Genomic DNA, 57671 nt, shown 5'->3' on the forward strand with positions numbered 1-57671 from the left:
TGTGGAACTTAATCCGGAGAGCAAAAAAGAAGCAGCTTAACGGCTTAGGCGACAACTACCTTGAAAAACGCCGGTGTCGAAGGCAACCCTGTGACTTCCATACTTTCATCAAGAATAGTGCCTGTCTCATCTAAAACAAAAAGACCTTTTTCATAGGTACTTACCAGAAATTTATTATTGTAGTATTCAACAAAATAAGTGTAACCGGCACCTTCTAAAAAAAGATGTACTTCATTAGAAGTAACGTCAAAGGTGAACAAACTATTATCATCTGCTATAAAAAACTGCTCTCCAACTTTTTCTAAGAATGAAATCGTCGAAGTTCGAATATCGTCACCAGTAAAATATGAAACAAAACTATGCTCATAAGGCAACATATAAATCCCAAATTCTCCGGCCCCTACTAGTATGTATCGCTTATTATCCGCAAAACTAATGGTATTTACGTCCCCAAACCTGCTATCGAGCAATAACGGAAACAAATGCTCAGGCCTTTTTAATTGATCGTGCGAAACATCATATTGATGCAGCCCATGCGCAGAAAATGAAATAAGGTAATCGGATGTACTAAGGGGAAATACTGTATTTACATCTTCGTCCCAAATTAAACCGTTCACTTTTTTACTCAGTTTTTTGAGTTTTTTTGATGACATTTCTATAACATATGCACCGTTTGTGCCGGCGACTAATGCCTCACCATTATAACCAATAGTAATGGCATTAACCTGTTCAGGCTTAGTGGAAACAGCATCAAGCTTAAATTTGCTAATGTCGAGCCGATAAACCCCCTCTCCCCAGGTTCCAATTAAAAAAGAATTTGATTTCTCAAATGCTAATGTGTTTACGCTTATTTTCTTTAATCCCCTTTCATGCAAATTTATCAGCTCTTTGTCCTGAATATTGAATAAAAAAAGTGTATCGTTGCAGGCAATTAGTAGTTGGTCGGTAATATCATTCTTCGCAATATCAGAGCAATTAAGGTGTGGTAAATGCGTGATGTCCTGTAACATACCGTGTTGCATGGTAACCGGATTTACATAGAATACGCCTCCACCAATTATCGATGTCCAAACAGTACCCCTGGAGTCTATAGCTATCCCTGAAACCTGGTTAGCAACGGTGTAACCATTATAAGAATTAAATATTCGCCTTTCGCCGGGTTTTAACATTACCAATCCGTTAGTTGTCCCAACCCAAAAAGTAGAATCATGTTCAATAACATTCATTGGAGTCATACCAATTTCATCAACAGAATCAATTGGTTGAAAATGCATTTCTATGGAGGCAAGAGCACTAAACTGAACGGGAGTCAAAATCAAGAGCAACACTCGGGCAAAAGTCAATGTCTCTATATTGCTATTAATGTTCTTAAATTTTAAAGAATCAAAGCCAATGTTGTTGCTTAATAGAGATTCAACAAACAAATAGGAGAAATTTAGAAATGAAACTGACAGTTGAAGTACAAGCACTAACACAACCTAAACACTTATCCCAAGTAATTTTTACGGCGTTATTATGTACCATAGCCATGTGTACAATTTTAGGCAAGGCTAACTTAGGAAAAATATACCTTACAGATGTAAAGCAGGAATCTCCCAGCAAATGTAGGGACAAGAGAGAAAAGTGTGATATTAGTGCAGACGACATCTTAGGAAGTCTAATTTGGCTAAGTTGATTCTCCGGGTTTATATATTTGTGTTTAGCTTTCTTTTTGCGACAAAGTATAAAAGCAGCCATGACACTAACAATTGGCCCCCAAGTATCCAGTCAAACTGCCAGTACTGCAGTTGAGCGATGTGAATATGCAATAGCACATCCATAATCAGGCCCAATATGATCAGTGGCTTGATGGCTTTCAGGGGCCAGAATCGTTGCTTTTCCCGCAGGGAAAAACGCGCGGTTAACAGCACAAAACTCACTAACGCCGGAAGGCCAATGACAAGGTGGATATAAAGTAAGGAAAGCTGCGGATAGAAGATCCCAAGCAGTGTTTCGGTGTTACTGCCGTAGCTGGAAGACAGTGCGATGATAATGTAGCCGCGCAGCAAATAAACAATTGAAAAATATAATATTTTCGGTGGTTTTAAATACCCATCTTTATCGTAATAATGCTCAGGATAAATAGTGATATTTCGATTTTCTTTAGACAAAATATTAATGTCCTAACACATTTGCAGGATTAACTTTTGCAGCTTTAAAAGCGGGATATAATGTCGCTAAAACACTTAAAATTAATGCCGTAAAGATGGTCACTAATACATCTTTTAGATTCAACATTGATGGCAAGAAATCTATAAAATAGACATCATCCGACAATATTTGAAAACCAAACAAAGTTTCAAAGAAACTTGCGATCCCGGTTAAATTATTCGCAGCCAAAACGCCAACAATGCTGCCCAGGGTCACCCCGATCAAGCCATTAATGATACCCTGCCACATAAACGTAGCGATAATAAGCTGGTTACTACCCCCCATGGTTTTCAGCATCGCGATCTCGGCCTGTCGCTCGTTAACCGCCATTACCAATGATGATACAATGTTAAAACAGGCAACAGCGATCACCAGGGTCAGTGCGATATACACAACAAAGCGCACCAGTTGAATGTCCTGATATAAATGTCCCTGCGTTCGGGTCCAGTCGCTCATGTAAGCATGCTGATTAAGTCGATGCCCTAACTCTCTGGTCTTTGCGGGAGCAATAAAGGGATCGTGGTAAGTTAACTGAATCCCCATTGCGCCGGTACTCACATCCAGGGTATTTGCCGCCGTATTCAGATGCATATAGCCTACGAAGCTATCCAGCTCCCCGCCCAGATGAATTTCACCCAGTAAAGTCAGCCAAATGGCATCTGGTGAAGACAGCTTCCCGGCACCGGTTTTCGGCAATAACACCTGAACCTGATCACCGATTCTCAGATTGAGCTTTTTAATGATACTACGTCCCAGGATCAGGCCTTGTTGATTTACCTGAAATTGTGCCCACTGTGATGCCTCAACCTTATCGGGTAGTGCTGAGAGCTTTGCCAACTTCGGTGATATTGCAGTTAACTCCACCGCTTTGTTTGCCTTTCCTTTTTGCACCAGGCCCGTGGCGGTAATGTAAGGCTGTACCAGTTTTACATTGGGATCTTTGCTGAAGACGTCGACCATGGTTTCCCAGTCGTTCATTCCCTGTGGGCTGACTGCAAACAACTCCCCATGGGGAATATAGGCTAATAAACTGTTTTTTAGCTCCTTTTCAAAACCATTCATGACTGACAACATAATGATCAGCACGGCGCATCCGAGCCCAATACCAACTGTGGAAGACGCTGAAATAAAGGAGGTAAACCCGCTCTGCTTTTTACTCCGCCTGAAACGCGACGCCAGTAACAGTGGAAGTGACGTCATGGTTTGTCCCCGGTCAAAACACCGTGTTTGAGTAACAGGGTTCTGTCCAGTTTGGCCGCCAAACTTTTATCATGAGTTACCACGACAAAACTGGTGGAAATGGTTTCTTTCAACGACACCAGTAGCTGGTAAATGCTCTCTCCCGCCGCATCGTCGAGATTACCTGTGGGTTCATCTGCCAGCACCAACTGAGGTTCCATCACTAAAGCCCGTGCGATAGCAACCCTTTGCCGTTCACCGCCTGATAAGGCTGATGGTTTATGTTCTAAACGCTCAGACAGGCCGACTTTTTCCAGTAAACTTTTCGCTTTTGCCTGCGCCTCAGACTTGCTCATCCTGGCAATCAGACACGGCATGGCGACATTTTCCAGTGCGGTAAATTCAGGAAGTAAGTGGTGCTGTTGATAAACAAAACCCAGGCGTTTGTTGCGAAACTGAGCCTGCTGCTTTTCTGTGAACTGGAAAATATCCTGATCCTGAAAAATAACCTGGCCTTGTGTTGGTTGATCTAATGCGCCAAGAATATGTAACAAGGTACTTTTTCCTGAGCCGGATGCACCGACAATGGCCACCTGCTCCGCCTTGTTGATAGTAAAATTCACATCTTTTAAAACCTGGACGTCACGATCGCCATCGACATAGGTTTTACTGATGTGTTGGCATTGCAATAAACTACTCATAACGTCTTATGTGTCCTGTTGTTTCGGTGACCATGAACAAATCGGCTCATTCGTAACGCAATGCGTTGGCGGGATTAACCTTTAACGCACGCCACGCCGGAATAATTGAGGCCAGTATGCACAAGCCTAATGACGTACCAATCAGCACGCTGATTTGGGTAACATCCATAACAATGGGTAACTCTCCCTCCGGCAGGAAGTTCACTATAGGTAAATTTAACCAATGAATGATGTTATTGATTTGACTGGTTATCAAAATGCCCAGCACCGCTCCGATGAGGGTTCCTTTAACACCGTTGTATATGCCATTGACCAGGAAAATCTGCATCACTTGCCAGCGGTTCATACCCTGGGTACGTAAAATTGCGATGTCGCCCTGTTTTTCATTCACCACCATTACCAGTGCCGAAACAATATTAAACGCCGCCACCGCCACAATCAGTAACAACATGATCAACATCATGTTTTTTTCCATCTTAACCGCATCAAACAAAGCACCCTGGCGCTCACGCCAGTCTGTCCACTGTAAATCAAATTGTGTTAATACCTCCCTGACTGAGAGATACTGAAACGGGTCCTGCATAAATAAGCGGGTATTTGTGATGTCATCCGGCTTTTTGCGTTGCAATCTGGCAAGGTCGGTCAGGTTTATGAGCGCCACTTTGTCGTCTAACTCAGAACCCACATCAAAAATACCGCTGATAGTAAACTTGCGTTGTGCCGGAATACGGCCCAAAGGGGTGTACACAGAGGCCCCGGCTATAATGACCCGAACTTCATCACCGACAGTTAAATTCAGGCGCATTGCCAAAAGTCGCCCGACCACAATGTTGTAGTCACCGGCCACCAACGTATTCAGATTCCCCTGAACCATGTTGAGTTGAAATTGTTGCGCTTGTTTTAAGGCACTGCCATCCAGCCCCTGGATATAAACTGGTTTAAGACCTTCCTGAGCCTGAATGACGGCTTCGTTTTCACTGTAGGGCGCATCGCTAATGATCCAGGACTGCAAGGCATCGCGTGCCTTATCGGGTAGTTGCCCTTCAACGATAAAATGCGGAGCCAGGCCTAAAATCCGGTCTTTGAGTTGTTGTTCGAAGCCGTTCATCACTGAACTGGTGACAATGAGTGCCAGTAAGCCCAACGCGATACCCGCCACTGAAAACGCATTGATAAAGGCGATAAACTGATTGCTCTTTCGGCTATTGCTGTAGCGAAATCCAATAAATACTGACGCGGGTAGTGACATCCATTTTACCTGGTGTAAGTCTTCAATTGCGCTATACCGGAGGCTTAACGCGCTGTGCTCAATTAGCCACTAAAATAAGGGTTTTGTATTAAAAATAAAGGCTCTTGCGAGCCTTTATTTCAATTTCTGTCATTTAGACTTTTTGGCGGCGGGCTTTTTGGGTTCATCAATCACCCATTTATTGTCCTTAAACCAGGCTGTCCACCCGGTCGCTTTACCCTTGTCATTTTCGGAAGAAACATATTGTTGCTTCGTTTTACGACTAAACCGTACCAGAGTCTTGTTGCCCTCGTTATCCTGTGTGGGAGCATCCGCCAGATAACGTAACTTCTCCGGCAGTCGGTCTTTAAAACGCAACAACTCTTCTACCAGTGGCGCCCGTGTCTCTCTCGACTTAGGGAAGTTATGTGCGGCTAAAAAGATGCCGGAGGCGCCGTCTCTGAGCACAAAATGGGCATCAGATTTAGTACAGGGCAATTCAGGTAAATCCACTGGATCGGATTTCGGCGGAGCCACTTCACCATTTTTCAATAGCTTACGGGTGTTGCCACAGGTTTCATTGGTACACTTGAAATACTTACCAAAACGACCTGTTTTTAACTCCATCGGGGCTTCACAGCGATCGCAATCAATAACCGGACCGTCGTAACCTTTGATTTTAAAGTTGCCCTGCTCTACTTCGTATCCGGTACAGGTCGGGCTGTTGCCGCATATGTGCAGCTTGCGCTTTTCGTCGATAACATAACTGTCCATTGACGTACCGCAAACGTGGCAACGGTGGCGCTTTCTCAACACCTGTGCTTCTGCCTCGTCTTCTTTGTCCAGATCCACAACTTCATCGGCAGAAGTCAGGTTCATGGTATTGGTACAGCGCTCTTTGGGCGGCAGGTTATAACCCGAGCAGCCCAGAAACTGACCGGTTGATGAGGTGCGGATCATCATCTCGCGATCACACTTATCACACTTAATGTCAGTTTCAACTGATTTATTGCTGCTCATTCCGCCTTCTTCGGCAGGCAGCTCAGCGGCTAATAACTTTTTATAGAAACCACCGTAAAACTCATCCAGTACATCTTTCCATTTGAGTTTGCCTTCGGCAATTTCATCCAGATGTTGTTCCATGTTCGCGGTAAAATCATAGCTCATCAGATCATTGAATTTTTCCAGTAATCTGTCACTGACAATTTCCCCCATTTTTTCCGCATAAAAACGGCGTTGTTCGAGGCGCACGTAGCCGCGATCCTGAATGGTAGAAATAATACTGGCGTAAGTAGACGGTCTGCCAATGCCCCGCTTTTCCAACTCTTTAACCAGGCTGGCTTCACTGAAGCGCGCTGGTGGTTTGGTAAAGTGCTGTTTCGGGTCCAGTTTCAGTAAATTGAGAACTTCGCCTTCCTTAACATCGGGTAAGTTGTTGTCTTCTTCGCCTTTGCGCTTTATCTGTTCCTGAACACGGGTCCAACCATCAAATTTTAATACCCGGCCTTTGGCGGTTAAATCAAAGTCACCCGCTTTTACCGTGATCGTCGTGGCGTCGTATTTGGCAGGTGTCATCTGACAGGCCACAAACTGTTTCCAAATCAACTCATAAAGCCGCTGAGCGTCTTTTTCCATGTCGTTAAGGAAAGCCCCTAACTTATCAACGTTCGTTGGTCTGATAGCTTCGTGGGCTTCCTGAGCGCCTTCTTTGCTACCATAAAAGTTAGGTTTCTCCGGTAAATAGGCATCACCGAACTGTGATTCGATATAGCCACGGGCACTATTCAACGCCTCAGCACTCAAATTGGTTGAGTCAGTTCTCATATAGGTAATGTGGCCAGCTTCGTACAATCGCTGTGCCATCATCATGGTCTTTTTCACCCCAAAGCCCAGCTTAGTACTGGCAGCTTGTTGCAATGTAGACGTAATAAAAGGAGCGCCTGGACGACTACTGGTGGGTCTGGACTCGCGACTGACCACTTCATATTTAGCTTTTTCCAGCAGCGCTAAAGCACTGTCTGTTTGCGCTTTATTAACCGGTTTAAAGGTTTTGCCATGCTGTTTTGCCACCATCATTCTGAATGGTGTGTTAGCCTGATTGTTCACATCAGCGTGAACATCCCAATATTCTTCAGGAATGAAGGCTTTGATTTCCCGCTCGCGTTCAACCACCAGACGCACAGCAACCGACTGCACCCGTCCGGCTGAAAGCCCTCTGGAAACTTTTTTCCACAGCAGAGGCGATAACATAAAGCCCACGACTCTGTCTAAAAAGCGTCTGGCTTGTTGTGCATTAACCCGGGCGGTATTGACTTCGCCCGGTGTTTCAAAGGCTTCTTTTATGGCATTTTTGGTAATTTCATTAAACACCACCCGATGAAAGGTTTTGTTTTTATTACCAATAATGTTCTGCAAGTGCCAGGCAATTGCCTCTCCTTCTCTATCCAAATCCGTTGCGAGATAGATATGGTCAGCATCTTTAGCAAGCTTTTTTAATTCATTAACGACTTTTTCTTTACCCGCCATAATTTCATAGTGGGCTTCCCAGTCGTTTTGCGGATCCACTCCCATGCGATCCACCAATTTTTGATATTCGTAATGCTGCAAATATTGTTGCTTTGCATCTTCACTAAATTCTTTCAGTTCTTTTGCCGGTTTTTTGGGCGGAACTTTGCCTAATGCTTTCGTTGGCAGATCTCTGACATGCCCGACGCTGGATTTTACGATGAAATCCTTACCCAAATATTTATTTATTGTCTTTGCCTTGGCTGGCGACTCCACAATAACGAGCGATTTTGCCATATTATACGTTCTAACCTTTACCTGACTGGTATTCACAACTACCAGTGGAACATTACATTCATGCTGTTATTAAAATTTCCTATTTTTAGGTATATCTGCAAAGTGAATAGAAAACAAGATTTTCTTCATAGTTATCTCATTCATGCTCTGCAGCCCTTTAAAAATAAGGTCTTCAAGATTGGCACAAGCATTAAAACACGTATAATGGCGACGCGATGAAAGAACTCAAGGCGAATTCTTCAACTCTTTAGAGGAAACTAATGAAGCAATACGAAGTCAATTTTGATGGTCTGGTTGGGCCAACTCATAACTACGGGGGGTTGTCCTTTGGCAACGTAGCCTCTTCCAGCAATGCCCAGGCGACAAGTAATCCTAAAGAAGCGGCAAAACAAGGTCTGGTTAAAATGAAGGCGCTGGCCGACCTTGGCATGCAACAAGGGGTATTAGCACCGCAAGAGCGACCCAATGTGCATGCTTTAAGAAGAATTGGTTTTAGCGGCACCGACGCAGACGTGCTGCAAAAAGCGGCAAAACAAGCGCCTCATATTTTACAATCAGTGTGCTCAGCTTCCAGTATGTGGACAGCGAATGCCGCCACAGTTTCCCCCGGCGCAGACACTGCGGATGGCAAGGTACATTTTACACCGGCTAATTTAACCAACAAATTTCATCGCTCTTTGGAGCCAATGATCACCGGACGGATTTTACAAGGCACATTTCAGAATCCAAAATACTTCCAGCACCATATGCATTTGCCCGACAACGATCACTTCGGTGACGAGGGCGCCGCTAACCATACCCGCCTGTGCGCAGATTATGGCCGCTCAGGTGTAGAGCTGTTTGTTTATGGTAAAGAAGCCTTTGATGTTTCAAAGCCTGCCCCCCAAAAGTACCCCGCTCGCCAAACCTTAGAGGCATCTCAGGCCATTGCGCGGTTACACGGACTGAGCGAAGAAAATGCGGTGTTTATGCAGCAGAACCCGGCGGTAATCGATCAGGGTGTGTTCCACAATGATGTAATTTCGGTTGGTAATCAAAATGTACTCTTCTATCACGAAGATGCGTTTATGGACACAGAATCGAAATTTGCCGAAATTCGCGACAAGTTCAACGGTGATGACCTACATTTTATCAAAGTTGCTCGTGACGATGTCAGCGTACTGGAAGCGGTAAAAACCTATCTGTTCAACACCCAAATACTCACTTTACCGAATGGTGAAATGGCGATTATTGCCCCTACAGAATGTCAGGAAAGTGAATCTGTAAGTCGCTACCTGGATAAGTTAGTTACACTGGGAACACCGATAAAACAGGTGAAATATTTTGATGTTAAGCAGAGTATGCGTAACGGCGGTGGCCCTGCCTGTTTGCGCCTTAGAGTAGCATTGACCGAAGACGAACTGGCGGCGGTAAATCAACACACGCTGATCAATGATGGCTTGTTCGCCCGATTAAACACCTGGGTTGAAAAGCACTATCGAGACCAACTGTCTGTGGCTGACCTGGCCGATCCGCAATTGCTCAACGAGTCGCGCTCTGCACTGGATGAGTTAACGCAAATTCTAAAAATTGGCTCAGTTTACACCTTCCAGCAGGCGTAACACAGACTGACTTTACGAAGGGAGCGATAAGCTCCCTTTCTTATTAATACTCAGAAATTAAAACTGAATCGCATCAACAATCGCCCGTGACACTTCACCGGCGGCACTCAAGGTTGATTCAGGCTCATCGGCATCAGTTCCGGAGTGTTTGGTACTGACAAAGGGCGCGACTTCGGCAATATCCCCGGAAGTGATGTTTAGGTGTTTAGCAAACATCTCCACGGCCATTACAGCTTCATCAGGTGACAAACCGTCAGGTTCAGGGGTCCCGGTGGCACTCACGTATTCTGCGCCAATCGCATCAATATCAAAGGTCAGGTAAATCTCGTCGATACCTTCCTGTTTAAAGTGCTCAATAGTTTCCGACGCGATGGCTTCTATACCCCGATTTTTAACATCATAATTCCAGTACTGTTTAACACCGTATTTTTCCTGCCAGTGCTCTTTCGGTTTGCCGCTGGAGCGAATGCCAATTTGTACAACGTGGAAGGGCCGCTCCAGATCGTTGAGAATGTGATAAGTCCAGGAGCCGAAGCAGATGTCGATACCCAACCGCTGTTGCAGTAAATCCGTATGGGCATCAAAGTGAATGATACCCACTTTCTTACCCAGTTTTTTTTGTTGTTCAATATAGGCTTTGGTTAGCGGATAGCTGATGGAATGATCACCGCCTAAGGCGAAAAAACGCGCCCCCTGATTGAGTTCATAGGCACAGCGCACAACCTCATAGGCGATGGATAACGGGCTCACTGCCAGCTCAAGGTGCTCGTTGTCATAGAGTGCTGAACGACAACTACGCACAGTGGCAGAATTCAAATATTTATCCATGAGCAAGTGTGGAATAACCCGAATATCGCCAATATCGTAGGTGATACTGTTTTTACTCATTCTGTCGTACAGGGCTTGTCGCACAAATAGCGGCCCCCAATTGGCACCGCGTAAAATGCCACCACCGGTGTCATGGCAAATACCGAACACCAGGGGTTTATCTACCTTGTAGTAACAATATTCCTGTAACTTTTTACGCCAGGCTTTGTTAGCATCGTCGCCGGTGACGCCATACAAACGCTGGTGCAATACTTCCTTTTTGTCTTTCGCAGTTTGGACGGTAAATACCCCATTCCCCGGTGCACAAAGGTAATGATTGAGTTTTTCTTCAGGCGTTAATGACACAAAACAGTCCTCGCGATCTTGATAGTATATCTTCTACCAAGAATAGCACCGAGCGCATTATTTGCGTAAAAGCCAGTGATGAAAAAGGCGACCTGGGGTCGCCTTTAACGTTACTACAACGTATTGGTGCAGGAGTTACCTGATCCAAAATCATTGTCATTAGGCGGCGTACTTTCAATGGTGGCATCTTCTGCGGAAACCCCCAGGGTGTGAAACAGACTGCTTCGATTTTCAGAGCCTGCCACCGGGGTGCTGGCAACAATTTTTATGGTTGCCCAGGCGCCGAAATTCTTCGGATATCTGAAACTAAATCGCGCCTGACCATTTTGATCCGTAATTACGTTGCCATCAATGGCACCCACATTACCCGGATCTATCTCACCATTGCCATTAGTATCTTCGCCGCTGTCTAAGATAGCGTCATCATCAATGTCCTCGTTAGAACAGGCAGCAGTATAAACAGCAACCCAATATTCAAACGCATCAGCGTTGGGGAATGGTTCCCAGTAGCCTTTGTAATAAGCCGGTCTTCTGACCTGATAATTAGCATCACCAGGTTCGGCGTTGGGGTCTAATAATTCGATGTATTTTACCGGTGTACCGGAAATCGTAAGTTCCACATTAGGAACCGGGTTTGAGTTTGCATCCGTCACAAACAAGGTAAATTCTTTTTCATAGCTATCTCCTGTCGGTGACAGAATTTCATTACCGGTGCCAATAGAGATAAATAAAGCGCGATTAGCAACAGTAATATTGGTGGAGGCCGCTATCCCCGAGGTATCTTCGGTTGCCGTAATCACGATGGCATCTTCACTGGTTACCGTATTAGAGGTAAATACTGTGGATGCCAGGCCATTACTGTCAGTTACCGCAGCGGGAGGAAACAAACTCCCGCCACTGACATCTTCAGCAGTAAATCCCACAGTAACACCTTTCACCAGGTTACCGATGGGATCCCGCAACACCGCCGTAATGGTACTTTTTTGGCCACCCGGGCCGATAGAGTTGGGACTGGCAGAAACAATAATAGAGGCCACTTCGGTGGCAATGAACTCCACTTCAATACGCGCAGAAACTTCTCCATCATCCGAATCGGTGCCACGCGCACTGATGATTGCCGGGCCAGCAGTATTGGAACTGGCGGTAAAGGTAACCTGGCCATTTTCATCCGTAACGGCTGCATTAGTACTCAGAGTGCCGCGGGTGGTGGTTAATACTATGTCCCCTCCCTGATAAGGGGTATTGTCTTTTAACCAACTAATGGTGATGCTTTCCTGCGTATTTAGCGGCACATCTTCTACCGTAGCTCTGGCAAAACTAAACTCGTCCTCCTGAACAATAATACTCTGTGATGCGCTGGCATTCAGCGCCGTTGCGGTAATCACATCAGTGCCAGACAGCAGAGCATTGTAAGTCAGCGTAATTAAACCCGTTTCATCGGTTACCGGGCTGGTATCAGACAGGGCTCCTTCTACTTGCGAAGACAAACTAACCTGCTGATTTGGAATACCGTTACCATCAGAATCTGCCACTATGATGCTGATATCACCGGTGTCATTAAGAATCACCGAGGTTGGGGCATTAATATTCACGACAGTCCCGGTAACATCAACCGTTAAGGTGCGGCTCAGGCCACCGGCCCTGGCTGTCAAGGTAATGGTACGGTTCTCCGGGTTATTCTGTGAGGTCAATCTGGCCCTGGCAGTACCATCAGCCAGTGTCGTGCCCTGTATGATACTGAGTTCACCCGAATTAGAAGAAAACGAGACATCAATGCCCTCCATCAATATGTTGTCTTCATCTTTTACCAATGCGATAAGCTCTACCTCATCAGAACCACTGGAGGCCAGTAATAAGGAGCTGGTGAAAAAGTCCAGGGTCGCAGGCTGCTCTTCTACCACCTGCCCATCACCGGCTGAATTGAATCCGATATCTTCCTGCTCTGCAGTGTTAAGCGTTGCTATAACCACTCCGGACCCCGCCACCTGGCCAACCCGTAAATTGATAGTGGCAACACCAGAGTCTTCGGTTAGTGCCGTGGCACTGGCAGGATCAAAAAAAGCCAGAGCGTCATTTGACAGCGAAAATGTCACCAACTCATCGGAAATTGGCGCGCCCGTCTGGTCGGTCACTGAGACTTCAACCCGCAATGGGTTAGCAGATGCCAGATCGTTATCCTCTTCGCCTGATACGGTATTGAGCAATCGCATGCTGATGTTTTTGCCGGTTACACTGGCATCGCCCAGTGAGCTAAAACCGATTTGCGCGCTTTCTCCGGTTTGCAATTCAGCCGTAACCAGCCCATCTCCCTGAATAGAACCAACCAATAATCCGATACTGGACACCCCTTGTGCATTTGTTAAAGCCGTGCCATTTTCCGGAGAGAAGCTTGCCAGTCCGGCCTGGTTAAAAGAAAAGGTGACTAATTCGTCATCGGCGGGATTGCCATCGGCATCGGTCACAGTTGCAGTGATCGAAAGTGGTGTTGCCAGGCTTAATTGGTTACTGGCGGTGCCGGTTTCCGCCTCCTGAATTGTCAACTGGACGGACAAGGAGGTGGTATCTGGATCGGTTGGATTATCGTTATTATCACGACTTAAGCCGCCACCACCGCCACCACACGCGGTTAGCGTAAACAAAGCCAACAAGGTTAAAATGTGTTTGGACCAGATAGCCATCAGAAGATCCCTTATCGTTTTTATACTGAGCACGCGACTTCCCCACTTTTAAATTTTTTTATTCAGCTTCGCAAACAATCTTGTTACGCTTGTCCCAAATAATAAATAAAGCAAATTCTATGGAACAAACTAACAAAAAATATAGCCTCACTGCCCGAGTTTTTATCGGCATGATAGCCGGAATATTGACCGGGTTTTTCTTACAGTTACTGTTTGATGATAGCGGAGATTTTACCTTTAGCCTACTTGGCTTGGAATTTTCAACGTATGGATTTTTCGTAGAAGGTATTTTCAACATTATTGGTCAAATCTTTATCGCCAGTTTAAGAATGTTGGTTGTACCTTTGGTATTGGTTTCATTGATTTGCGGAACATCAAATCTCAGTGATCCTTCTCAATTGGGCAGACTGGGCGGTAAATCAATTGGTTTGTACGTTGTTACCACAGCGATTGCCATTACCATAGCGATTAGCATGGCGCTGATTGTCTCTCCTGGTGACGGCGTAGAACTCTCTGCAGACACCACCTTCACAGCCAATGATGCCCCGTCACTGCCTCAGGTCATCATCAATATGTTCCCCACCAACCCCATCAGTGCAATGGCTGACGGTAACATGTTGCAAATCATTGTTTTTGCGCTGTTGTTTGGTATTGCGATGTCGATGGCCGGTAAAGCGGGTGAGCGTTTGTCTGTTATCATGAATGACCTGAACGAAGTCATCATGAAGCTGGTTACCATTTTGATGAACCTCGCCCCTATTGGCGTATTCGCTTTAATGGCAAAACTGTTCTCCACCATTGGCTTCGATACGATATTGGCCCTGTTTAAATACTTTTTCCTGGTACTGGCCGTTTTAGCTATTCACGCCATGGTGGTGTACCCGCTATTACTCAAAGCCTTAACCGGATTGAACCCCGCTATGCTTCTCAGAAAAATGCGTGAAACCGCCCTGTTTGCATTTTCCACCTCAAGCAGCAGCGCGACATTGCCGGTAACTCTGGAAACCGCCCGCAACAAGTTGGGCGTACACAACTCTGTTTCCTCCTTTACTATCCCGCTGGGTTCTACCATCAACATGGATGGTACCGCCATTATGCAAGGGGTCGCTACGGTGTTTATCGCCCAGGTATTTAGCGTAGATTTGACAATCTCAGACTATCTGATGGTTATTCTTACGGCGACATTAGCGTCAATCGGTACTGCCGGTGTCCCAGGAGTTGGTTTGATTATGCTGGCAATGGTGTTACAGCAGGTTGGACTGCCCGTTGAAGGTATAGCGCTGATCATTGGTGTGGATCGCTTGCTGGATATGACACGTACCGCCGTCAATGTAACGGGAGATTGTACCGTTGCCTGTATCGTCGCAAAATCAGAAAACAAACTGGCCGAAGAGGTATTTAATAACCCCGATGCAGATAATGACAACGAAGAAATCGACATGAAGTCTTATCACAAACTGGGTAACGACTAAATCAGCCACGCCCCATTAAAAAAGCCAGTCATCGACTGGCTTTTTTATCTGTGCTGCTACCTATCGAAACACCGACTGGCGCCAATTCCCCAATTCGGTCAGGGTATTTTTCATGGTCATGCTGGCCGCATCGGCCAGTTTGTCCGCCAGTTTTTTGCGCGGTTTATATTTAATCGAGAAGATCTCTTTATCTTTAACCTGCGCCAGCAGGTAGTCATCAGAGGTCTGAATTTCGTCCACCAAATCCAGCTCAAGCGCTTTTTTACCTATCCAATGTTCACCTGTTGCCACTTTGTCAATATCAACAACACTGCGAAACTCCTGGATATGTGACTTAAAATAATGATGAATCTCTTCTAACTCAGCCTTAAATTTAACTCTGGCTTCATCGGTGTTTTCACCAAACATCGTCAGAGTGCGTTTAAACTCACCAGCTGTGTGTTGCTCCCACTCAACGTTATTGTTTTTCAGTACTTTGTTAAAGTTAGGCATTTGGGCGATAACGCCAATGGAGCCAATATAAGCAAACGGCGCCGAGATAATTTTATCTGCAACACATGCCATCAGGTAACCGCCACTGGCCGCCACTTTATCAACCGCTATGGTTAACTTAAGGCCACGGTTTTTAATGCGAGCCAGTTGCGACGCAGCCAAACCGTATCCGTGTACCGCACCACCCGGTGATTCAAGCCTGACTAACACTTCATCGCTGTCGGCCGCGACAGTCAGTAGTGCGGTAACTTCCTGACGCAAACTGTCCACTTCTTTTGCATCCATTGAGCCGTTAAAATCTAAAACGTAAAGCTTCGCCTCAATTTCACCTTCTTTGGACTTTTTATCCTTTTCTTTGCTCAGTTTTTTCTGCGCTTTTTCCCAGCTTTTAAACTGCTCTTTGCTGAATACCGTTGCCTTTGCTTTATATTCTAACTCCTCAAGTTTGTCGGATATAGAACTGATATCCAGCTCGCCTTTGTCCTGTTTTTGCTTTGATGCGATTGAGACAAGTCCGCCGAATGCAAACAACAAGGCTATAACAATAGTAACGGCTTTTAGTAAAAACATGCCGTATTCGCTTAAAAATTCCAATTAACTCTCCTGCTGGTTGGGAATGCGTGTTTTATCCGTATATGGGGGTGTTTATACTAATACCAATTTCGCAGAGAAACTACTACTTAACCCATACCACAGATAGTAAAAGGCCGGCATGACAGCCGGCCTGTATCAGCTTAAATCGCCTTAACTTTTGCTTTTGTGAAAGGCGCTGTTAATACGACGTATCAAAAAGTTGCGATGTATCTTTGTGGCCTGATCACCGCGTTTGAGGTTTAACTCATCCACAATCTGCTCAAGTTCGTAGGTCGCTACTGCCTGTGCAAAATGCGGATAGGCACTCTTGGCCTCAAGACCTGAGATATTCAGCAGGCGATCGACATAAGCTACCTGCAGATTCTGACGGAAGCTGTTGACACTACCTTTCATATCATCCTCAAAGATTGCGTCAGTTAAATCGGCAAACACGACTTCTAACGGGTAATCGTTGCCGTATAACGCGGTATCAACGATGCGCTCAACGGTGTTTTTATGCATCACATGAGCAAGAACCCCTTGTTGCGCTTTCAATACCATTTCGTGTACTTTTGGATCTTCGTTTTTGCCGAAGTTCTCAAAGTCACGTCGTTGTTTTTGCATCTGGTCATACAGGGGCTGCATACCATCAAAGGCATTAGGTGCAAACAGATTGTCTCTTAGTGAAGACATCGCCGCTTTTTGAGTCACGGCTGGGGTTGGAGTAAAAGGCTTGGTGGCCCCTTCCTGCCCAACCATAGCACGATCCACATAAACCCCGCCGATGTAACGTGAGGTGACATTTGCCTGGCGAGAAAATTCAGTGAAAACAGCATTAACTCCCACCACCAGATCATTATAGGAATCTCCGGGGTTTAACGCTTTCTCAGTCATTTTTCCCCAGGTATCCCGGATCAGCTCAAAGCGATCTTTGGCGTAAGCAACAACATCCCCTGACATATCAAAAATGTTAACTCTGGGATCAATATGTCTGCCCGGTGCGCGCATATCATCGGCATCGTTACCAAATGCCAGTTCCGGCTGTGTCGAACGGTTGAGAATTTCGGTTAATCGAGCTTCTTCCGCAGCAGCATCGTCAAGTGCTTCGGAATAACCATATTCAATAACCCAGTCATCATAGGGGCCTGGTTTTTCCGTGTAAAAATCCCCCTGCTCTTTACCTGGAGGGGCGAAGTTTACCGACGGATAATCCATCACTGAACCCGCTAATATGCCCTGAGTAACACTTTCGTCATGCACCACATCGTTGTCGTGCAGTTGCGTGGCACGCATATTGTGGTTCAACCCCAACGTATGTCCGACTTCGTGCAAAATCAGGTAATACATGGTTTGCTTTAACATCTTGTCTTTTTCAATATCACCCATGCCCTGGGCCATCGCCGTTGCCTGACCAAACAACAGGTTAGCATTCATGGCATGGCCTAAAGAGCAATGTAAACCCTCTTGCTCAATATCCACTGTGTCTGTTTCTGAATAGCCATCACTCAGGAAATTAGCCTGAATCCAACGGCCTTTCATAAAGGTGTATTCCAACATGATATCAGCGGCAATAATTTCGCCGGTGTAAGGGTTCGCAATACTCGGTCCATAGCCACCAAAAGGCGGTCTTGGCGAACTGGTCCAGCGCAACACATTGTAGCGAATGTCATCGGCACTCCATTCAGCATCATCTGGCTGAACTTTTACTTCAATGGCATTGCTGATGCCGGCTTTTTCAAACGCAGAATTCCAGGCCAATGTGGCATTTTTAATGGTCTCACGCCACTCCAGTGGTGTGGTATTTTCAATCCACCAGGTGATAGGTTTGACCGGGTCAGAAACTTTTGCGCCTGGTTTTTTCTTTTGCAGATCCCAGCGATTAATCACATCGCGATAATTGGCGGTGCGATCTGAGGTCATATCATCGAATTGTTGCAGGAAATATCCCACCCGAGGATCGTCTCGTCGTGGTTTAAAGTCATTATCGGGAAGCTGCACAAAGGAGTGTTGCAATTGCACAGAGACATAGCGCGGATCGGCAAGTTCATTATTACCGGCATTTTTAGGATTAGCGTCCTCAAAAACATATTCTACGATCATGTCGGTATTTTCTGGAAAGTTGTTAATTTCCAGAATGCGCGATTTACCACCGGTAAACTTACCCAATTTAAAGCGCTTAGAATCTTTATCTGCAGCCGGGTTTGGCCACGGCGATACCTTGTGAATGCTTTCGTTGAGTACCAGGTCAGCCAGAGGAACGGCATACTTGCCCTCCTCGTCCATTTCAATTTTTGTTGATACCAGTACTGCCGAGCTGATGTTTGCATCTGCCGCACGACTGATGGCATTACTCTGATCAAAGTAGTAACGAGGGTTTAGCGCAACGACATCAATGCGATCAAAGTACTTACGAAATTCGATCAATTTGCCATCGCGATAGGCCCCTTTAAAGTGACCAGCGTCAAGGGCACCATTGACTGTATGCGCCATGTAAAGAATGGGCTTGTTTAACATATCATCAGTAATTACGACAAACCCAGAGCCGTCTTTTTCATCGCGATAAACATCCATTAACCCCGGAAATGCTGCTTTTTCTGCCAGCTTTTCAGTCATGGACTTTTCTTTTTTCTCTTCCGCGGCTTCTTTGTCTGCGCTTTCAGATTCTGCGGGAGCGGCTTCACTTTCCTGCATCAATAAGAGTTTGTGTTGTTCGCTTTCTGCGGCCTGAGCATTAATTGCGACTGATATTGCAGCAGCCAGCAAAGTAATTCGAATGTTCCTCATATCTCATCCTGTCGTTTTATTATTGGGTATTAGTTGTATTGCCATTAAATGACAAAAGCAGCAGAGTTTATATCAAAAATACAGAGGAATTGCTTTTAGAAATGCTTCGTTACGAATTAACGAGGTAAAGACGGGACGCTATGCCTTGTCGGTTATTTGTCGGTACTTTTGTGCGGTACACGCCAATCCTGAATCACACCGACGTCAGGAGCCAGTAACCGCCAATGACTCAGGGCTAAACTAATTTCAACCCGCCCAGAGGTCACAAGATTACCCGGTTTACCTTTGCCCGGACATAGCCAGTCAATCAGGTCGTTAAATCCGGGATTGTGGCCAAACAGGTATAGCCGTGTAATATCATCGCTCAGCTCACGCAAAATCGCGACCAGATTGTCCCGACTTGCTTCAATTAATCGCGGTTCCATACGCAAACACTGATAATCCCAGCGTTGTGCCTGAAAGTAACATACTGCGGTTGACCAGGCCCTGACAGCGGGAGAACAAAGCACCATGTCAGGTGCCTGCTGACTGTGGCTGGCCATTTCAGGTGCCTGCATCAGGCCGCGCTGATTGAGTGGTCGATAACAATCCTCGGTGGCGTATTTCCAACTGGATTTGGCGTGTCGACACAATATCAGCGTTTTCATACTTTATACCAACTCCATTAAATGCCAGTTAGTGCGATGGTGTTTGTCTGAATATCGATGCCACAAACTGGGCGACTAATGCGGCGATCACTTCAGGCTCTCTGTTCAACTTTAATTGCGCTTTCAGGCCCATAATTTGCGCCTGAATAATGATTGCCAAACCTTTAGCCTGTGCGGAGATTTCTTCCGGGCTTTTCCCAAGCTCCGCCAATACCAACTCTGTTTGCTGCTGCAATTCATCACGCACTTCCAACAATGCGTTTCTGGCATAGCTTACTAAATCCGGTTGGCGGGTTTCTAATTCATTCACGGTTTTAACCAAAAAACAGAGATCCGAGGGTGCGCTGTTGTCAGTGAAAATAGCCAGCGAAATGGTTTTTGTTAAACCTTCAATCGCAGTATCAGACCCGGCCATAGTAGTCTTCATTTTTAACAGCCATTGCTTTTTATAGCACTCAAGTGTTCTGAGGTATAAGGTGTCTTTGTCTCCGAAAGCCCCATAGATACTGCCCGGCCTCATGTCCATGGCATGCTGCAACTGCCTCATTGTTGTTGCACCATAGCCATTCATCCAAAACAACTGCGTTGCCTTTTCGATGGCAGTGTCAATATTCGCCCGAGTCATATCTGTTTCCAACAAAATTTGAACATTTGTTCAAATTTACCTTGAACAAGCGTTCAATTTCAAATAAATTTAAACGGTAAATTCATTACAGAGGACTAACAAAGATGACTGATTTCACTCTCCACACTCTGGAAAGCGCACCAGAAGCAGCAAAACCCTTACTCAAAAAAAGCCAACAAGACTTCGGCATGATCCCAAATCTGCATGCCGTAATGGCTGAATCACCAGAAGCCTTAGAGGCCTATCAGCAATTGCACCGGTTGTTTACTCAAAGTTCATTGAATAAAGATGAGCTGACGGTCGTCTGGCAAACCATTAACCGCGCCCATAATTGTCATTATTGCTTGCCGGCTCATAGCCTTGTGGCGCAAATGATGGGCGTTGACAGCGAGCTAAACGACGACGTGAAAAATGGCAAAGTACTGGCAGATGCGAAACTCGAAACTTTGCGAGTAACCACGCTGGCGATGGTGGAACAACGCGGTAATTTAAGTGCAGAACAAACAGCAGCCTTTTATCAAGCGGGTTATTCTAATCAGGACATGTTGGCCATTATTTTAGGCATGGCACAAAAGGTAATGAGCAATTTTACCAATCACATCGCCAATACGCCGGTGGACGACGCGTTTAAAAAGTACATTTAATTCCATATTTTTAATATATCAAAGTTGCAATATTAAAGTTATTGCAACTTTTCTGTTCCTGATCCCAACTCAAAAATAGGAAAATATTCAATAGTTTGTAATTTCCTTTTTATATTCAACTGCGTAAATTTTAAAAATATGACGGTTCATACTGGTACAAATTAGATTTTATACAATACTGAAAAGACTAATTTGAAATAACGTTTTGCACCACTATGCTTAACCAACTGACTGTAAAAACAAAACTCCTTTCACTTTGTGTCATTCCCTTATTCGCTTTTGTATTCATGAGCTTGTTTATGATCGGTATCATGGAAACACTGATTCGCGGCATCGACAGTCTTTATGATGATCGCATAGTTCCACTAAAACAAATAAAAGTAGTTTCGGATAATTACGCGGTAAATATTGTCGATCATTACCACAAATATCGCGCAGGTTTAATCGATAAAAACAAACTACTTAGCGATATAAAACAATTTAGAAAAACCGCCGATGAAAACTGGCAAAAATACCTGCAAACAAAATTGACCAGTGAAGAAAAAAAGCTCACTGAAGTGTCTGCCAGAGAGTTGCAAAATGTCGTTCGATTGATTGAATCCTACGAGCGAAATATTCAGACCTCGGCCAACAATCCATTGCAGGGAGATAATTTTGTTAAAGAGCTCTATTCCGTATTTGATCCTTTAAGTGCCAGTTTTAATGACCTGATTGATTTACAACTGAATGAAGCCAGTAAATTCAAAGCTGAGTCAGATGCTGAATTTGAAACCACGGAAACACTGCTCTACATAACGTTATTTGCATTAATCATAGGAATGATCGTGCTGGCATGGCTTGTTTACCGCAGTATTCAATTTGCATTGCGAGCGCTCAGAGACACCATTATTAATATTGCAGACACTGCCGATTTAAGACTGCGAGCCATTGATGACGGCGGTGATGAAATTGCAGAAACCGCCGCCGGTTTTAACAAAATGTTAGAGCGCCTTGAAAACCTGGTCAGAAACGTCTCTAAAGCAACCTATACCTTGTCTTCTTCTGCGGAAGAAATGAGCAGTATCAGTACTCAGGTTGCAGCCACAGCCACTGAGCAAGAGCAGCAAACCACCATGATTGCCACAGCAATCACAGAAATGAGTACGGCCATTCAGGAAGTGGCCAATAATGCCAATAGCTCCTCGGTAAAAGCCAATGACGCCAATGGTAACGCTGCCATTGGCATTGAGAAGATACAGGACAATATAAAAGGCATTAACGAATTGTCGAATGTCGTGAATGAAAACGCACAAAAAATCACCTTATTAAATCAGCAAACCAATGAAATTAATCAGGTGGTGTTGATGATCCAGGGCATCGCTGAGCAAACAAATTTACTGGCCCTAAATGCGGCAATTGAAGCTGCCCGGGCCGGTGAATCAGGCAGAGGATTTGCCGTAGTTGCCGACGAAGTACGCCAGTTGGCTCACAACACTCAGGAGTCTACGACTAAGATCAACGATATGATTAGCAAACTACAGATGTCTGCCAAAGAAGCGGTAGAATCAATGTCTACAGCGCAGGACAAAGCCAGTCAAAGTGTGGAGCACGCCAAAGATTCATCTAATGTTTTGCAGGAGATTGTCACTGCAGTGATGGAAATTTCTGATATCAATGCACAGGTCTCGGTAGCCACAGAAGAGCAAACTGCGGTTGCCAATGAAATCAGTGAAAATATCAATGAATTCACTATCAGTACCGGGATGGTGGCTGAAAACGCCAATCACAGTGCAGTAGCCAGTCAGGAATTGGCCAAGCTGGCCAGCGAACTACAGAGTCAAATTCAGATATTTAAAACCAACCAGGCGTAACCCTTTACGCCAGAGTGTGATTGTAAAGATTTGTCAGGTTTTCTAAATAAAAGTAAAACCTGCAGCGAGGTACGGTGCTAAATGCTAACATCCGCGTCTAATTCGCCCTATAATTTACTCATTCCACATTAAACGGAAGTACCATGAAAGCCAAGACACTCTCCCTCTCGCTGTTTTTCAGTCTGATTTCCTGCAGCGAAGTTAAACCCCCGCCCGAGCCTGCAATTCGCCCCATCACCTGGGTGCAGGCTGAACCGTCATCTTTCAAACAAATTCGCAGATTGTCGGGTACCATTCAACCGGTAGAGGCTACCAATTTAAGTTTTGAAGTTGGCGGCAAAATCAAAACCATCGATGTTGATTTAGGGGACAGGATTCAAAAGGGTCAGATTATTGCGAGACTGGACCAGCGCACCTATCGGTTGTCGCTGCAATCTGCAGAAGCAAACTTACAACAGGCCAAATCTTCGTTAAGTGAAGCACAGAACGAATTTACGCGCTACAAAGAGCTTATCGCAAAAGGACTGGTGTCGGCGTCGGGGTTTGACAATGTCAAAGCAGCCTTTGAGTCTGCAGAATCAGCCGTCAATATTGCACAGGCGCAACTGGATATCGCCAGAAAAGATCTGGCAGATACCGAATTGGAAGCTCCCTATGATGGCACGGTGACTAAAAGACTGGCGGAACCGTCCATGCAGATATCACCCGGTCAGGCAATTTTCGAAATTGAAGGAACAGACGGCCTGGAAGTAAAAGTAATGGTACCAGAAACCATAATTTCCCGGCTGAACAAAGAAGTTGATGTCGCCGTGAGCTTTCCGGCATTACCAGGCATGAGCAACACGGGAACAATTACCGAATTAGGTTCCCGAGCCGAATCAGCGAATGCCTTTCCGGTCAATGTTTTTGTGCTCTCGCCACCTAAAGAACTCAGAGCAGGTATGACAGCTGAAGTGGATTTCTCGTTTCAGGGTGCGGGACGGACCGGCTATTCTGGTGACATTTTCAGGCTGCCCATTGCCGCCATCATGCCTGCTCAGGGTCAGACAAGTTATATATTTGTGTTTGACCCAACCAGTCAAACAGTCAGCAAACGCTTAGTGCAAACAGAGAACATTTACGACAATCAGATATTGGTAAGTACGGGCCTTGAGCCGGGCGAAATTGTTGCCACAGCCGGGGTCAACTACCTACAGGATGGACAAACAGTCAAATTGCTCGATAAGCATGTTCAGCAGTATAACTAAGAGGTGAACATGAACTTAACTGAGATAGCTTTTCAGTATCGCAAGCCGGTATTGATGATTTTGGTACTTTTGCTGATCAACGGCCTATTCGCCTATTTTACCTTGCCAGCCAAAGAAGATCCGACCATAACCATCAGAACAGCAGTGGTCAGCACCCGATTTGAGGGAATGTCGCCAGAACGTGTCGAGCAGTTGATTACTAAAAAACTCGAAGAAGAAATTCGCAAAATACCGGAAGTGGAAAAGATTCGCTCTACTTCTTCAACAGGACTTTCCACAATTCACGTTGAAGTATACGACCGTTATTTTGATCTGGAACTTATCTGGCAGGATCTGCGCAACAAGGTAAAACAAGCTCAGGCAAATCTGCCATCCGGCACCCAAACTCCGTTTGTTAACGATTCTTATGGTGACGTGGCTGTAGCCACCCTCGCCCTTACTTCAGATGGCTTTTCGCCGGCAGAAATGGCAGACATCAGCACCCATATCCGCGATATGTTGTATTCGGTACCCGGTACAGAAAAAGTGGACATTTCGGGCACGCAGGAAGAACGAATATTTTTGGAAGCCTCAGGGGCCAAATTATCGCAATTGGGCATTTCTCCCTACACATTGAGCGCGGAATTATCAAAGCAAAATATAATCATGCCCGGAGGACAGATTGATACTGGCAGCAAAGCCTTTGTGGTAGAACCTACCGGAAACTTCAATTCAATAGAGGATATCAGTAACACCCATATCTCTATTCCGGGCAATGAAGAAACCATCGCATTGAAAGATATTGTCACCATTAAAAGAGATTATCGCGATCCTGTGTATCAACCCGCTTACTTCAATGGCAAGCCAGCAATTATGTTTGCTATCAATATGGCCAGCAACTACAACATATTAGAATATGCGCCACGGCTAAAAAGCACTCTGGACAGTATCCTCAATACACTGCCTATTGGTTACAACATTGAAGTGGCTACCTGGCAAGCAGACCAGGTGGACAAAACCGTATCCAATGTCTCAGTCAGTGTGTTGCAAACCTTGATAATTGTCTTGCTGGTGGTGATATTCTTTCTCGGTAAACGAACAGGGTTGATCGTCGGCTCGATCATTCCCTTCGTAATGCTGGTCACGCTGGCTATTATGCAATTCAGCGGCATGCTGCTGGAACGCATGAGTCTGGCTACCCTGATTATTGCGCTGGGGCTTTTGGTAGACAACGGTATTGTCGTAGCTGAAGATTTCAAACGGCGACTTGAAACAGGTGTTGCGCGAAAGCAGGCTATGATTCAGGGAGGCAAAGAGTTAGCGATGCCGCTACTTAGCTCCTCGCTGACCACCATTTTATTCTTCATTCCTCTGATGATGGCTGAACACGCGGCCGGTGAATATACCCGCTCAATTTCATTGGTGATATTAATTACTTTGTTGAGCAGTTGGCTACTGGCACTGTGTGTGACTCCGGTCCTGTGTTATTACTTCATTAAAGTAGACGACACCGCAAGCAATTCGGACAACAACAGTGCCCTTCCAGCGAGCACTATGTTGGGCAACATTCAGCAGCATTATCGCGATTTCCTGCATTGGATATTAGCGCACAGGGGCGTATTTGGCGGCATAATGTTGGGCCTGTTTATACTCAGCCTTTTGAGTTTTAACTTTGTTTCAAAACAGTTTTTCCCCGACTCTGATCGCAATCAACTTACCGTGAATATTGAAATGGCCAACGGTACCTCGTCCCGCACAACTAACAAGCAAATGCAGGACATTTTTGCCTGGTTGAACGACAAAGAACAATTTCCGGAAATTGAGCGTTTCACCGGTTATGTTGGGTTTGGCGGGCCACGCTTTGTGCTGTCACTCAACCCTATCGATCCCGCTGATAACAAAGGATTTATTGTTATCAATTTGACAGATGCAGAGACAGTGGATGCCATGCAACAACGTTTGCACAAAGGTTTTATCGAAAATTTTCCCGATGTTTTCGCCCGAGTGGAAAAAATGTTTCTTGGTCCTTCCGATTCCAACACCATCAAAATTCAGGTGAAAGGCCCGGACAAAGACATTATTTACAGCAAGGCTCAGGAAGTCATGGCCCTGTTGCAATCAATACCTGATACCGTGGATATTCGTCAGGACTGGGAAAACCTGATTGTTAAGGTTCAGGTGCAGGTTGATCAACATAGGGCTAGACGTGCCGGCATTACTTCAGAAGACATCGCCAATGAGCTACAGGGCTTTTTTTCCGGTTCATTAGTGACTGAATACCGCGAAAATGAAGATATTATTCCGGTGATGTTTCGCGCGAATGAAAGCGAGCGCTTTAATCTCGACAGGCTGCGCACTGTGTCCATCTACTCCAGTAAGTTAGGACAGGCCGTCCCCTTGTTTCAGGTGGCTGACTTCGGGCCTGTATATCAGTATTCAAAGATTCAACGCGAGAATTTATTTCGCACGGTAAGTGTTGAAGGACGCAACCTGATGATGTCTGCAGAGGATCTAAAGGCGCTGATAGATGCTGATATTCAAGCACTGGCTGCCGATCTCCCCTTAAACCACTATATCGAATACGACGGAGTTATTGTGGAATCTGCCGGTGCTGCAGAAGCACTCAGTGCCAACATGCCACTGGCGATGGCCATCATTGTTATTCTATTGGTACTGCAGTTTAACTCGTTCCGACGCGCCGGGATTATTCTCCTCACCATCCCGTTGTCTGTTATCGGTACCGTTATCGGACTACTGGTGATGAATGCCCCCAGTGGTTTTATGGTAACGCTGGGGATCTACAGCCTGGCGGGGATTATTATCAATAATGCCATCGTGCTGATAGACAGAATTGACATCGAACGGCAGGAAGGAAAACCAGATTTTGATGCTATTGTCGATGCCTGCATTACCCGGCTTCGTCCAATAACGATGACCACCATCACCACTGTGATGGGATTGCTGCCCCTGATAGTGTTTAAAGATCCGTTGTTTTACGGCATGGCTGTGGTTATTGCTTTCGGCTTAGCGGTGGGCACACTGCTGACCCTGGGCGTAGTTCCCGTCCTCTATGCGGTATTTTATCGCATCACCGCCGTCGCAAAGCCGGAATAAGAAATGTTTTCGGGAATGTCTGGTGACATTCCCGCCATACAGTCAGGGTCTGTTGAACTATGCAGAATATATTCTGTTCCAAACAGACCTATTTTAGTCGCGAAACCGTCTCTGTTAAATCTGGAATTTCTTCATTTCTGACTGCAACTCTTCTGACGACTGCCTGATTAAATCCGCTTTGTCATGGGCACTACGTGATACCTGTGCGGTGTCACGACTCATTTTGGAAATATCACTGATACGCAGGTTGGCCAGTTCCGCTAATTGCAATTGCTGCTGTGAGGCCACGGCGATATTTTGGCTTTTTTGCGCACTGTCTTCAATAAGCGTAAACATTTCATCCAGTGCTTCTCTGACCTGAGAAGAACAAGAAACACTGTGCTCACTGGTTTTAATGCTGGTTTCTACTGATTCGATCGCGTCTCTGGCTACTTTTTGTAAACGCTCAATCATATTGTGAATTTCCTGAGTGCTTTCCGAGGTGCGTTTTGCCAGATTCCTGACTTCATCAGCCACAACAGCAAAACCTCGCCCTTGTTCACCGGCCCTGGCTGCCTCTATTGCAGCATTAAGTGCCAGTAGATTGGTTTGCTCTGCAACACCTTGTATAACATGCAGCACCCCTTCAATCCCTTGTACTTCCTCACCCAGTACGTGAATACTCTCACCGGCTTTTTCAATTTGTCGTTCCAGTTCTGTGATGGTCGTTGTGGATTCCTGTGTGAGTTCGCTGGCTTCATCACCTTTTTGTTTTGCCGCATTAATTGCCACCGCTGTACTGGCCACGTCTTCGTTTACTTTTTGTGCGGTTGTGGCAATCTCTTCTATTGATCTGGCTACCGTTTCAGTTTCACTGTTCAGCGAGCCGGTCAACTTATCCAGGTGCAATGACTGCTCTTCTGAATCTTTTACCTGCTCTTTCAATACCCGGGATACACCGTTGATGTTAGTGACAACATCGGTCAGCGCTTTACGCATGTAAGTAATCGATCCCATTATACTGTCCGGACGAAAATCGAAATCAAAGCTGTCGTCTTTCAAATCTCCCTTGGATACACGACTGACCGTGGACACTACCTGTTTAATCTCGGCACCAAGGTCTTGTTGTAAGCGGGTGCCAAAATAATAGAGATAAAACGCGATTCCTATGGCAATAAGCGTAGACAACCCCACTAACCAACGGGCAATCGACCAATATCGCTCATCCACTTCTTTGAAACTAATACCAGTGCCCACATACCAGCCCCAACCCGGAGTGCGTTGCACTACAGAGGTAAGTTCCACCACTTCACCATCGCGTTTAGAAGTCCAGTCATAATTAACCATCTGGCCGTTACCCCGCATCGCTACCCGCTCCACTAAAGCACCAATGCTGTTGCCTTTGGCATCTTTAAAGTCGTTGAAACTGGTTCCCACCAGTTGCGGGTCGTGCGGCGCGGCAATAAAATCCAGGCTTTCATCAACGACATACACATATTCCGAGTCGTGATATTTGTTTTCCTGTAATATTGACGCGGCAATCATCTTGGCCTGTGTCTCCTGTAGCTTTCCGGATACAGTAAGCCGCTCTAATTGAACAATCGCAGAATAAGTGCTTTTAAATAACTGCTCAATGCGAGCAATATTATCTTGCTCACTGGCGATTTTTAACGCGTGTAATCCCAATAACGCGATACTGGACATAGATGCAGTGATCACAATAACCAGCAACAGTACTTTGGATTTTAGGGTGATTTTTGCAAACATAGTGGCGCTCCAAACAAATATCATCAGCACGCAAATAACGTACAAAAAACCGTTACTGTTGACTAATTATATTCACAATATTTAACTGTAAATAAGTTATAGCCCAATTTGACAACGCTGTCATTTTATTGTCAGAGCAGTTTTCCTGATGAGTGTATTTTCATCAACCTGTCTGAAAAAGAAACAATATACGGATATGACAACGTTGTCATTTATTAACTAAAAGATCAAGGAAAAATAACAAATCTGCAAAATTACTTTGCTTTGAGGGGATGTTTTGAGTGATATTTTATCCCAGACAGGCTTCAAAATGACTTAACACTGCAACAAAGCCGCTATCTTTGACCAGCCCTTTGGCCAGCGCAATACTACACCAATGCCGGTTGCGATGATTCTCCTGCCAAACCTGTCTGGGTAGTACCTCAGTGACTTCCAACGCAAAGGTGTCTACGGTGCAGGTAGCGCCCCATTTAGGGACTTCAAACTGCCCCACTCGTTGGCCTAATACCCCCACGACGCCACCTTCGCTGCGCGCTTCTATTTCAGCGGTATATTCCGGGCTTTCACCCGGCTCCATCACCCCTTTAGGAAAACCCCAATAGCGATTCTGGTTAGACGTAATCAACATGACCTGAAGTTGACCATGTAATCTGCGCCACGGGATTACACCCGCCTGACGATAATAATAAGCAGGTCGATCCCGCTGCTCGGTTCCGGCATCAGTTTCAAAAGTAAAGGTTTTGGGTAGTGCGGAAGATGGGATACAGGTTGCAACTTTTACCGCTAAGTTGGTCATGTTGTTGTGCTTTAACGCAATCAAACAACAACACTGGGCCTGAAGGTTTTCCATTTCTACGGCGTCGTGCTCATCTAAATTAAGTCTGGGCGCCAACATTTTAGCAAACCAGGCATGGCTCAAACACCAGACCGTGACACCTTCACCTGGCATTGCCTGGGATGCGTTAAGTACCTTTTCAACGCAAAGTTCAGGGTTAGTCAGCAATGTCACCTGATTTCCGGAACCACCCGCGGCGGTCACCAGCTTAATGGCCAGTGGCTGTGTGGGCAGTTCAGCAATGACCTTTTGAATGCGGTCACCTTGTTGTTCTATGTGGTGTCCAAGTCGCTGCGCCTGGCGTTTAATGCTTGTCCAGGGAAGTTCGGCAGATTCGGCGGGTTGCGTAACAATTAAATGCAAGATAGAAATTCTCCAATACAACGGGTGACTGCACTGCAGCTACGCAAAGTGTGCGCTATCACGCTCCGGATTACAATCCGCCGGTGTAATCGGGTTGGTAATGTTAAGCGCTCAGAGTTGGACGCAGTGCTGCTAGTACATCGAGCAGAGCCGGTTTTCCCCTACTTTATCCAGCCATTTATCTCGCAGTATTTTCAACTTTCCGGACTCGCGCCATGACGTCAACACCCGATCGAACGCTTTTTTATGCGACAGATGCTCCTCTCTTAACCTGGAGAACGCCAGATATAACGGTTGAACCGCGAGATAGGGTTGCAATACTTCGACATTATCCTGAAACGCGATAGCTTCATCGCGCTCCATATGTTGCGAAACACTATAATTAACCACGACAGGATCAGCGACGATAAAGTTTATTCTGCCTTTTTGCAGTTTTTTAATATTGGTCCAGTCGTCAACAGCAGGGTTGGTGTGAAAATATCCCTCTTCCATCAAGGCATCAAATTCCGGTGAATTTTCATATCCGGCAACAACACCGATAGTTTGGTTTTTAAGGCTAAGCAAATCACCATTAAAGTCAAAAGCATGATCTTTGCGCTTGATCAGCGCGACATTCCCGCCGGAAAACGGCTCCGATAAGAGCAGTAGTTCGTCCCGATTCTTAGCGGGAAAGATATCTGAAGGTGCATTCGGTGCGATAGCATATTCAGGGTACAAGATATCTACCGAGCCTCTTTCAGCCATGGCTACAGCACGCTTCCATGGAACAAAATAACTGTGCACCTGATAATCAAGCTGCAAAAAAATACCAACAACCAGTTGCTGTACCCATCCTTGCCCACAGGCATTTTCTCCAATGTAAGGTAGCCAGTCCAGCGTTGCCATAGTAATGCGTTTTTCCGCATCGGCATTAAACACCCAGGCACCCCGTGCATTTTGGTAGCCCTGATATTCAATCATCTCACCATCGCGCTCAATTTCTACAATCGTGGCTAACGCTAAGCCCGGGCTGCTGACCAACAGCACCAAACAACAATGAATAATGTAGAAAGTTGGCAATCTCATTCGCTTTCCCGTTTCCCCTGTCAATAGAGATAATTCTAGTCAACTTTCAAGGTATCGTGGTTTTATGACTAAAATAAGATACCGGTGGCAAATTATCCTGCGAACAAGACTTTTTACCCAGGTGGCAGCCAGTCTTCCTGACGAAATCGCTCAGCCAGAAAATCAACCAACACTCTGACGCGATGAGACAAGTGTTTGCGGTGCGGATACAGTGCATAAACACCGTATTGATAAGCTTCATATTGTTCAAATAACGGGACGATTGTATTGCATCTGATATCTTCTTTAATCACATACATTGGGCACAAGCCTATCCCCAGGCCGGATAACACCATACGTCGCATGGAACCGGGAGAGTTGGCTTCAAAGTTTCCCCTTACATCGACTTTGAATACCCGTTTGTTTTCCAAAAATCGCCAGCTGCGACCTTGTCTGAGGTTATGATCTACAAAACAATTATGGTGTGCTAATTGTTCAGGGTGAGCCGGCCTGCCATAGCGTTGAAGGTATTCAGGGGCTGCACACACCACGATGCGCATCGCGCTTAACTTACGGGCAATCATTGTTGAATCCGGCAACTCACCAATTCTCAATGCCATGTCAAACCCCTCTTCGACCAGAGAAACACGGCGGTTAGACAGGTCGATATCGACACTGATACCCGGATATAACACCAAAAAGTCCCGGATTGCCGGCACCAGATGCAGTTCACCAAACGACGTAGGCGCTGAAATACGGATACGCCCTTTGGGAGCGCTGTGAGTCACTTTTATTGCTGATTCAAGCTCATCAATTTGCTCGAGTAAATCAACACATTTTTCCAGGTAAGCGGTGCCGGTATCATTCAGCGTCACTTTACGGGTAGTGCGATTAAATAACTGTATCCCCAGTTCGTCTTCCAGCGCCTTTACATACTTACTCACCGTCTGAACTGCAATATTGAGTTCGTTGGCTGCTCTGGTGAAGCTGCCATTGCGCGCCACTACCGAAAACACCCGCATTAATTCAATCTTGTCCATAACTGCCCTTTATCCACATTTTATGGATTGTGTTTTGTTGTTTAGCTAATTTATCTCCAATACACATAAATTTAAACTCTGTTCTACATTGACAACACAGAGAGATTTATGATGAAAATTTATGATTTTGAATTGTCGGGCCATGCTCACAGAGCAAGACTGTTAGCCAGTTTGCTAAACCTTAATGTTGAACTTATCTCGGTGGACCTTGCTAACCGGGCTCATAAACAACCAGATTATTTGGCTAAAAACCCGTTTGGACAAGTACCGGTATTAGAAGATGGTAACAGGGTAGTTGCAGATTCAAACGCCATATTGGTGTACCTCGCAACTCAATATGACCAGGACCGTTCATGGTATCCAGATACACCTGAACTGATGGCGCAAATTCAGGTTTGGCTTTCAAAAGCAGCCAATGAATTAGTACATGGTCCGGCAGCAGCACGCCTTGTCACTGTATTTGGTGCGCCACTGGATCACGGCAGTACATTAGACAAAGCAAGTGCGTTACTTTCCATTATGGAGCAACATTTAACCGGTCGAAATTGGTTAGTCGGGGAAAATCGAACCATCGCGGATATCGCGCTCTACAGTTATACAGCCCATGCCCCGGAAGGCGGTGTTGATTTGTCTGGATTTCCGCAAGTCTGCGCCTGGCTGTCAAGAGTGGAACAATTGCCCGGATTTGTCGCTATGCCGACAACTGAAACAGATGCAAAGAAAGCGCTGTAATTAACCAATGATACCGCAGTGAATGTAAAGTCAGTAGCAAAATTCAGTTCTACAACAATGCTTTGCTGCTGACCTGACATTTAAAATAACTGCGGCACAGACAAAGTAAGCAAAAATGCCAAAGGACTCTCTAATGACCACCTATCCATTGTTTCACCACGGTGAAATCAGCGTTCAGGAAAAGCTGGGTGTTGCAGAATCAGTTGCCCGTACCAGTGAAAGAATGATACGGGATCATATGCCAGAACAGCACCGACTGTTTTATCAAACACTGCCAATGGTATTTCTGGGGCACCAGGATATCGATGGTCAGGTATGGGCTTCGGTACTCTGTAACCAGCCCGGATTTATGCGAACGCCCTCGGATAAAAAGGTGGTTTTAAATGCAACTCCGCTAGCAGGAGATCCATTAGCAGAATCCCTGACGCTGTTTAATGAGTCAATGATGGCTGAATTTCCGGTTGGCTTACTGGGTATCGAGCTGGAGACCAAAAGGCGGAATCGGCTATCAGCGATGGTATCCGACATCAGTAACAACCAAATTAGCCTGAATGTTCTGCAAACTTTTGGCAACTGTCCGCAGTATATTCACACGCGCACCAGGCAAGCGGCCCCGGTAAAAACCCAGGCAGTACCATACCGGTTTAATAAGTTTGATGGCGAGATAAATCGGGTTATTGAGCAAGCAGATACGTTTTTCGTAGCCAGCTCAGCCGGGCGATCCATTCAAAACGGCGTGGCCTACGGTGCGGATGTCTCACATCGGGGCGGTGTCCCCGGGTTTGTTCGAACAGAAGACAACACGACCTTGTTGATTCCCGACTTTAGCGGCAACAAGGTGTTTAATACCCTGGGAAATTTTCAAATCAACCCTGCGGCAGGACTTTTGTTTATCGATTTTGCCTCCGGCGATGTACTCACTATGACCGGAAACGCAGAAATATTATGGGAACACCCACTGCTACCGTATTTTGACGGTGCAGAGCGATTCTGGCGATTTAATCTTGCAACCGGATTATTGATAAAGCAGGCTTTTCCCTGGCGCTTCACGCTGGAAAATCATTCACCCAATAATTTATCGACGGGTACCTGGCAACAAGCGGAATCCGCTGCAACAGTTAATGAAAAAGCTGAGTGAGCCGCCTGGCTCACTCAGATACAGCTTAGAAGAAGGTGTAAACCAAAGTGGCTGCTGTTTCTGTATCCAGATTATCAACACCGTCATCAACTTCAGAGTTGTGCTTTAAGATAATTGAAAACTTCATAGAAAGCGCATCGGCAATCTTGGCCGAAACAGAGGTTTCTGACTTAGATTTAGTGTTTTCGCTACCGACTTCCGTGCTCACCTTTTGCTTAAAGTTTGCTGAGTTGGAAATCTTCCATGAATAGTCAAACGCACCCCGGACGATAAAGCCACTGGCGTCTTCACCATCCACCTTTTCTGCGAAGGAATAACCCGGACCGATACTGTAGGTCAGCTTTTGTGTTGAAGACTCAAAAAATACACTACTCCAACCGGCGGCTACCGTTGCCTGATAATCAAAGCTGGTAAATCTGTCATCTTCGTAGGAACCGAAGGCAAACAAGCGGTTTTGCGGGTTATCCAGTTTATAGTTACCCTGCGCTGACAAGAAATAACGCTGAGCGGAAGTCTGGCTTTCATCCTCACCCAGATCGTTTTCCACTTCCTCTTCTTTGTACAGACCTTCGATTAGGTATTCATTACTCCACATTTCCATTTCATGGCTGGCACTCAGGCGCCCTTTTACCGACGTAGTTTCTGTATTACCAGTAGTAAAAATAAGGCCTAGTTCCCCGTCCAGGGTAAAGGCTTTTTGCTCGTCATCATTGGCGTGTGCATAGCCACAGGCAGCCATCGCAGCGACTAATAATAGTTTTTTCATTGTGTTTACTCTTTTAAAAAACGAAAGGGAACGTTCAATGTTCCCTACAGAAGATTAATTTTCAGTTTTATGTAGATATACATCCATTTGTGGGTACGGGATGGTGATGTCGTTTTCATCCAGTTTAATTTTTATATTTTCAATCAGGTGCCAATAAACTGGCCAGTAATCAGGTGTTTTTACCCAGGGGCGTACAATCAGATTAACCGAAGAATCTGCCAACTCACTCACGGCAATAGTCCAGGCCGGATCTTTCAGTACCCGCTCATCACTGGCCACTAACTCTTCGATAACCGATTTGGCTTTGCGAATATCTGCGTCGTAGCTGATACCAATAAGCAAATCCACTCTTCGCGTTTCCTGCGTCGAAAAATTGGTAATGGCATTTCCGGTAATAGACGAGTTCGGCACAATAACAATTTTGTTGTCTGGCGTTTTAAGTTTGGTGGCAAACAACTTAATTTCCATGACGGTGCCCATACGATTGCCCACTTCAACAAAATCACCCGCTTTGAAAGGACGCAGAACGACAATCAATACACCCGACGCGAAATTGGACAATGACCCCTGTAGCGCCAGACCAATCGCTAAACCTGCCGCACCGATCACGGCAACCAGCGAGGTTGTGTCGATACCCAACTGCGACATTGAAGCAATTAAGACGGCCAATAACCCGATAACATAGATAATGCTACCAGCGAAACTAACAACGGCAGCATCTACCTGTTTTTTGGCAAGCGCTTTTTTCACCAGGTTTACAACGGTCTTTGCGATAAAGTTACCGACGACAAGGATAACCAGTGCAAGGCCTATTTTTATGCCCCAGGCCATCAATACTTCTTGTTGTATTTCCATACTTTCTCCCAATTGTTTTGTATTTTCTCGTGTTCCAGCGGCCATTATCCATAAGATTTTTTAAATTCAAATTAAACTTTTGACTAATTGTTATAAATAGTACCGATAAATTTAAAAGAATCACTTAACAGCTGTGCACTGTTTGTTTACTCTTGCACACCTGCAAGGAGTAAAAATGCCAAATGAAAACAATTGAAAAGTCCAATAAACTCAACAATGTATGCTACGACATTCGTGGCCCCATTTTGAGTGAAGCCAAACGATTAGAGGATGAAGGTCACCGTATATTAAAACTCAATATCGGTAACCCCGCCCCGTTTGGTTTTGAAGCACCTGAGGATATCCTCAAAGACGTTATTCACAACCTGCCCAGCTCGCAAGGTTATGCAGATGCTAACGGACTTTATGCCGCCCGCGTGGCAGTGATGCAATACTACCAACAACGCAATATTAAAAATATCGCCATAGAAGATGTGTTTATCGGCAATGGTGTCAGCGAATTGATAGTGATGGCCATGCAGGCATTGCTTAACAGCGGTGATGAAGTGTTGTTGCCTTCTCCGGATTACCCGCTTTGGACTGCTGCTGTAAGCCTGAGTTCAGGGACGCCGGTACACTACCGCTGCGATGAAAAATCCAACTGGTTTCCGGACATCGAAGATATCCGCGCCAAAATAACCAGTAACACTAAAGCTATCGTAATCATCAACCCAAACAATCCAACGGGTGCGGTTTACAGTAAAGACCTGCTTTTGGAGATCATTGAACTGGCAAGGCAACACGGGTTGATGATATTCAGTGATGAGATTTACGACAAAATTGTTTACGACCGTGCCAAGCACATCTCCATCGCCAGTTTGGCAGATGATATCTTTTTTGCGACCTTTAGCGGGTTATCAAAAAATTACCGGGTAGCCGGTTTTCGCGCCGGATGGTTGTTTCTGAGTGGTAATAAGCGCCTTGGACGCGGGTACATTGAAGGCTTAAATATTCTTTCGTCTATGCGTATGTGTGCCAATGTACCCAGTCAACATGCCATACAAACCGCTCTGGGAGGCTATCAGAGTATTAATGAATTAATAGCTGAGGGGGGACGATTGCGGACTCAGCGAGATATCGCTTTTAAAATGCTAAACGATATTCCTGGCATCAAATGCGTAAAACCCAAAGGTGCTATGTATTGTTTTGCCAAAGTGGATGAAAAGAAATTTCAGATCCGCGACGATGAACGGATGATCCTGGATTTATTGCGGCAACAAAAAGTACTGTTAGTCCATGGTAGTGCCTTTAATTTCTTTGAAGGTATCTACTTCCGACTGGTATTTTTGCCCCATCAGGATCAACTGGTGCCCGCGATAGACGGTATCAGAGAGTTCTTTTCCACTTACATACAGGATTAAATAGTTATATGCATACAAAAAGCCACTTTTTCGCACACATGGCCAGAATGAAACTCATCCAACGCTGGCCGTTAATGCGCAATGTTCATCAGGAAAATGTGCAGGAGCATAGTCTGCAGGTAGCGATGGTGGCACACGCTTTGGCACTGATCAAAAACCGTTATTATGACGGCCAGGTAGACCCAAACCGGGTAGCGACCATCGCACTTTTTCACGACGTATCAGAAGTACTAACCGGGGATTTACCCAACCCGGTCAAGTATTTCAACAACGCCATAAAAGAAGAATATAAAAAGATTGAAAAAATAGCCGAACAGCGCCTGATTGATATGGCACCGGAAGAATTCCGGGAAGACTATGCGGCATTAATTGACCAGCAACACCACAGCAGCGAAGAAGCATTTTTAGTCAAAGCCGCAGACGTGATTTGTGCTTACCTGAAAACGCTGGAAGAGCTGGCTGCAGGCAATAAAGAATTTAAACTGGCCAAAAAACGTATGGATCAAACCCTTAAAGATTATCACTCGCCGGAAGTTGAGTATTTTCTGGAAGCGTACGTGCCCAGTTTTTTACTTAGTCTGGATGAAATCACACTGGAACTGGAATAACTCACGCCATTGCACGTGACTAATTTCCCGCCAATAATATCCAATCCCCCTCTTGACCCGCTTGTTACAGCACAGTAACGTAAACAAAAACGCAAGAGGGTTTGGATTGGACAATCAATGGCTTGAGAGACGGTTTGATAACCGTACTGTGCGCGAAGGAGATCACCGCACGCCGTTTCAACGAGATAAAGCTCGAATTCTACATTCCGCAGCCTTTCGTCGACTGCAATCAAAAACTCAGGTATTGGGCATTGGTATTGGAGACTTCTATCGCACCCGTCTGACCCACTCGCTGGAAGCATCACAAATCGGACAAGGCATTGCAGCACAACTTCAGATGAAGTATCCACAGCTTATGTCTGAGCTGGCGCTGGACCCAATCTTAATAGAAGCACTTTGTCTGGCCCATGACATCGGGCACCCTCCCTTCGGTCATGGTGGCGAAGTAGCGCTCAATTATATGATGCACAAACACGGCGGCTTTGAAGGTAATGGACAAACATTTCGCATTGTTACCCGGCTGGAACCTTATACGGCTGAGCACGGCATGGATCTGTCCCGCAGAACCTTACTGGGCCTGGTTAAATATCCTGCCACTATTGCACAACTTCAGGGCAGCTATCCAACCGATAACCTGAAAGATTTTCGCAGTGTAAAAGCAGGCGACTGGCATCCTCCTAAAGGGCTTTATGATGATGATAGTGCTGCTTTAGAGTGGATGCTTGATGTGCTCAGCAGCGAAGACAAACGCTTATTGCAACAGAGCAAAGAAAGCAAAAGCCCTAATTCTCACCAAAAAACTCAGTTCAAATCGTTTGATTGCTCGATTATGGAATTGGCCGACGACATCGCCTACAGCATTCATGATCTGGAAGATGCCATTGTGATGGGTATCGTCAACCAAAGCGCTTTTGAAAAAGAACTGGTGGGACCCATCATGGCGATTCAAGGCGCCACCTGGTTAAACGAGCAGCTTCCCAGATTAAGTGATCTGTTGTTTAGCGAGCACCCACATGAGCGCAAAAATGCTATTGGTGCCCTGGTTAACGCGTTTATTACCAAAATTGAGGTAACGCAAACCCATGAGTCTTTTGCTGAGCCCCTGTTGAAATACAACGCCAGCTTTCCTGAAGAGTTTGAGCAGGCCCTTGGCGTCTTTAAAAAGTTTGTGTTTCAAAGGGTCATCAAAAAATCAGAAATTCAGCAGTTGGAATACAAAGGGCAACTGGTGGTTATGGAATTGTTTAATGCTTTTGCATCAGATCCTGAGCGGCTGTTACCAGAAAATACCCAGAAAAGATGGTATAAGGCCAAAGAGCGCGGTGCTGAAACACGGGTGATTGCCGACTATATTTCCGGCATGACAGATGAATTTGCATCAAGAATGCATGGCAATTTGTTTTTACCTAAAATGCAAGGTATCAATCACGGCCAATTTTACTAAACTTAATGGAGCGTGTTGACCTTTGCAAGGGGCAAAAAGCGCTAATAATCCGCTGTTTGTTAAAGATATTTCAAAATCGGCGGATGAATATAAAGAACAACATGGTTTACCTATTATGGCTGAAGCAGAAAGACAACAAGACGTAGAATTTGAAGATGCATTCTTCAATGATGCAGGCGATGACAACGAGTCACCCGAATTCAGCCTTGAAGACGATAATGACTCAGATATTGGTGATGAGTTTAGCCTTGAAGAATCTGACGTTCTGGACGACGACATTAAGCAGGAAGTCAAGCAGGACATCACGCAAATAGCCGAGTCACCCGAGCAGGATGCCCCTGAAAGTTCAGCAACACCAAAAACATCCCGCCAGTCTGTTGCCTCCAGTTACTCTGATGACATCCTCAGTGATGCGCAAGCCGAGGATACTCAAAAAACCAGTGACAACGCCGGGCAAAACACAGACGATGAGTTTGAAGAATTCGAATATTCAACTGACATTGATATCAATCACTCAGCGGGACTGTTGCATTCACAGCAAGCTCATCAGTTAGAAATGTCTCTGTTAGAGCGCATAGACGATCTCATACAGGTGCTGGAAAAAAGAGCCAAAGGCAGCACACCTGAGCAGTTGCCACACAAGCAATTTGCCACCGGAATCCACTATATCAAACACGAGAAAAATCATTATCTTGGCGCAAAGTGGCTACGCAAAGCGGCAATGCAAGGACATGGCAAAGCACAACTATATTTGGGAATGTTGTTTCTACAGGGCAATGGTGTACCAAAAAGTCTTTTTCATGCCTATGCCTGGTTTAGTCTGGCAGTATGTCAGAACATTGATGAAGCTGTTGATGCCCGTAAAAAGCTGGAACGCCATTTAACCGCCAAAGATATCAATGCAGCGTTGAAATACGCCGCCGATATTCTGGATAAAATTCACTCGCCATTATAAATTTTTACCATCTTCAGAGATTTTTTTAAGCCAAAGCGGGTCTCATACGTAAACAGCTAACCTGTAAACCGAGCAGCGTTTGAATATGGCAAAACTAAAAACAGTAGATCAACCACTAACAGAAAACGACGTCACCAGCGAATCTCTGTTTAAGAACCGACGTAACATTCTGAAATCCATGGGCTTTGTTGGTGCCGGTGCGCTACTGACAACACCGCAAAGTAGCACTGCATTTAGTTTGTTTGGCGATGATCCGCAATTTCAGACAAGGGCATTACCCCACAAGAAAAACAGCAATTATATTGCATCGGATGCCATAACATCAGAAGCAAAAGCGACCTCTTACAATAATTTTTACGAATTTGGCACAGGTAAAGACGACCCTAAAGACAACGCTCAGGGGCTGACCGTAGATCCCTGGTCACTTATCGTCGACGGTGAAGTCGAAAAACCCCTGAAACTTGATTATGACGCCCTGTATAACAGCTTTGATATCGAGGAGCGCATCTATCGATTTCGTTGCGTAGAAGCCTGGTCTATGGTTATTCCCTGGCTGGGCTTTCCATTACATAAATTACTGAACAAAGCTCTGCCAACATCCAAAGCCCGCTATGTTGCCTTTGAAACCCTGTACAGACCGGAAGAAATGCCAGGGCAGAAAAGCCGTTTTGTGGGAGGAGGTATTGATTACCCCTATGTAGAAGGTTTGCGTCTGGATGAAGCAATGCACCCGTTAACACTTATGTCGGTTGGACTGTATGGCAAAACCTTGCCACCGCAAAACGGTGCCCCGATACGCCTGGTTGTCCCCTGGAAGTATGGCTTTAAAAGTATCAAGTCGGTGGTCAGAATTCGATTAACGTCAACCCAACCGGCAAACACCTGGAACATACTGCAACCTCGTGAATATGGCTTCTATGCGAATGTTAATCCAAAGGTATCACACCCGCGATGGTCGCAGGCGACAGAACGGCGGTTAGGAAGTGGTGGATTGTTAGGCAGTCAACGAATCGCCACAAAAGCATTTAATGGTTACAGCGAAGTTGCATCATTGTACAAAGATCTGGATTTGAGTAAGTATTTTTAGAAGAATGATATTACGCGTAACACCTAAAAGTATTGTACAGCATAAGATTGTCATACATGTCACTAACCTGGCGTTTATCTTGACCTGGTACTATTGGGCTTTTACCGATGCGCTGGGTGCAGACCCGGTGAAGGCCTTAATTCACTTTACCGGTATGGGGGCCATTAACCTACTGTTACTGACGCTATTGGTTTCGCCAATAGCCAGATTTACGCGCCAGCCACAATGGATAAAAATTAGGCGTTTACTGGGTTTATATAGCTTTACCTGGGCAGTGCTACACCTTTCAAACTACGTTGTTTTTGATCTGCAGTTGGCCTTTGATACCTTGCTGGAAGACATTATTAAGCGCCCCTACATCACTGTAGGATTTAGCGCCTTTCTGATTCTGACATCGCTGGCCGTTACTTCACCCAGAGCAATGCAACGCACTTTGGGTAAACGATGGCAAAAACTACACAATCTAATCTATCCCGCCAGTTTGTTGGTGATCCTCCATTTCATCTGGTCTGTGAAATCATTTGATCCAGAGCCAATACTATATGCATTGCTTTTACTTTTGATGTTAAGCACTCGATTCAAAGTGGTACAACAACGCCTATTCAGCAAATCAGGTGACCGGCAAAAATAATCCTGGCCGACACCATGCTATCCAACGACTATTCCCCATGTTCAAACTTTATGCAAATTTAACTTGACTGGATTGAAATACAGTATTACTGTTTTCCTATACAGTGTTTTATACAGGTATTTGTTATGTTTTTAATCGAGTCGAACAACGCTCCACAGAGCACCAGCTTATCTGAATCTATTGATGTGCAGGTCAGTCAGCCAAAACACTCAGCCAGAAGTGCTAATGCTAATACCCATTATCAGTTTGATGAAATGGCAAAATTACGGGCGCTGTTTCTGGGTCTTATCCGACAAAAGCGCTGGATATACTTCCTCAACGATGAAATTAAACTCAGGGCGGCACATTTACCCGTACTACAGGTCAAATTAAAAGAGCACCATTGCCAGTTTGAGTCATTGCAACGCATTATATTATCTGGTCATTGCAGTGCTGTTGTGGTTGAAAAAAATAAGCTGTCGGAAGCCCAGTTTGAATATGTTCAGAATTTGAGTCACAGAAACAAAGTACAGGTGATCTTGTTGGAAAACATCCGTGACAATGAGACACTGCATTGATTTAAATTGCCGGATATATCAATGCAAAACTGTTTCTGTTGTAGTGGGGAAAAAATTGAGTTGTGTTGTGGACCATTCCTCAACGGAAAACGAACGCCACAAAATGCTGAACAGTTGATGCGCTCCCGGTTTTCAGCTTATTGCACTAAAAACTACCAGTATATTCTGGAAACCTACGGTAACGAGCAACGCATAAAGTTGAACATTGAGGGCCTCAGTAGTGCCGCCGAAAACACCCATTGGATTGGCTTAAAGGTGCTTAACTTTACAGCGATATCAGACAACTTCGCCCAGGTAGAATTTATCGCATTTTATAATGAGGCAGGCACGGTATACCAAATGCACGAGATTTCTGATTTTGAGTTGCAGGACAGTCAGTGGAAATATACAACCGGCCAGATGCAAAGTGACTCAGGCAAGATTAAATTATCCAGAAATGCGCCCTGTCCCTGCACCAGCGGGAAAAAGTTCAAACAGTGTTGTCTGAATAAAGTCAGTTGAGCTAATCGAGTCCTTTCTCCCTGACTTCTCTAACCGTATCGTAAAGTAGTGTTTCATCTACCTGTATATTTTCACTCTGCAATCCTTTTATTTTCAGTTGTGTAAACATATCGCAGTTTGACGTTACATCATCCGGGATTCGTTTAACATCGTTATACAGGGATAAAGGCGTGGGATGCATATAGGCCAGCAACTTTGCCGAAGGTAGGTCGTTGCGCTGAATAGCCCCTGCAAACTCCTGTTGCCATAAATAGTGTTGTTTCTCTGTTTTGAGCGGAACTTCGGGATAGAAATTAAATTTTTCTATTGGGATTAAGCCTACCGGCTTGTCTTCCGTCTCCCCTTCGACTTTCAGTCTTTGCGTTATATCCTGCTGCATCATGGACAGTAACAAGGCAAAGTCACTTTGCGATCCGTGACGCAGCGCCCGGCCAAGTCCGGTCTTAAACTCGGTCTGCCTGATTTCCGGATTTACGGTTGTTTTTTGGTTATTGTCCATCACACAAAACTGAAACTCTTCAACGCCTTGTTATCGGCAAAATAGGGATAAATCTTTAAAAACAAAACTTATTATGACGAAATGTTTACAGCAGCAATTTTTCTGCTAATATACGCCGCTCTTTTGGAGGGGTTCCCGAGTGGCCAAAGGGATCAGACTGTAAATCTGACGGCTCCGCCTTCGCTGGTTCGAATCCAGCCCCCTCCACCACCTTTATCTTAATTGTCTGATATCACACACAGATTTGCCCACTTAGCACATCGGAATACAAACCCGGCAGTTAACTGGTGCTCACGCCTTATTTTTGAATAATTGCCCGAAAAAACAACAACATTGGTGGTTTTCCTTGCTTTTGACGCAGTTCTCATTCATTTTTAAGGACTACATTCTGAATTAGCACTTTCGCTTGTAATGCCCAAATTAAATCTGACAGACAAGAGAGTTATTATCGTTGACGACCAACGACCTTTTTTGCTCATGTTAAAGGGGATTATCTCTAAATTGGGTGTGCGCTCCTTGCGGATCGTGCAAAGCGCAGAGGGGGCAATCGCAGACTGCAAAAAGGAAAAGTTTGATGTTGTCATCGCAGATCTGCACCTGGGCACCAACAAAAAGAATGGTTACCAGTTAATTGAACAACTCAGAATTCAAAAACTCACCCGTGCCGACACCGTCTATATGATGGTAAGTGGCGACAGCCACCGTCCGATAGTGCTGGGCAGTATAGAGCGCAACCCGGACGATTACATCATCAAACCCTTTTCTCAGGCACAACTCCTTAACAGGCTGGCTAAAGCTTTCGAAAAAAAACAGGCCCTGCGCAGTATCCACCTGGAAGTTCACAAACAAAACTGGGAAGGTGCCATTGTAGCCTGCAAAACCTTGTTAGAAACCGCCACAAAATACCGCCAGAGCATCATATTATTGATGACTGAATTATACTGGCGAGTCGATGACTTTGATGCCGCCCACCAACTGTTACAGGAAGTATTGGAACAGAAAAACCTGCCCTGGGCACAAGTCGCCATGGCCAGAACCAAATTATTAATGGGTGACTATGAAGAAAGCATTAAACTGGCCAGACAAATAGTGTCAGCCAGACTTTTAGCCCTTGAGGGGCATGATATTCTGGCGCAAAGTTATATGGCGCTGGAAAGATACACCGATGCCATGGCCCAGATACGGCTCGCTTTAGATATGTCTCCCTACTCTATTAACCGCCAGTATTTAGGTGCGGCCATTGGTCGTATCAATCAGGATTATGAATTCGCCAAACAATGTTGCAAAGAACTGTTTGAGCAAAGTAAACGCTCTGTGCACAGGGATCTGGCGCACATGTGTAACTTTGTGCGCTCAATTATTGATGTGGCTGAAAATGCCGATGACAAAGGCAAAAAGAATAAATACCAGCAAGAAGCCATGCTGACACTGCAACGTCTGCGCTCTGATGAACTGGTGATCCGTTCTGGCGATGAATTCAGCTTCGACGCATTTGCCAACTTAATCACTGGCCGAATCAATTCATTAGATGGAAAATCCGTTGAAGCCAAAAACAACCTGAGCGCAGCTCAAAAAGAGATCGAACAAAAATTTGAAGCAATGCCAATGGTATTAGCGCCAGACACCATCAGTTTATTGGTAAAGGTTGGCGAATTCGATCAGGCAAAAATACTCACTGACGACCTGCGAGCCAGTGATTACAGATTAGATGACAACATTGAGTATATGTTGGAACAAGTAGGTAAAGAAATAGAATCCCAAAGCGGCAAATTTGAGCACTATAATCAGAAAGGTCTGGACTGCTTCAACGGAGGCAAATACCAGGCAGCCTTTGAGGCCTTCGGTCACGCATTAAAGTACTCACAAGTTAATGCCGACGTGGCACTCAATTTACTAAATTGTTCGACACGTTTGATGGAACAAACAACAAAACCGGATTTGGTAACTATCGTAGAATCAAAAAAGACCATCAAAATACTTGAAGGCATCGCACTCAGTGCACAACAGTCCACTGAATTTTTAAAACTAAAATCTGACCTGAGTCAGTACATGGAACTAAAATGAAAAATATTCTGCTTGCCGGCCTGGCAACATCATTGCTACAAGGTTGCATCGTTCTGGAAAACAAACCCTGTGAGGATATTCTGGAAGTTAAGCGCCAGGAAAAAATGTGTCAAACCTTGCGTAAACAAATGAACGACAAAAGCCACCCTCAGGCGGCCTTAACCGCAAAACAACGCTATGAAGAAGCCTGTGTGGACTTGCGCTATTACCGGGATGATTACGATACTATTTGTCATAGTGACGAGCGCCCGGTAGGAAAACAGTAAAGCCTATTTAGCTTTTTTTCTGCCCAGCGCTGTGAGCATTGAACCAGCTACAACCATAAACGCCCCCACATATGCCGTTTTAGTGAGATCAGAATAGTCAAAAAATGTCGGGTATAGAGCTACCGCGGCGCTGGTACTTAAAATGGTAAATATCGGCGCCAGGGCGATCACCGCACTGACTTTTGAGGCTTCCCAAATAGACATGGCCTTGGTAAAGCTGCCATAAGCGATCAACGTATTTACACAGCAAAAAAGTAAAGCCAGTCCACTTAACCAGGTCAAGGCAAAAAGATCGCTGAGTGTTGACATAGGCAACAACATCAAAGCACCGAAACCATAAAAAATAAGGGTCATCTGTCTGGCCGTAAAATGAGTTAACAAGCTCTTCTGCAACAACGCATACACGGCCCAGGTGATTGCCGCGAACAACATCAACAATACGCCAACGGTGTACCCTGTTGAGCCACTAAACAGCAATTGCCATTTATTGTCGAAGAAAAACACAAACCCCGAAAGCAATAACAAGGTTCCCAACAGTTGCAAACGCGTAAAGCTTTCTTTGAAAAACCAGAAGCCCCCCAGCATCAACAAAAAAGGCGCGATCTGAATGATAACCTGCGCCGATTCCGGGTGCAGATATTCAAGGCTTTTAACATATCCGACATAGTTTGCAGACAATGCCAGCCCAGCCAGAATCACCAGTGCGCCACGACGCTGTTCAAACTGTCGTTTTATTGGCCATTGTTTACGCCAGCTAATCATTGCAGCAACAAATGCAAAGGCAAAAACAAAGCGATAAAAACTGACTGTAATGGGGTCCATTGTTTGCAATGCCAGTAACATAAAAGCCGGCAAGACACCCCACATCACCGCGGTCAGCAGTGACAAAGCAAATCCAAACAGAGGACGATATTCCATGGCAAATGAGAGATAAAGAATCGGGACGCGAAGTGTACTCTTATCGCTCTTTCTGAACCAGTTGTTTTAGGTATCTTCTGTTAGCTCATTGAGGTCTTCGATATAACCATCAATTTTTCTGAATAGTCGTAGCTTTTGTTTTTCCGTCAGTATGGCATTAACGTCTGCAATCAGCTGCGCAAACACCTGGCGATTGTGTTGTGCATTTTGCTGGTAAATGGCGTGTTGAAACTGTTCCGGCGCATTTAGCAAAGCGCTAAATTCTTCGACAAACAGCGGGTTTTCAGCTCTGTTGACTAACAGCGCTTGCGCGTTTTTTTGTACTTCCCTTTTATACCTGATCCATTCAACGCGATTAGAAATCACCTTGCTGGCAGCGTCGCTTACAAGCATTTTCTGCGCCTCGGTTAATCGGCCAAAATAATCACTTAACCTGTCGATATATTGCTCTTCAAATAGTTGCTGTTGTTCCTGTTCATCCATTGCCAGGCGTTCTTGCTCATCGTCAACATTCTTCTCTTCTAACGCTGCAAATAAGGACGCTATCTGAGCATCACTGAGTTGCACCGCTAATGCTGCAATATCTGGTGTCAGTCTTTGCCTTAACCTCTGCCAATGCCCTCTGGCCTGCTCGAAATGCTGTTGCACTTGCTGCGCAGTCATCGCTTCGCCTTGTAACTGCAATTTTATTGCTTGCAATTGCTCGGTGTAATGCCGGAGTTCGTTTTCCCGATGCCAACTGTGCCAGTTGGCAAACTGAGCATCGAAAAGCCCCTTCTGGCTTTTATTGAGATCAACGTAATCGTCCAGATACCAGTGAATAAGCCAGTCCAGATTATTGTAGGCAAATTGAGAGCTACAGGCTGTAAGTAGGAGTGATAGGCATAGCGCTGTCAACTTTTTCATAGCGTTGAATCCCGTTGCTAAGGTTTTTTCAGTCTACACCTGAAAAGACGGATATTGAGAAAAAAACACGCTTTCTTACAAGAATCTTTTTCCCAAAAATTTCAGTACAAAGACTACATTATGGGTTGTTCATCGCCTTTTATTAGCTGAAATCTTCGTTCGGGATTAATTTGGGTTGTCATTTTCCTACATATCGCCATATAGTTTTGATACTAAACACAAAGATTGTTTGTTAATGCCTATGAAAAGAATTGCTGTTCTGACCTCCGGTGGCGATGCACCTGGTATGAATGCCTGTATCCGAGCCATCGTGCTCACCGCAGAACATTTCGATATACAGGTAGTCGGATTTCGACATGGATATTACGGTTTACTGGATAGTGAACACGTAGAGCTAACGCCTGAAATGGTATCTAACATTATCCAAAATGGTGGTACCTTGCTGCACAGCGCAAGGTGTCCGGAGTTTAAAACTGAACAATCGGCGCTCAAAGCCGCTAACAACCTGGAAGCACTCGGTATCGATGCCTTGTTGGTAATTGGTGGTGATGGTTCTTTTCACGGTGCCCATCACCTGCAACAACACTGGGCTAAACCAGTAATAGGCTTACCTGGCACTATTGATAACGATATTTATGGTACGGATGCCACCATAGGTTATTTTACTGCAATAGAAACGGCACTGGATGCCATAGACAAAATCCGGGATACCGCAGACGCATTTGAGCGGGTATTCCTGATCGAGGTTATGGGCCGCCATGCCGGATTCATTGGCTTAAGTGCATCCATCAGCTCTGGGGCTGACCAGGTATTGCTGCCGGAAATCAACAATGATAACGAAGCAGCCTTCAAAAACCTGGTGGCGCGAATCGAAACCACCCGAAAGAAAAAAGGCCAATGCAGCTACATCGTTGTTGTTGCTGAAAACCTCTGGCCAGGTGGTGTTACGGCACTGGCGAGTAAAATCAATGATGAATTAGATATCGAAAGTCGCCCTGTTGTGCTGGGCCACATTCAGCGCGGCGGCTCCCCTTCCCCACAAGATCGTATCCTGGCAACCAAATTGGGCGCCTATGCGGTTGAGTGTGCAATTGCTGGTAAGTCAGGCATCATGGTGGGCGAGCAAAATCAGCAACTGGTGGAAGTGCCGTTGCCAGACACCTGGAACAACCAAAAGCCCTTAGATCCGTATCTGGTGAAGATTCAGACCGAATTTTTTGACATTCTGGAATAAAAAAGCCGCTCTGCTGAGCGGCAAACAATGTTCTGAAGGGAACAAGAACAATGGATTAAATGACGTTAATTTCGGGCGATTTCCGTGGTTTCCTGATATCTGACGGTTTGCCCGGCACGCAGTCTCTCTGCGCCGCGCACTACAACATTGTCGTCATTGCGAATATCACCAAACACTTCCACTCTTTCTCCCATACCAACACCGGTTCTTACCGGCACCTGATGCGCTTTGTTTTCATCATCGATGATAAATACAAACGTCCCGGCCTGTCTTAGCACCAAAGCATCGCGTTTTACAGTAATCGCTTCGTGGGCATCACTGTGTGGTAGTGCAACTCTGACTGCGCTGCCAATGGGGAAATCACCGGGTTTTAACGCTACGCGAATTTCCATCATGCGAGAACCAGAATTACCCACAGGCACAATAGTCCGGATAGTTTCGCTTTTTTCGCTGATCCGATTTTTAACTAGTACTTCCTGACCGCGGGTAATAAAAGGGGATGCTGATAACGGGGCGCGAATACTGGCTTCAATATTTTGCGTATCCACCACTCTTAACATATCAGCGCCTACCGAAGTGTATTCCCCGGGTGTTTGAATACGCTCTACGACCATAGCATCAAAAGGCGCTTTTACATTAGTCTGCGCCAGTCGGTACTCGGTTTGTCTTTTATTAATGCGTGATTGTTGAATTTCCTGGCGCGCCACTTCCAGTTCAGAAATGATTTCATCCAGTTCATCACGGGAAGAATTGTTGAGCTGCGCCATTTTACCCACCCGTTCCTGCTTGCGCTCCAGTAAGGCCACCCGAGATTCCCATTTGGCAATATCAGCAATGTTCTGTTCAAGTTGCAATTGCAGTAATTCATCATCCAGTCGGGCCAGTACCTGGCCTTTTTGCACCCGTTCTCCCACGTCTGCCATCCACTCAATTCTGCCGCCAACTTCAGAGGCAATATTAGAATCGGAACGACTCATCACCGTGCCGGGCACCCAAATTTGCTCAGACACCATTTCAGTTATTACGTCATCTACTTCTACCAGCGCCGGAGGCGGCCCCTGGTTTTCTTCCTGCGCTAAAGCCAATGATGACAACGTCATTAGTGCGGGAATTGCGATACGAATTAAAGTCTTCATCATGCCTGTCCTGTAAAATTAGTGTTTGTCGTTAAGTTTTTGATTCTTTGCATTGTGTAATACACCTCCGCCGGTCAGGTTTGGCACCTGCGAGGGTTTCCCCACAGACAGTTGCAGCAAGGTGGGTAATAAAATCAGGGTAAATATGGTGCTGACTGTCATACCACCAACAATTACCGCCGCCATACCGCGATAAATAACACTGCCGGCACCGGGTATAAGTAACAGAGGCAACATGCCAAAAATCGAGGTCAGAGTGCTCATGAAAATCGGCCGAAGGCGCAGCGACAAAGCCTGCTCTACTGCGTCCCGACGGCACAATCCGTCTTCTTTTTCAGCCAGTCGTGTTTGATGGACTAACAAGATAGCGTTATTAACAACTAATCCCAGGGTAATGATAAAGCCAATCATGGTTAACAGATCCAAAGGCTGAAACGTCACCAGATTGAGTAACTGCATGGCAATCACGCCGCCCACGGTCGCCAGAGGAATACTGAGAACAACCATCAGGCTGTCTTTAGGGGATTTGAACAAGCCCGCCATTAAGATAAACAACAGCGCCATTGCAAACAGGAAGTTTTGACTCATGGTGGAAACCACATTGTTCAGACTGCTGGCTGAGCCGCCGTAGGCAATTGAGCCATCTGTTGGCATCGCCGCCAGTATTTGTGGCTCCACCTGCGCTTTGACAATGTCCATTGCCTCTTCCAATGACATATTATCTGGCGGATTTAGTGACAAGGTTAAGGTACGGCGACGGTCTATGCGCTGAATTTGGCTGGGGCCGACAGTGCGTCTGACTTCGGCCAATTCACCCAATTGTACCATTTCACCAGAAGGCGTCATGATAGGCACCACAGCTAACTCTTCCGGTGTAGCCCATTGTTCTGAGCGAAAGATAATATTCATGCGCTTTATGCCATCAAAGTACTCGCCCACGTATAGGCCATCGCCCATCGTGCGCACTATGTTGGCCAGGCTTGGTCTGTCGTATCCCACTTCCATCATGCGAGAATCGTTGGGAATCAGGCTAATTTGAGGCTCTGTTTGCTCAAGCGCCGGATTCGCCTGTACATTAGCCCCAGGAAAGGTTTCTTCCAGTAAGTCCATACCGATCACGGCAGCGGCTGCCATACCATCGGTATCTGTTGATTGCAGTCGAATATCGATACTTCTGCCATTGCCGAAACCACCAAACAGATTGCCCTGCATAGCAAAGGCACGCGTGTCTGGTAAGTCTTTCAATATTTCTTCGCGCATCAGGGTTTCCAGCTCTTTAACTTTGCTTTGATCCTTGGCTCGTGCGCCAATAGTGCCACCATTTGGCCAGGTGATGATGTAGTAATTTTTTAAGGCGGGCTGCTTTTCACCATCCATATAGGGCTGCAAGCGCTTTACCACCAAATCCATGACTTCTTTTTCTACAAACTCACTACTGGCACCTTGCGGAAAGTTAAAAAATGCATCGATGGCGTCGCGTTTTACCGGTGGCAGATAATCTAACTTAGGCAACAACATCACAGTGGCAGTGACAGGTAGTACCATCAATACTGCAACAATCGTTAATCGCTTTTTGTTGTTAGATGTTGCGCCCATCACGCTGCGGGTTATTTTGTTCCAAACTGGTTTTAGTCTGTCTTCCGGCATTTCTTTGTTTAACCATCGACTAGCGGCTACAGGTAAGATGGAAATTGCCACAACAAACGATATCACCACGGCAATGGCTATGGTCAGCGCTAAATCAGCAAACAACTGGCCAGCCACATCTTTCAGGAAAATGACCGGAATAAAAATCGCTACGGTGGTTGCCGTTGACGCCATCAGAGCACCAAACACTTGCTTTGTGGCCTTTTCAGCTGCTTCAGTACTATTGGCCATTTCTCGTTTATGCCGAACAATGTTTTCCAGCACGACGATGGCAGCATCCAACACCATACCAACAGCAAATGCCAAGCCTGCTAAAGATATAACGTTAAGAGAGCGACCGGTTATTTGCAGAACCACAAAGGTACTCAACAAACAAATGGGAATCGACAAAGCGACAATTAACGTGGCCCGGCGCTGACGCATAAACCACCACAGTATTGCCACCGCTAAGAAGACACCCATCACTAAATTACTGCTTACCAGATTTATCGCCCGATAGATAAACACCGATGCATCAAAAGATTGCACCATGGTAAGTTGTTGCGGGTTCAACATATTGGTGTTGATGTCGTTAACCTTATCTTTGACTTCCAGCAACGTGGCCAGCACATTGGCATTATTCTCCCGGTCAATGCGGATGGAAATAGCCGGGTTGCCATTTTGAATACTGACGTAATTCTCATCACCACCCTGGATGCGAATTTCAGCAATGTCATTGAGCTTGATGGGACTGCCATTGCGCCATTCCAGAATCATTTCGCCCATTTGCTGGGGCTGATACTTGCCTTCAAAGCGCAATGTGTATTTGCGACGCCCGACTTCGACAAAGCCACCGGAAACATCATTAGCCGATCCTAACAATCGGGAAATGTTGGTAATATCAACGCCCAGCTCAGCAGCGCGATAAGGGTCAAACACGATCTGAAACTCTTCTTCGCTTCCCCGACCTGATTGCATTTGAGCGCGAGAAACTCCGGGAATGGCTTCCAGTTGTGGCCGGATACTTTCATCAAAGTAGTTAATAAACTCTTTGATATCTTTATTGTTGCCGGGCAATTTTTGCAAAAAGAAATAAGTCAGAGCAGGTTGGCCCCCGCCGCCACCTAACATGATGTTGGGTGACAATGCATCTCTGGGCAGTGGTGGAATGCGGTTCATTCGGCTGATGACTTCAATTAGCGTTTTTTGCATATCGGTTTCGAGGCCAAATTCCAGGTTTATCCAGGCATTCCCCTGATTGGCAAACGTCGACATGGTTCTCATACCGGGTAAACCTTGCAACACCTCTTCCTGGGGCTCCAGGATTTCTGATTCAATTTCCTGAGGTGCAGCCGCACGCCATGAGGTCTGAATACTGATTCTGGGACGTTCAATGTCCGGGAACAGTTGCACGGGGAGCTCCGATAAACTAAATAATCCCAGAAAGGTAATGATACCCACGACGATAGCCACGCCGGAGGCATTTTTTAATGCTGCTTTGGTAATATCCATTGTTGTCCCGGATTTGTTATTTTATTGTTGCAACTATAGGTCGAACAAAAAAAGAAAAAAGTTTAAATCCGTTAGCCGTCGATTTATCACGATAAACAGCAAATGTCGTGAAAGATGTTACAAAGCGTGTTTTTTGACACATTTGCAACACACTGCAACTTAAGCCTTAAATGCCATTAAAAACAGCAACTTACTAAAGTTAACAGGTCATTCGGAACAGACGGCAGATGAACTCAATAGTGTTGTCGTAAAATTTTACGACCATCAAAGAAATCAGAATCTAATAAAAATTAGGTGGGAGATTGACCTGAGGAAGTTGCAGGAACCTGCAAATAGCTAATATTGTCCTGTAACGTTCTGCCACTAATGTCGATGATGGCAGCTTACCTATCCATTGAATGAGACCCGGGACGGTGGTTTTATTGAGAGCATACAGCTGCGGTCAACATTAACCGCCTGATTCCTTTATGCGCACATCCCTTTAACGTTCAGCGCTAACCGCGAATACCACTCTTTGCCCGAAGTATTGAGTACGAATGAGCACCTACCACTCAGGCATTGATCATTTCTTTGACTTTATCGCGGTGACTGCGACTCACTTTTAATTCGGTGCCATTGTGCAGCACTAAATGGTATTCACCGCTGATATGGCTGATCAGTTTATTGACGTAATTGATGTTTACTATGGCACTGCGATGCACGCGAACGAAGCGACGCGGATCGAGATCGTCGATTAGCTCTTTCATGGTCCGACGCATAATATGGGTTCCATCCTGAGCATGGACACACATATAGTCGCCTGCCGCGTCAATCCATTGAATTTCCTCTACGGACACTCGGGTAACTTCAGAGCCGTCCTTAATAGCCAGCACTGTCGGGTATGGATTTGCCGAGATGGGTTCGCCTTCGGCTAACTTGCGCAGGATATCTTCGCAATCATCGCCGGTGAAATCAGCGATTAAACTTGCCAGCTTGTGTTTATGCACCCCTTCCTGTGCCTGGCTAAGAGTCTCTTCTACCTTTTGTAGTGCCTCTTTTAAACGTTTGTCGTCAACAGGCTTTAACACGTAATCCAGGGCGTGAATATCAAACGCTTTGATTGCGTAGCTATCAAAGGCAGTAACAAAGATGATTAGCGGTAAAGGCTGACCGGTATCCCTGAGTTTATTGATTACCTGAAATCCATTGAGCCCGGGCATCTGAATATCCAAAAACACCAGGTCTGGTTTTAATTGGGGGATCTCGTCAACGGCGATATTCCCGCTGGCACACTGCCCGATGACCTCAACATTATCAAATGCACCTAGTCGAATCGCTAACCCTTTCCTGGCCAGCGGTTCATCATCCACAATTACTGCTTTAATTTTTTTATCCATTGTCTACTAATTCGTAAGGTATTCTGATACTGACTTTAATTCCGGTAGGGTCGTTATGCGACACCACAAATGAATAATCTTGCCCATATAATGAGTGTAATCGTTCCTGAATATTGGTCAATCCCACGCCATTGGTACGATGCAACTGACCATTCACGATATCGGCGCCGGGCCCGTTATCAGCCACTTCCAATAATAAATCCCGGCCAAACAATCGAGTGGCTATACAAATTTCACCCCCCTGCTCCATTTTGGAGATGGCGTATTTGATGGCGTTTTCCACTAGCGGTTGTAATATCAGGCTGGGTACCAGGGCTTTACTGGTATCTTCATCAACCTTCCACTGCACGTCAAGCCGCTCATCAAAGCGTACCTTTTCAATATCAAGATACAAACTCAGTGCCTGAACTTCCTGTTCCAGAGGGACTTTTTTAATCGGATCTTTATCCAGAGAATAACGTAAGAAGTCGCTTAATCGGCTGACCATTTCTTCAGCTGTTTTGTTTTCCTTAACCAATATCAACGTAGAAATCGCATTCAAGGTATTAAACAAAAAATGTGGGTTGAGCTGATAACGCAACATTTTAATATGTGCCTGGTGGGCCATTGCGTTGGATTTCAGCGCATTTTGCTTCTCTTTTTGCAGCAACTGATAGTTTTTAATACCGAAATACAATCCCGTCCAGCACATCAGTATAAAGAAGGAGTTCAGGCTGCCATTCAAATAATAATACCAGTCCTCGGGACGATACCCATGCTTATAAATCTCCCAAAAGTGTACATTTTTCATCACCTGCCATAGCAAAGACACCACAAAGCAGGATACCAGCACAGACAATAAAATTTGCCAGGGTTGCAGCTTGGCAACCTTTTGATAAACATAGCGCAGAGGAATACTAATCAGGCAACCAGCAATAGCGTTCAGGAAAATGACAAAGATCCAAACAGTTCGCATGTCATGTAAGAACGACCCGATATAATAAACCAGAGCAAAGCCAGCCCAGCCACCAACGTGCAGTGTCCAGAACAAGCGCTCTCTGTCTTCAAATAGTTTATGCCAGTTAACCAAATGACAATTCCAATGATGATTTGAGGGAAATTATACGACATCCCAATGCAATGCGTTTGCTACTTGTCCTGCAACAAACGCTATTGGTCGCATAATTTGAAAGAAAGGTGAATTTAATACGAAATATTAAGTCTTTTCAACCAGTGTACCCACCACCATGCAGGCCCCACCAGTAAAAATTGTAGATCTTTGAAAAATGACGGTTTTTTACCTTCAATATGATGCCCGACAAACTGTAATATCCACATTACAACAAACAGTACCAAACTAAATTGCAGTACATTGATACCCTGTTGATACATGGCCTCTATACTCAAAAAAACCGCCATGGTCATCAGTGTCATTGCGGCCCCGATAGGCCCGGATAAGCGAAAGTAGTAATAGAGTGTGGGTATCGCCAGAATATGTGCAAAAGTAATATCCATTGCAGCTAAAAATTCTGGCACTGGCACTAACCACACCAGCGCTATAGTAACCCAAAATATCGCCGGAACGGCAATACCATGGATCAAGATATTGGTTCGATTTTGATGACTTTCTCCGTACTCACTGAGTAAGGCATCTATCTGTCGGTGATGAATTTGCTGAATCATGATTTGTTAATTTTTTGTTATAATCCAGCGTCAGCATAAATTATGTCTGGTTTTTGAGCAACTGCTGTTTTATTGGCTGACCATTAACCGCTCCAGTAATGCTTCGGTGTAATGATTCTTTTCCTCGAAGCGCAAACCGTAATAAAAATACAGTTCATCCATACGCACATTCATTACTTCCGAACGAAACTTGAAATCCTCCTGATTACCGGGCGCACTAATAGTCAGCATGATTTGCTTATCTTCAATCTTTTCCCGGCCTTTGCGGGTAACACCAACCCGGCAACCGCTGCCAGAAATATCCAGAATCATGCCTTCACCAAGACGACTTTTATGTTCATCAGATATTTTCGATTGCACAGCATTGAGTTCACAGGGCACCCGAATTTGGGTTCTTTTTTCTGCCCGTAACCCCTGCACCTGCACCGCTTCCGGAAAGTTTACCCAGACTGCATGGATAGGCGACATGGTAATCGCCTTAACTTTGGCTTTAAAGGCCACGATTTCTCCACTGTCTTCCAGCACCAGGCGCACAATGACCTGCCCGTCAACATATAATCCATCGCGCAATGGACCGTATTTTTTTTCATCCGGGAATTTGAAAATCAATGTTTTTCGGCCATCCGCCCCGATAAACTCAGAGCGAACGCGTTTGACTGTGTTGGGAAAGCTGAGCTGAAAATCCACCGGTAAGCCGGGTTTCAGTGAGCGCAGTTTATTCACATCCGCGCTGGAAAGTTTTTGTCTGGAAGCCAAAATCGCCATAGGCGTAACATTACTCTTTTTGTTTATCGGGTTGTCGGCTTGCTTATCGGCAGCTTGCCGTTTCGCCTAAGCACAAACTATGCGATATTTACCCGGGTGTCTCAATATCAAATTGGACCCTGCGGGTTATTATCGTTATATTTTAGCTGCCCTCAGTGCATCTTTCCCCCAAAAAGTGACGTCAAATTTTCAGGAAATTATGAAAGCAAGCAATTCAAAATTACATTATCAACTTAGTATAGACGCTATTTCTAAACACACGTTTAATGTGGAGATCCACATTGACTCAGCAGACTTTGACGAACTAAACCTGACTCTCCCCTGTTGGATCCCAGGCAGTTACATGGTGCGGGATTTTGCCAAAAACCTGCTCACCATCAGCGCCTGCAACGAGCACAACCAGGCACTGCCTGTGACACAGTTGGACAAGCAAAGCTGGCAGGTAAGCCAATGCCAGGCAAAAACCATCATTCGCTACCAGGTTTATGCCTTTGATCTTTCTATACGGGCAGCATTTTTAGACACAGAATATGGCTTTGCCAACGGTACCAGTGTGTTTCTGAAAGTACAGGAACTGCATAAACAGGCGAGTACGGTGGCGATCCTGGCTGACAACCTGTTACCTAACTGGCGCACTTTTACCGCCATGACACAGCTGGACGTAAACGACACAGGTATCGGGCTATATCGTGTCAATGATTATGCGGACTTAATAGAACACCCAATATTATTTGCTGACGCAGATGTGTTGGAGTTTGAAGTAGAAGGCATCAATTTTCAGATGGTATTAGCCGGGGGGCACAATGCTGATCTGCCACGCATAAAATCAGATCTGGAAAAAATATGTCAGCACCATCTCAATTTATTCAGTAGCGATATTAACATTAAACACTACCTGTTTATGACATTGCTTTCTGAATCAGATTTTGGCGGTTTAGAGCATACCCACTCCACGGCATTATTATTTAGCCGCAATGAACTACCGACAGTAGCTGAGCAACATACCATGACCGATGGTTATCGTTC

General features: G+C 45.3%; 47 protein-coding genes and 1 tRNA gene (1 of these 48 running past the window's edge). 21 read left to right on the forward strand and 27 right to left on the reverse strand.

Annotated features, from left to right (window positions below):
* Positions 1 to 44 precede the first annotated feature (44 nt).
* The 6 genes from AC0J20_RS13750 to topA form a co-directional block, all read right to left on the reverse strand.
* Positions 45 to 1475, reverse strand: coding sequence for a hypothetical protein (locus AC0J20_RS13750; RefSeq protein WP_473022092.1), 1431 nt, complete (start codon positions 1473 to 1475; stop codon positions 45 to 47).
* 210 nt (positions 1476 to 1685) lie between these two features.
* A complete protein-coding gene (locus tag AC0J20_RS13755; RefSeq protein WP_473022093.1) occupies positions 1686 to 2150 on the reverse strand; it encodes a DUF2919 family protein in 465 nt (154 codons plus the stop codon).
* A gap of 4 nt (positions 2151 to 2154) precedes the next feature.
* Positions 2155 to 3390: a lipoprotein-releasing ABC transporter permease subunit gene (locus AC0J20_RS13760; protein ID WP_473022094.1), complete on the reverse strand. Its 1236-nt coding sequence runs from the start codon at positions 3388 to 3390 to the stop codon at positions 2155 to 2157.
* Positions 3387 to 4070, reverse strand: coding sequence for a lipoprotein-releasing ABC transporter ATP-binding protein LolD (lolD, locus tag AC0J20_RS13765; RefSeq protein WP_473022095.1), 684 nt, complete (start codon positions 4068 to 4070; stop codon positions 3387 to 3389). The genes AC0J20_RS13760 and lolD overlap by 4 nt, the downstream gene beginning before the upstream one ends.
* Positions 4071 to 4116: 46 nt before the next feature.
* Positions 4117 to 5319: a lipoprotein-releasing ABC transporter permease subunit gene (locus AC0J20_RS13770; RefSeq protein ID WP_473022096.1), complete on the reverse strand. Its 1203-nt coding sequence runs from the start codon at positions 5317 to 5319 to the stop codon at positions 4117 to 4119.
* Between the two features lie 129 nt (positions 5320 to 5448).
* Positions 5449 to 8100: a type I DNA topoisomerase gene (topA, locus tag AC0J20_RS13775; RefSeq protein ID WP_473022098.1), complete on the reverse strand. Its 2652-nt coding sequence runs from the start codon at positions 8098 to 8100 to the stop codon at positions 5449 to 5451.
* A gap of 260 nt (positions 8101 to 8360) precedes the next feature.
* Between topA and astB the strand changes: the two genes are divergently transcribed.
* On the forward strand, positions 8361 to 9701 hold the full coding sequence (astB, locus tag AC0J20_RS13780) for an N-succinylarginine dihydrolase (RefSeq protein WP_229527439.1): 1341 nt from the start codon (positions 8361 to 8363) through the stop codon (positions 9699 to 9701).
* Positions 9702 to 9758: 57 nt separating this feature from the next.
* Here the strand turns inward: astB and AC0J20_RS13785 are convergent, their stop codons facing one another.
* Positions 9759 to 10874, reverse strand: coding sequence for an arginase family protein (locus tag AC0J20_RS13785; RefSeq protein ID WP_473022099.1), 1116 nt, complete (start codon positions 10872 to 10874; stop codon positions 9759 to 9761).
* A gap of 113 nt (positions 10875 to 10987) precedes the next feature.
* On the reverse strand, positions 10988 to 13552 hold the full coding sequence (locus tag AC0J20_RS13790) for an Ig-like domain-containing protein (RefSeq protein WP_473022101.1): 2565 nt from the start codon (positions 13550 to 13552) through the stop codon (positions 10988 to 10990).
* A 119-nt stretch (positions 13553 to 13671) separates the two neighbouring features.
* On the opposite strand from AC0J20_RS13790, the gene AC0J20_RS13795 reads away from it, so the two are divergent.
* Positions 13672 to 15024 carry a dicarboxylate/amino acid:cation symporter gene (locus tag AC0J20_RS13795; RefSeq protein ID WP_229527442.1) on the forward strand — a complete coding sequence of 451 codons (1353 nt, stop codon included), beginning with the start codon at positions 13672 to 13674 and terminating at the stop codon, positions 15022 to 15024.
* A gap of 60 nt (positions 15025 to 15084) precedes the next feature.
* On the opposite strand, the gene sohB is transcribed toward AC0J20_RS13795, so the two are convergent.
* From sohB to AC0J20_RS13815, 4 genes are all read right to left on the reverse strand, one after another.
* Complete coding sequence (gene sohB, locus AC0J20_RS13800; RefSeq protein ID WP_473022102.1) at positions 15085 to 16110, reverse strand: protease SohB; 1026 nt, start codon at positions 16108 to 16110, stop codon at positions 15085 to 15087.
* A gap of 150 nt (positions 16111 to 16260) precedes the next feature.
* Entirely contained in the window at positions 16261 to 18864 is a 2604-nt protein-coding gene (locus tag AC0J20_RS13805) for a zinc-dependent metalloprotease (RefSeq protein WP_473022150.1), read from the reverse strand.
* Positions 18865 to 19025: 161 nt separating this feature from the next.
* Positions 19026 to 19520 carry a SixA phosphatase family protein gene (locus AC0J20_RS13810; RefSeq protein WP_473022103.1) on the reverse strand — a complete coding sequence of 165 codons (495 nt, stop codon included), beginning with the start codon at positions 19518 to 19520 and terminating at the stop codon, positions 19026 to 19028.
* A 28-nt stretch (positions 19521 to 19548) separates the two neighbouring features.
* Positions 19549 to 20145, reverse strand: coding sequence for a TetR/AcrR family transcriptional regulator (locus AC0J20_RS13815; RefSeq protein WP_473022104.1), 597 nt, complete (start codon positions 20143 to 20145; stop codon positions 19549 to 19551).
* 104 nt (positions 20146 to 20249) lie between these two features.
* Here AC0J20_RS13815 and AC0J20_RS13820 point away from each other — a divergent pair, with 104 nt between their 5' ends.
* The 4 genes from AC0J20_RS13820 to AC0J20_RS13835 all read left to right on the forward strand — a co-directional run bounded on the left by AC0J20_RS13820 (position 20250) and on the right by AC0J20_RS13835 (position 26979).
* Positions 20250 to 20789, forward strand: a complete 540-nt coding sequence (locus AC0J20_RS13820; RefSeq protein ID WP_473022105.1) for a carboxymuconolactone decarboxylase family protein — start codon at positions 20250 to 20252, stop codon at positions 20787 to 20789.
* Between the two features lie 215 nt (positions 20790 to 21004).
* Positions 21005 to 22639, forward strand: a complete 1635-nt coding sequence (locus AC0J20_RS13825) for a methyl-accepting chemotaxis protein (RefSeq protein WP_473022106.1) — start codon at positions 21005 to 21007, stop codon at positions 22637 to 22639.
* A 143-nt stretch (positions 22640 to 22782) separates the two neighbouring features.
* Positions 22783 to 23886 carry an efflux RND transporter periplasmic adaptor subunit gene (locus AC0J20_RS13830; RefSeq protein ID WP_473022107.1) on the forward strand — a complete coding sequence of 368 codons (1104 nt, stop codon included), beginning with the start codon at positions 22783 to 22785 and terminating at the stop codon, positions 23884 to 23886.
* Positions 23887 to 23895: 9 nt separating this feature from the next.
* On the forward strand, positions 23896 to 26979 hold the full coding sequence (locus AC0J20_RS13835) for an efflux RND transporter permease subunit (protein WP_473022108.1): 3084 nt from the start codon (positions 23896 to 23898) through the stop codon (positions 26977 to 26979).
* Between the two features lie 114 nt (positions 26980 to 27093).
* Here the strand turns inward: AC0J20_RS13835 and AC0J20_RS13840 are convergent, their stop codons facing one another.
* From AC0J20_RS13840 to AC0J20_RS13855, 4 genes are all read right to left on the reverse strand, one after another.
* Positions 27094 to 28725 (reverse strand): methyl-accepting chemotaxis protein, encoded by a 1632-nt coding sequence (locus AC0J20_RS13840; protein ID WP_473022109.1) that lies wholly within the window; start codon positions 28723 to 28725, stop codon positions 27094 to 27096.
* A gap of 289 nt (positions 28726 to 29014) precedes the next feature.
* Positions 29015 to 29923, reverse strand: a complete 909-nt coding sequence (locus AC0J20_RS13845; RefSeq protein ID WP_473022110.1) for an NUDIX hydrolase — start codon at positions 29921 to 29923, stop codon at positions 29015 to 29017.
* Positions 29924 to 30055: 132 nt separating this feature from the next.
* Positions 30056 to 30988, reverse strand: a complete 933-nt coding sequence (locus AC0J20_RS13850) for a substrate-binding periplasmic protein (RefSeq protein ID WP_473022111.1) — start codon at positions 30986 to 30988, stop codon at positions 30056 to 30058.
* Positions 30989 to 31101: 113 nt separating this feature from the next.
* Positions 31102 to 32007 (reverse strand): LysR family transcriptional regulator, encoded by a 906-nt coding sequence (locus AC0J20_RS13855; protein WP_473022112.1) that lies wholly within the window; start codon positions 32005 to 32007, stop codon positions 31102 to 31104.
* A gap of 108 nt (positions 32008 to 32115) precedes the next feature.
* Here AC0J20_RS13855 and AC0J20_RS13860 point away from each other — a divergent pair, with 108 nt between their 5' ends.
* The gene (locus tag AC0J20_RS13860; protein ID WP_473022113.1) at positions 32116 to 32739 is read left to right on the forward strand and encodes a glutathione S-transferase family protein; all 624 of its coding nucleotides are present in this window, start codon (positions 32116 to 32118) and stop codon (positions 32737 to 32739) included.
* Between the two features lie 133 nt (positions 32740 to 32872).
* Entirely contained in the window at positions 32873 to 33877 is a 1005-nt protein-coding gene (locus AC0J20_RS13865) for a hypothetical protein (RefSeq protein WP_473022114.1), read from the forward strand.
* Positions 33878 to 33902: 25 nt separating this feature from the next.
* On the opposite strand, the gene AC0J20_RS13870 is transcribed toward AC0J20_RS13865, so the two are convergent.
* Positions 33903 to 34643: a DUF481 domain-containing protein gene (locus AC0J20_RS13870; protein ID WP_229527457.1), complete on the reverse strand. Its 741-nt coding sequence runs from the start codon at positions 34641 to 34643 to the stop codon at positions 33903 to 33905.
* A 54-nt stretch (positions 34644 to 34697) separates the two neighbouring features.
* Complete coding sequence (locus AC0J20_RS13875; RefSeq protein WP_473022115.1) at positions 34698 to 35498, reverse strand: mechanosensitive ion channel family protein; 801 nt, start codon at positions 35496 to 35498, stop codon at positions 34698 to 34700.
* Between the two features lie 182 nt (positions 35499 to 35680).
* Here AC0J20_RS13875 and AC0J20_RS13880 point away from each other — a divergent pair, with 182 nt between their 5' ends.
* From AC0J20_RS13880 to AC0J20_RS13915, 8 genes are all read left to right on the forward strand, one after another.
* Complete coding sequence (locus AC0J20_RS13880) at positions 35681 to 36898, forward strand: pyridoxal phosphate-dependent aminotransferase (protein WP_229527459.1); 1218 nt, start codon at positions 35681 to 35683, stop codon at positions 36896 to 36898.
* An 8-nt stretch (positions 36899 to 36906) separates the two neighbouring features.
* Entirely contained in the window at positions 36907 to 37506 is a 600-nt protein-coding gene (gene yfbR, locus AC0J20_RS13885) for a 5'-deoxynucleotidase (protein WP_229527460.1), read from the forward strand.
* Between the two features lie 106 nt (positions 37507 to 37612).
* Positions 37613 to 38950, forward strand: coding sequence for an anti-phage deoxyguanosine triphosphatase (locus tag AC0J20_RS13890; RefSeq protein ID WP_229527461.1), 1338 nt, complete (start codon positions 37613 to 37615; stop codon positions 38948 to 38950).
* 22 nt (positions 38951 to 38972) lie between these two features.
* Positions 38973 to 39905 carry a tetratricopeptide repeat protein gene (locus AC0J20_RS13895; protein WP_473022116.1) on the forward strand — a complete coding sequence of 311 codons (933 nt, stop codon included), beginning with the start codon at positions 38973 to 38975 and terminating at the stop codon, positions 39903 to 39905.
* A gap of 85 nt (positions 39906 to 39990) precedes the next feature.
* The gene (gene msrP, locus AC0J20_RS13900; protein WP_473022117.1) at positions 39991 to 40992 is read left to right on the forward strand and encodes a protein-methionine-sulfoxide reductase catalytic subunit MsrP; all 1002 of its coding nucleotides are present in this window, start codon (positions 39991 to 39993) and stop codon (positions 40990 to 40992) included.
* Between the two features lie 4 nt (positions 40993 to 40996).
* Complete coding sequence (gene msrQ, locus AC0J20_RS13905; protein WP_473022118.1) at positions 40997 to 41623, forward strand: protein-methionine-sulfoxide reductase heme-binding subunit MsrQ; 627 nt, start codon at positions 40997 to 40999, stop codon at positions 41621 to 41623.
* 125 nt (positions 41624 to 41748) lie between these two features.
* Positions 41749 to 42180 (forward strand): hypothetical protein, encoded by a 432-nt coding sequence (locus AC0J20_RS13910; protein ID WP_473022119.1) that lies wholly within the window; start codon positions 41749 to 41751, stop codon positions 42178 to 42180.
* A 21-nt stretch (positions 42181 to 42201) separates the two neighbouring features.
* The gene (locus AC0J20_RS13915) at positions 42202 to 42681 is read left to right on the forward strand and encodes a YchJ family protein (protein WP_229527467.1); all 480 of its coding nucleotides are present in this window, start codon (positions 42202 to 42204) and stop codon (positions 42679 to 42681) included.
* A gap of 1 nt (position 42682) precedes the next feature.
* Here AC0J20_RS13915 and AC0J20_RS13920 read toward each other — a convergent pair whose 3' ends face one another.
* Positions 42683 to 43180 carry a VC2046/SO_2500 family protein gene (locus tag AC0J20_RS13920; RefSeq protein WP_229528022.1) on the reverse strand — a complete coding sequence of 166 codons (498 nt, stop codon included), beginning with the start codon at positions 43178 to 43180 and terminating at the stop codon, positions 42683 to 42685.
* 125 nt (positions 43181 to 43305) lie between these two features.
* On the opposite strand from AC0J20_RS13920, the gene AC0J20_RS13925 reads away from it, so the two are divergent.
* The 3 genes from AC0J20_RS13925 to AC0J20_RS13935 all read left to right on the forward strand — a co-directional run bounded on the left by AC0J20_RS13925 (position 43306) and on the right by AC0J20_RS13935 (position 45510).
* Positions 43306 to 43390: transfer RNA gene (locus AC0J20_RS13925), tRNA-Tyr, on the forward strand.
* 201 nt (positions 43391 to 43591) lie between these two features.
* The gene (locus AC0J20_RS13930; protein ID WP_229527468.1) at positions 43592 to 45244 is read left to right on the forward strand and encodes a response regulator; all 1653 of its coding nucleotides are present in this window, start codon (positions 43592 to 43594) and stop codon (positions 45242 to 45244) included.
* Complete coding sequence (locus AC0J20_RS13935) at positions 45241 to 45510, forward strand: hypothetical protein (RefSeq protein ID WP_229527469.1); 270 nt, start codon at positions 45241 to 45243, stop codon at positions 45508 to 45510. Before AC0J20_RS13930 ends, AC0J20_RS13935 begins: the two co-directional genes overlap by 4 nt.
* Before the next feature lie 3 nt (positions 45511 to 45513).
* Here the strand turns inward: AC0J20_RS13935 and AC0J20_RS13940 are convergent, their stop codons facing one another.
* Both AC0J20_RS13940 and AC0J20_RS13945 read right to left on the reverse strand, forming a co-directional pair.
* Complete coding sequence (locus AC0J20_RS13940) at positions 45514 to 46398, reverse strand: DMT family transporter (RefSeq protein WP_473022120.1); 885 nt, start codon at positions 46396 to 46398, stop codon at positions 45514 to 45516.
* 96 nt (positions 46399 to 46494) lie between these two features.
* Complete coding sequence (locus AC0J20_RS13945) at positions 46495 to 47334, reverse strand: DUF6279 family lipoprotein (protein ID WP_473022121.1); 840 nt, start codon at positions 47332 to 47334, stop codon at positions 46495 to 46497.
* 235 nt (positions 47335 to 47569) lie between these two features.
* Here AC0J20_RS13945 and AC0J20_RS13950 point away from each other — a divergent pair, with 235 nt between their 5' ends.
* The gene (locus AC0J20_RS13950) at positions 47570 to 48568 is read left to right on the forward strand and encodes an ATP-dependent 6-phosphofructokinase (protein WP_473022122.1); all 999 of its coding nucleotides are present in this window, start codon (positions 47570 to 47572) and stop codon (positions 48566 to 48568) included.
* Positions 48569 to 48633: 65 nt separating this feature from the next.
* On the opposite strand, the gene AC0J20_RS13955 is transcribed toward AC0J20_RS13950, so the two are convergent.
* The 6 genes from AC0J20_RS13955 to AC0J20_RS13980 form a co-directional block, all read right to left on the reverse strand.
* A complete protein-coding gene (locus AC0J20_RS13955) occupies positions 48634 to 49707 on the reverse strand; it encodes an efflux RND transporter periplasmic adaptor subunit (RefSeq protein WP_473022123.1) in 1074 nt (357 codons plus the stop codon).
* Positions 49708 to 49722: 15 nt separating this feature from the next.
* Positions 49723 to 52842 carry an efflux RND transporter permease subunit gene (locus AC0J20_RS13960; protein WP_473022124.1) on the reverse strand — a complete coding sequence of 1040 codons (3120 nt, stop codon included), beginning with the start codon at positions 52840 to 52842 and terminating at the stop codon, positions 49723 to 49725.
* A gap of 551 nt (positions 52843 to 53393) precedes the next feature.
* Positions 53394 to 54218: a LytR/AlgR family response regulator transcription factor gene (locus AC0J20_RS13965; protein ID WP_473022125.1), complete on the reverse strand. Its 825-nt coding sequence runs from the start codon at positions 54216 to 54218 to the stop codon at positions 53394 to 53396.
* Positions 54211 to 55287 carry a sensor histidine kinase gene (locus AC0J20_RS13970; RefSeq protein WP_473022126.1) on the reverse strand — a complete coding sequence of 359 codons (1077 nt, stop codon included), beginning with the start codon at positions 55285 to 55287 and terminating at the stop codon, positions 54211 to 54213. Before AC0J20_RS13970 ends, AC0J20_RS13965 begins: the two co-directional genes overlap by 8 nt.
* A gap of 113 nt (positions 55288 to 55400) precedes the next feature.
* The gene (locus AC0J20_RS13975) at positions 55401 to 55880 is read right to left on the reverse strand and encodes an Mpo1 family 2-hydroxy fatty acid dioxygenase (protein ID WP_229527476.1); all 480 of its coding nucleotides are present in this window, start codon (positions 55878 to 55880) and stop codon (positions 55401 to 55403) included.
* A gap of 69 nt (positions 55881 to 55949) precedes the next feature.
* Positions 55950 to 56645 (reverse strand): flagellar brake domain-containing protein, encoded by a 696-nt coding sequence (locus AC0J20_RS13980; protein WP_229527477.1) that lies wholly within the window; start codon positions 56643 to 56645, stop codon positions 55950 to 55952.
* A 199-nt stretch (positions 56646 to 56844) separates the two neighbouring features.
* Between AC0J20_RS13980 and AC0J20_RS13985 the strand changes: the two genes are divergently transcribed.
* Positions 56845 to 57671, forward strand: partial view of a M61 family metallopeptidase gene (locus tag AC0J20_RS13985; RefSeq protein ID WP_473022127.1) — the 5' end (the start) only. Its footprint extends 970 nt past the window's final position; the window shows 827 of its 1797 coding nt (coding positions 1–827); it begins with the start codon at positions 56845 to 56847; its stop codon lies off the right edge, out of view.

The sequence above is a fragment of the Planctobacterium sp. R6 genome (assembly GCF_055755215.1).

Bases quoted from the DNA above. Each gene is read 5' to 3' on its own strand.
- AC0J20_RS13760 (WP_473022094.1), bottom strand. From the start codon at position 3,390: ATGACGTCACTTCCACTGTTACTGGCGTCGCGTTTCAGGCGGAGTAAA.
- lolD (WP_473022095.1), bottom strand. From the start codon at position 4,070: ATGAGTAGTTTATTGCAATGCCAACACATCAGTAAAACCTATGTCGAT.
- AC0J20_RS13770 (WP_473022096.1), bottom strand. From the start codon at position 5,319: ATGTCACTACCCGCGTCAGTATTTATTGGATTTCGCTACAGCAATAGC.
- topA (WP_473022098.1), bottom strand. From the start codon at position 8,100: ATGGCAAAATCGCTCGTTATTGTGGAGTCGCCAGCCAAGGCAAAGACA.
- astB (WP_229527439.1), top strand. From the start codon at position 8,361: ATGAAGCAATACGAAGTCAATTTTGATGGTCTGGTTGGGCCAACTCAT.
- AC0J20_RS13790 (WP_473022101.1), bottom strand. From the start codon at position 13,552: ATGGCTATCTGGTCCAAACACATTTTAACCTTGTTGGCTTTGTTTACG.
- AC0J20_RS13795 (WP_229527442.1), top strand. From the start codon at position 13,672: ATGGAACAAACTAACAAAAAATATAGCCTCACTGCCCGAGTTTTTATC.
- AC0J20_RS13810 (WP_473022103.1), bottom strand. From the start codon at position 19,520: ATGAAAACGCTGATATTGTGTCGACACGCCAAATCCAGTTGGAAATAC.
- AC0J20_RS13815 (WP_473022104.1), bottom strand. From the start codon at position 20,145: ATGACTCGGGCGAATATTGACACTGCCATCGAAAAGGCAACGCAGTTG.
- AC0J20_RS13820 (WP_473022105.1), top strand. From the start codon at position 20,250: ATGACTGATTTCACTCTCCACACTCTGGAAAGCGCACCAGAAGCAGCA.
- AC0J20_RS13825 (WP_473022106.1), top strand. From the start codon at position 21,005: ATGCTTAACCAACTGACTGTAAAAACAAAACTCCTTTCACTTTGTGTC.
- AC0J20_RS13830 (WP_473022107.1), top strand. From the start codon at position 22,783: ATGAAAGCCAAGACACTCTCCCTCTCGCTGTTTTTCAGTCTGATTTCC.
- AC0J20_RS13835 (WP_473022108.1), top strand. From the start codon at position 23,896: ATGAACTTAACTGAGATAGCTTTTCAGTATCGCAAGCCGGTATTGATG.
- AC0J20_RS13840 (WP_473022109.1), bottom strand. From the start codon at position 28,725: ATGTTTGCAAAAATCACCCTAAAATCCAAAGTACTGTTGCTGGTTATT.
- AC0J20_RS13850 (WP_473022111.1), bottom strand. From the start codon at position 30,988: ATGAGATTGCCAACTTTCTACATTATTCATTGTTGTTTGGTGCTGTTG.
- AC0J20_RS13855 (WP_473022112.1), bottom strand. From the start codon at position 32,007: ATGGACAAGATTGAATTAATGCGGGTGTTTTCGGTAGTGGCGCGCAAT.
- AC0J20_RS13860 (WP_473022113.1), top strand. From the start codon at position 32,116: ATGATGAAAATTTATGATTTTGAATTGTCGGGCCATGCTCACAGAGCA.
- AC0J20_RS13865 (WP_473022114.1), top strand. From the start codon at position 32,873: ATGACCACCTATCCATTGTTTCACCACGGTGAAATCAGCGTTCAGGAA.
- AC0J20_RS13870 (WP_229527457.1), bottom strand. From the start codon at position 34,643: ATGAAAAAACTATTATTAGTCGCTGCGATGGCTGCCTGTGGCTATGCA.
- AC0J20_RS13875 (WP_473022115.1), bottom strand. From the start codon at position 35,498: ATGGAAATACAACAAGAAGTATTGATGGCCTGGGGCATAAAAATAGGC.
- AC0J20_RS13880 (WP_229527459.1), top strand. From the start codon at position 35,681: ATGAAAACAATTGAAAAGTCCAATAAACTCAACAATGTATGCTACGAC.
- yfbR (WP_229527460.1), top strand. From the start codon at position 36,907: ATGCATACAAAAAGCCACTTTTTCGCACACATGGCCAGAATGAAACTC.
- msrP (WP_473022117.1), top strand. From the start codon at position 39,991: ATGGCAAAACTAAAAACAGTAGATCAACCACTAACAGAAAACGACGTC.
- msrQ (WP_473022118.1), top strand. From the start codon at position 40,997: ATGATATTACGCGTAACACCTAAAAGTATTGTACAGCATAAGATTGTC.
- AC0J20_RS13910 (WP_473022119.1), top strand. From the start codon at position 41,749: ATGTTTTTAATCGAGTCGAACAACGCTCCACAGAGCACCAGCTTATCT.
- AC0J20_RS13915 (WP_229527467.1), top strand. From the start codon at position 42,202: ATGCAAAACTGTTTCTGTTGTAGTGGGGAAAAAATTGAGTTGTGTTGT.
- AC0J20_RS13920 (WP_229528022.1), bottom strand. From the start codon at position 43,180: ATGGACAATAACCAAAAAACAACCGTAAATCCGGAAATCAGGCAGACC.
- AC0J20_RS13930 (WP_229527468.1), top strand. From the start codon at position 43,592: ATGCCCAAATTAAATCTGACAGACAAGAGAGTTATTATCGTTGACGAC.
- AC0J20_RS13935 (WP_229527469.1), top strand. From the start codon at position 45,241: ATGAAAAATATTCTGCTTGCCGGCCTGGCAACATCATTGCTACAAGGT.
- AC0J20_RS13945 (WP_473022121.1), bottom strand. From the start codon at position 47,334: ATGAAAAAGTTGACAGCGCTATGCCTATCACTCCTACTTACAGCCTGT.
- AC0J20_RS13950 (WP_473022122.1), top strand. From the start codon at position 47,570: ATGCCTATGAAAAGAATTGCTGTTCTGACCTCCGGTGGCGATGCACCT.
- AC0J20_RS13955 (WP_473022123.1), bottom strand. From the start codon at position 49,707: ATGATGAAGACTTTAATTCGTATCGCAATTCCCGCACTAATGACGTTG.
- AC0J20_RS13960 (WP_473022124.1), bottom strand. From the start codon at position 52,842: ATGGATATTACCAAAGCAGCATTAAAAAATGCCTCCGGCGTGGCTATC.
- AC0J20_RS13965 (WP_473022125.1), bottom strand. From the start codon at position 54,218: ATGGATAAAAAAATTAAAGCAGTAATTGTGGATGATGAACCGCTGGCC.
- AC0J20_RS13975 (WP_229527476.1), bottom strand. From the start codon at position 55,880: ATGATTCAGCAAATTCATCACCGACAGATAGATGCCTTACTCAGTGAG.
- AC0J20_RS13980 (WP_229527477.1), bottom strand. From the start codon at position 56,645: ATGGCGATTTTGGCTTCCAGACAAAAACTTTCCAGCGCGGATGTGAAT.